This is a genomic window from Pseudomonas sp. CFBP 13710, assembly GCF_014842235.1.
In the GTDB taxonomy this organism is placed as follows: Bacteria; Pseudomonadota; Gammaproteobacteria; order Pseudomonadales; family Pseudomonadaceae; genus Aquipseudomonas; species Aquipseudomonas baltica.
In genome coordinates this window covers 168,534-212,336 of record NZ_JACYVJ010000006.1, presented here as the reverse complement: position 1 = coordinate 212,336, position 43,803 = coordinate 168,534, and the positions used below count along the sequence as shown (strand labels likewise).

General features: G+C 61.7%; 38 protein-coding genes, 1 tRNA gene and 5 pseudogenes (1 of these 44 cut by a window edge). 14 read left to right on the top strand and 30 right to left on the bottom strand.

Annotated elements, in window-relative coordinates:
• Positions 1–137: 137 nt before the first annotated feature.
• The 8 genes and pseudogenes from IFT44_RS15440 to IFT44_RS21405 all read right to left on the bottom strand — a co-directional run.
• Positions 138–1,073 (bottom strand): hydroxymethylglutaryl-CoA lyase, encoded by a 936-nt coding sequence (locus IFT44_RS15440; protein WP_185793651.1) that lies wholly within the window; start codon positions 1,071–1,073, stop codon positions 138–140.
• Positions 1,070–2,260 (bottom strand): CaiB/BaiF CoA transferase family protein, encoded by a 1,191-nt coding sequence (locus tag IFT44_RS15435; protein WP_185793652.1) that lies wholly within the window; start codon positions 2,258–2,260, stop codon positions 1,070–1,072. The genes IFT44_RS15440 and IFT44_RS15435 overlap by 4 nt, the downstream gene beginning before the upstream one ends.
• Positions 2,261–2,328: 68 nt before the next feature.
• Positions 2,329–4,188, bottom strand: coding sequence for an ABC transporter ATP-binding protein (locus IFT44_RS15430; protein ID WP_192176179.1), 1,860 nt, complete (start codon positions 4,186–4,188; stop codon positions 2,329–2,331).
• Between the two features lie 120 nt (positions 4,189–4,308).
• Positions 4,309–4,635 (bottom strand): AzlD domain-containing protein, encoded by a 327-nt coding sequence (locus IFT44_RS15425; RefSeq protein WP_185793653.1) that lies wholly within the window; start codon positions 4,633–4,635, stop codon positions 4,309–4,311.
• Positions 4,632–5,369, bottom strand: a complete 738-nt coding sequence (locus tag IFT44_RS15420; protein WP_192057361.1) for an AzlC family ABC transporter permease — start codon at positions 5,367–5,369, stop codon at positions 4,632–4,634. Before IFT44_RS15420 ends, IFT44_RS15425 begins: the two co-directional genes overlap by 4 nt.
• Before the next feature lie 32 nt (positions 5,370–5,401).
• Complete coding sequence (locus IFT44_RS15415; RefSeq protein WP_192176178.1) at positions 5,402–7,213, bottom strand: putative bifunctional diguanylate cyclase/phosphodiesterase; 1,812 nt, start codon at positions 7,211–7,213, stop codon at positions 5,402–5,404.
• Positions 7,214–7,342: 129 nt separating this feature from the next.
• Positions 7,343–7,864 (bottom strand): annotated as a pseudogene (locus IFT44_RS21410) (methyl-accepting chemotaxis protein); the annotation flags it as partial.
• 609 nt (positions 7,865–8,473) lie between these two features.
• Positions 8,474–8,983: pseudogene (locus tag IFT44_RS21405) on the bottom strand (MCP four helix bundle domain-containing protein); the annotation flags it as partial.
• Positions 8,984–9,555: 572 nt separating this feature from the next.
• On the opposite strand from IFT44_RS21405, the gene IFT44_RS15405 reads away from it, so the two are divergent.
• Entirely contained in the window at positions 9,556–10,806 is a 1,251-nt protein-coding gene (locus tag IFT44_RS15405) for an MFS transporter (protein WP_192057365.1), read from the top strand.
• Positions 10,788–12,029: an arsenic transporter gene (locus tag IFT44_RS15400; protein WP_192176177.1), complete on the top strand. Its 1,242-nt coding sequence runs from the start codon at positions 10,788–10,790 to the stop codon at positions 12,027–12,029. Before IFT44_RS15405 ends, IFT44_RS15400 begins: the two co-directional genes overlap by 19 nt.
• 21 nt (positions 12,030–12,050) lie before the next feature.
• Here the strand turns inward: IFT44_RS15400 and IFT44_RS15395 are convergent, their stop codons facing one another.
• The 3 genes and pseudogenes from IFT44_RS15395 to IFT44_RS21395 form a co-directional block, all read right to left on the bottom strand.
• Complete coding sequence (locus tag IFT44_RS15395; RefSeq protein WP_192176184.1) at positions 12,051–14,102, bottom strand: TonB-dependent siderophore receptor; 2,052 nt, start codon at positions 14,100–14,102, stop codon at positions 12,051–12,053.
• A gap of 180 nt (positions 14,103–14,282) precedes the next feature.
• On the bottom strand, positions 14,283–15,146 hold the full coding sequence (locus tag IFT44_RS21400) for a methyl-accepting chemotaxis protein (RefSeq protein ID WP_425311990.1): 864 nt from the start codon (positions 15,144–15,146) through the stop codon (positions 14,283–14,285).
• Positions 15,141–15,923, bottom strand: a pseudogene (locus IFT44_RS21395) (MCP four helix bundle domain-containing protein); the annotation flags it as partial. The pseudogene IFT44_RS21395 and the gene IFT44_RS21400, both read right to left, overlap by 6 nt.
• Positions 15,924–16,172: 249 nt before the next feature.
• Between IFT44_RS21395 and IFT44_RS15385 the strand changes: the two are divergent.
• Complete coding sequence (locus IFT44_RS15385; protein WP_192176176.1) at positions 16,173–17,765, top strand: putative bifunctional diguanylate cyclase/phosphodiesterase; 1,593 nt, start codon at positions 16,173–16,175, stop codon at positions 17,763–17,765.
• Here IFT44_RS15385 and IFT44_RS15380 read toward each other — a convergent pair.
• Positions 17,756–18,778 carry an aldo/keto reductase gene (locus IFT44_RS15380; protein ID WP_192103581.1) on the bottom strand — a complete coding sequence of 341 codons (1,023 nt, stop codon included), beginning with the start codon at positions 18,776–18,778 and terminating at the stop codon, positions 17,756–17,758. The genes IFT44_RS15385 and IFT44_RS15380 overlap by 10 nt on opposite strands.
• 221 nt (positions 18,779–18,999) lie before the next feature.
• Here IFT44_RS15380 and IFT44_RS15375 point away from each other — a divergent pair, with 221 nt between their 5' ends.
• The 3 genes from IFT44_RS15375 to IFT44_RS15365 all read left to right on the top strand — a co-directional run bounded on the left by IFT44_RS15375 (position 19,000) and on the right by IFT44_RS15365 (position 21,107).
• Positions 19,000–19,224 carry a hypothetical protein gene (locus IFT44_RS15375; RefSeq protein ID WP_122712920.1) on the top strand — a complete coding sequence of 75 codons (225 nt, stop codon included), beginning with the start codon at positions 19,000–19,002 and terminating at the stop codon, positions 19,222–19,224.
• A 144-nt stretch (positions 19,225–19,368) separates the two neighbouring features.
• Positions 19,369–20,319, top strand: a complete 951-nt coding sequence (locus IFT44_RS15370) for a fatty acid desaturase (RefSeq protein ID WP_192176175.1) — start codon at positions 19,369–19,371, stop codon at positions 20,317–20,319.
• Positions 20,316–21,107 (top strand): phosphate/phosphite/phosphonate ABC transporter substrate-binding protein, encoded by a 792-nt coding sequence (locus tag IFT44_RS15365; protein WP_192176174.1) that lies wholly within the window; start codon positions 20,316–20,318, stop codon positions 21,105–21,107. The genes IFT44_RS15370 and IFT44_RS15365 overlap by 4 nt, the downstream gene beginning before the upstream one ends.
• A 29-nt stretch (positions 21,108–21,136) precedes the next feature.
• Here the strand turns inward: IFT44_RS15365 and IFT44_RS15360 are convergent, their stop codons facing one another.
• Entirely contained in the window at positions 21,137–23,245 is a 2,109-nt protein-coding gene (locus tag IFT44_RS15360) for a TonB-dependent receptor (RefSeq protein ID WP_192176173.1), read from the bottom strand.
• Positions 23,246–23,404: 159 nt separating this feature from the next.
• Between IFT44_RS15360 and IFT44_RS15355 the strand changes: the two genes are divergently transcribed.
• Positions 23,405–24,127 carry a DUF4198 domain-containing protein gene (locus tag IFT44_RS15355; RefSeq protein WP_192176172.1) on the top strand — a complete coding sequence of 241 codons (723 nt, stop codon included), beginning with the start codon at positions 23,405–23,407 and terminating at the stop codon, positions 24,125–24,127.
• A gap of 16 nt (positions 24,128–24,143) precedes the next feature.
• Here IFT44_RS15355 and IFT44_RS15350 read toward each other — a convergent pair whose 3' ends face one another.
• Positions 24,144–24,773 carry a DUF1826 domain-containing protein gene (locus IFT44_RS15350; protein ID WP_122713585.1) on the bottom strand — a complete coding sequence of 210 codons (630 nt, stop codon included), beginning with the start codon at positions 24,771–24,773 and terminating at the stop codon, positions 24,144–24,146.
• A 120-nt stretch (positions 24,774–24,893) separates the two neighbouring features.
• Between IFT44_RS15350 and IFT44_RS15345 the strand changes: the two genes are divergently transcribed.
• Entirely contained in the window at positions 24,894–25,781 is an 888-nt protein-coding gene (locus tag IFT44_RS15345; RefSeq protein WP_192176171.1) for an alpha/beta fold hydrolase, read from the top strand.
• A gap of 41 nt (positions 25,782–25,822) precedes the next feature.
• Here IFT44_RS15345 and IFT44_RS15340 read toward each other — a convergent pair whose 3' ends face one another.
• On the bottom strand, positions 25,823–26,713 hold the full coding sequence (locus IFT44_RS15340; protein WP_122712926.1) for a LysR family transcriptional regulator: 891 nt from the start codon (positions 26,711–26,713) through the stop codon (positions 25,823–25,825).
• 259 nt (positions 26,714–26,972) lie between these two features.
• On the opposite strand from IFT44_RS15340, the gene IFT44_RS15335 reads away from it, so the two are divergent.
• Both IFT44_RS15335 and IFT44_RS15330 read left to right on the top strand, forming a co-directional pair.
• Positions 26,973–28,271 carry a CitMHS family transporter gene (locus IFT44_RS15335; RefSeq protein ID WP_192057374.1) on the top strand — a complete coding sequence of 433 codons (1,299 nt, stop codon included), beginning with the start codon at positions 26,973–26,975 and terminating at the stop codon, positions 28,269–28,271.
• Positions 28,272–28,372: 101 nt separating this feature from the next.
• A complete protein-coding gene (locus IFT44_RS15330) occupies positions 28,373–29,737 on the top strand; it encodes an MmgE/PrpD family protein (protein ID WP_192057375.1) in 1,365 nt (454 codons plus the stop codon).
• A 130-nt stretch (positions 29,738–29,867) separates the two neighbouring features.
• Here the strand turns inward: IFT44_RS15330 and IFT44_RS15325 are convergent, their stop codons facing one another.
• The 3 genes from IFT44_RS15325 to IFT44_RS15315 form a co-directional block, all read right to left on the bottom strand.
• A complete protein-coding gene (locus tag IFT44_RS15325; RefSeq protein ID WP_192176170.1) occupies positions 29,868–30,665 on the bottom strand; it encodes a sulfite exporter TauE/SafE family protein in 798 nt (265 codons plus the stop codon).
• Positions 30,666–30,669: 4 nt separating this feature from the next.
• Positions 30,670–32,235, bottom strand: coding sequence for a bifunctional protein tyrosine phosphatase family protein/NAD(P)/FAD-dependent oxidoreductase (locus IFT44_RS15320; RefSeq protein ID WP_192176169.1), 1,566 nt, complete (start codon positions 32,233–32,235; stop codon positions 30,670–30,672).
• Between the two features lie 105 nt (positions 32,236–32,340).
• A complete protein-coding gene (locus IFT44_RS15315; protein ID WP_122478691.1) occupies positions 32,341–32,670 on the bottom strand; it encodes an ArsR/SmtB family transcription factor in 330 nt (109 codons plus the stop codon).
• Between the two features lie 92 nt (positions 32,671–32,762).
• On the opposite strand from IFT44_RS15315, the gene IFT44_RS15310 reads away from it, so the two are divergent.
• The 3 genes from IFT44_RS15310 (at position 32,763) to IFT44_RS15300 (ending at position 34,411) form a co-directional block, all read left to right on the top strand.
• Positions 32,763–33,626 (top strand): MBL fold metallo-hydrolase, encoded by an 864-nt coding sequence (locus IFT44_RS15310; protein WP_192176168.1) that lies wholly within the window; start codon positions 32,763–32,765, stop codon positions 33,624–33,626.
• Positions 33,627–33,827: 201 nt separating this feature from the next.
• Entirely contained in the window at positions 33,828–34,106 is a 279-nt protein-coding gene (locus IFT44_RS15305; RefSeq protein WP_192176167.1) for a type II toxin-antitoxin system RelE/ParE family toxin, read from the top strand.
• Positions 34,107–34,114: 8 nt separating this feature from the next.
• On the top strand, positions 34,115–34,411 hold the full coding sequence (locus IFT44_RS15300) for a HigA family addiction module antitoxin (protein WP_122478697.1): 297 nt from the start codon (positions 34,115–34,117) through the stop codon (positions 34,409–34,411).
• Positions 34,412–34,573: 162 nt separating this feature from the next.
• Here the strand turns inward: IFT44_RS15300 and IFT44_RS15295 are convergent, their stop codons facing one another.
• From IFT44_RS15295 to IFT44_RS21160, 3 genes and pseudogenes are all read right to left on the bottom strand, one after another.
• On the bottom strand, positions 34,574–35,542 hold the full coding sequence (locus IFT44_RS15295) for an XdhC family protein (protein ID WP_192054213.1): 969 nt from the start codon (positions 35,540–35,542) through the stop codon (positions 34,574–34,576).
• A gap of 215 nt (positions 35,543–35,757) precedes the next feature.
• Positions 35,758–35,973, bottom strand: a complete 216-nt coding sequence (locus IFT44_RS15290) for a hypothetical protein (protein WP_192054211.1) — start codon at positions 35,971–35,973, stop codon at positions 35,758–35,760.
• Positions 35,961–36,170 (bottom strand): annotated as a pseudogene (locus tag IFT44_RS21160) (rhodanese-like domain-containing protein); the annotation flags it as partial. The gene IFT44_RS15290 and the pseudogene IFT44_RS21160, both read right to left, overlap by 13 nt.
• Here IFT44_RS21160 and IFT44_RS15285 point away from each other — a divergent pair.
• Positions 36,137–36,310: pseudogene (locus tag IFT44_RS15285) on the top strand (helix-turn-helix domain-containing protein); the annotation flags it as partial. The pseudogenes IFT44_RS21160 and IFT44_RS15285 overlap by 34 nt on opposite strands.
• A 127-nt stretch (positions 36,311–36,437) precedes the next feature.
• Here IFT44_RS15285 and IFT44_RS15280 read toward each other — a convergent pair.
• From IFT44_RS15280 to thrS, 9 genes are all read right to left on the bottom strand, one after another.
• Positions 36,438–36,514, bottom strand: a tRNA-Pro gene (locus IFT44_RS15280).
• A gap of 89 nt (positions 36,515–36,603) precedes the next feature.
• Positions 36,604–36,960, bottom strand: a complete 357-nt coding sequence (locus IFT44_RS15275; RefSeq protein WP_043188397.1) for a MerR family transcriptional regulator — start codon at positions 36,958–36,960, stop codon at positions 36,604–36,606.
• On the bottom strand, positions 36,941–37,243 hold the full coding sequence (gene ihfA / locus IFT44_RS15270; RefSeq protein WP_002553164.1) for an integration host factor subunit alpha: 303 nt from the start codon (positions 37,241–37,243) through the stop codon (positions 36,941–36,943). The genes IFT44_RS15275 and ihfA overlap by 20 nt, the downstream gene beginning before the upstream one ends.
• Before the next feature lie 3 nt (positions 37,244–37,246).
• Positions 37,247–39,625 (bottom strand): phenylalanine--tRNA ligase subunit beta, encoded by a 2,379-nt coding sequence (gene pheT / locus IFT44_RS15265; RefSeq protein WP_192176166.1) that lies wholly within the window; start codon positions 39,623–39,625, stop codon positions 37,247–37,249.
• Between the two features lie 27 nt (positions 39,626–39,652).
• Positions 39,653–40,669, bottom strand: a complete 1,017-nt coding sequence (gene pheS / locus IFT44_RS15260; protein WP_192176165.1) for a phenylalanine--tRNA ligase subunit alpha — start codon at positions 40,667–40,669, stop codon at positions 39,653–39,655.
• 109 nt (positions 40,670–40,778) lie between these two features.
• Positions 40,779–41,135 (bottom strand): 50S ribosomal protein L20, encoded by a 357-nt coding sequence (rplT, locus tag IFT44_RS15255; protein ID WP_043188388.1) that lies wholly within the window; start codon positions 41,133–41,135, stop codon positions 40,779–40,781.
• Positions 41,136–41,162: 27 nt separating this feature from the next.
• Positions 41,163–41,357, bottom strand: coding sequence for a 50S ribosomal protein L35 (rpmI, locus tag IFT44_RS15250; protein ID WP_002553160.1), 195 nt, complete (start codon positions 41,355–41,357; stop codon positions 41,163–41,165).
• Positions 41,358–41,417: 60 nt separating this feature from the next.
• The gene (infC, locus tag IFT44_RS15245) at positions 41,418–41,969 is read right to left on the bottom strand and encodes a translation initiation factor IF-3 (protein ID WP_172979313.1); all 552 of its coding nucleotides are present in this window, start codon (positions 41,967–41,969) and stop codon (positions 41,418–41,420) included.
• Positions 41,969–43,803, bottom strand: partial view of a threonine--tRNA ligase gene (gene thrS / locus IFT44_RS15240; RefSeq protein ID WP_122478723.1) — the 3' portion only. The gene runs 88 nt beyond the window's last position; only the last 1,835 of its 1,923 coding nucleotides appear in the window; its start codon lies off the right edge, out of view; the stop codon is at positions 41,969–41,971. The genes infC and thrS overlap by 1 nt, the downstream gene beginning before the upstream one ends.

The window sequence follows — 43,803 nt, the reverse complement described above, 5'->3', positions numbered from 1 at the left end:
GATGCAACGCGGTGCGCCTTTCGCGGCCACGGACCGCTCCTACGTTCGATCGCGGTCTGTTTTTCTCCAGGCGAACCCCTGAGCGGGATGCTTTTTCGTTGTTGTCTGGGTAACGAACGACGATGCTGCGGTGCTGCTCAGCCAAGTCCCGGCGGCAGCGGATGAAGGTCTGCGTTGCGCCCCGCCTTCGCCACCTGCCCCGGCATTTCATGCCCCAGCAGCGCTGGCAACGTGCGGGAAAGGTCGAGCAGACGGGGCAGATCGATGCCGGTGGGAATGCCCATCTCCTCACACAGGTTCACCAGATCTTCGGTGCAGATGTTGCCCGAGGCGCCCGGCGCGAACGGGCATCCGCCCAACCCCCCGAGCGACGCATCGAAGCGCCGCGCACCGGCTTCGTAGGCAGCCAGGACGTTGCTCAATCCCAGCCCGCGGGTATTGTGGAAATGCAGGGTCAGCGCTTCGGCGGGCAACTGTTCCAGCACCCGCCGGACCAATGCGTAGACCTGGCGCGGGTTGGCCATGCCCGTGGTGTCGGCCAGGGTCACGCCCTGCATGCCGAGCCGCTGATAGGCATCGACCAGGTCCATCACCACGCGTTCATCGATGGCGCCTTCGAACGGGCAGCCGAAGGTCGTGGCGATGGTGCCATTAAGGCTGACCGACGTACCGCGGGCCAGCTCGAGCACTTCGGTGAAGCCTGCCAGGGATTGTTCACGGGTCATGCGCATGTTGGCGCGGTTGTGGCTCTGGCTGGCCGACAACACCAGGTTGAGTTCATCCGCCTTGGCGACGAGCGCGCGCTGCGCCCCCTTGAGATTGGGGATCAGCGCCACGTAGGTCACACCCGGCTGGCGGGCGATGCCATGGAACACCTGTTCGCCATCGCGCAGGGCTGGAATGGCCTTGGGCGAAACGAAGGAACCGGCCTCGATGCGGCTGAAGCCCGCCAGCGAAAGCTGGTCGATCAAGGCAATCTTGTCTGCGGTGGCAACCCAGATCGGCTCGATCTGCAGACCATCACGGGGCGCCACTTCCTGAACGACGAGACGTTGCGAGTAGTCATTTATCACTGCACGATCCCCTCATCCTTCAGGCGCTGGATAGCGCTCTCGCTCAGGCCCAGCTCGGTCAGCACGGCCTGGGTGTGCTGCCCCAGGCTGGGCCCCTGCCAATTGACCACACCCGGCGTGGCAGAGAGCTTGGGCACGATGCCGGGCATTTTCGTTGCCACGCCACCGGGTAGCTGCGCATCGAGAATCATGCCGCGGGCCTGATAGTGCGGGTCGGCGACGATATCGGCGACCGAGTAGATGCGCCCGGCAGGCACCTCGGCGCTTTCCAGTGCCTGCAACACATCCTCGATGGGGCGCTGGGCGCTCCAGGCACTGATGGCGCCATCGAGCAGGTCGCTCTGCGCAGCTCGGCCATCGTTGTGCGCGAACGCCGGGTCATCGCCCAGATCGGCTCGACCGATGGCGTTCATCAGGCGCTTGAAAATGGGATCGCTGTTGCCCGCGATCACTACATAACCGCCATCGGCAGTGGGATAGGTATTGGACGGGGCGATACCGGGCAAAGCGCCGCCGCTGCGCTCGCGCACATGGCCGAGCATGGCATACTCGGGCACCAGGCTTTCCATCACGTTGAAGACGCTTTCGGCCAGGGAGACATCGACCACCTGACCGTCACCCTGACCGGTCTTGACCCGCAGCAACGACATCAGCGCGCCCATCACCGCATGCATGGACGCCAGCGAATCACCCAGGCTGACCCCCACCCGTGCCGGCGGTGAGTCCGGGTGGCCGGTGGTGTAGCGAATACCGCCCATGGCCTCGCCGATCGCGCCGAAACCTGGCCGGTCTCGATAAGGGCCGGACTGGCCATAGCCGGAGATGCGCACCAGCGTCAGCTTGGGGTTCAGCGCATGCAAGACGTCCCAGCCCAGGCCGAGTTTCTCCAGGGCGCCGGGACGCAGGTTCTCGATCAGTACGTCGGCGCTTTCGGCCAGTTGCTTGACGATCTCGATGCCTTCGGCAGACTTGAGGTTCAACGCCAGGGATTTCTTGTTGCGCGATTGCAGGTACCACCACAACGAAGTGCCTTCGTGGAGTTTTCGCCATTTGCGAAGGGGGTCGCCCTGCCCCAGGGTTTCGATCTTGATCACCTCGGCACCGAACTCGCCCATCATGCGCGCAGCGAACGGCGCAGCGATGAGGGTTCCGATCTCGATGACACGGATTCCGCTGAGAGCAGTCATGGGGCAGCCTCGATGTCTGTTGAAAAAAGGATGATCTGCGACGCGCCGCAGGGGACATGGCGCGCCACTCAGTCCTGATTGACGCCCTCGGTCAGTTGCTGGTCCTCGCCGAGGAAACCGCCGCTCTGGTGCTGCCAGAGGCGTGCATAGATACCGTTTTTCGCCAGCAGCTGGGCATGGGTGCCCTGTTCGAGAATGCGCCCCTGGTCCATGACGATGAGCCGGTCCATGGCGGCGATGGTCGACAGGCGGTGGGCAATGGCGATCACGGTCTTGCCCTGCATCATGTGATCGAGGCTTTCCTGGATGGCCACTTCGACTTCCGAGTCCAGCGCGCTGGTGGCCTCGTCGAGCAACAGGATCGGCGCGTTCTTGAGCATCACCCGCGCAATCGCCACGCGTTGGCGCTGGCCTCCGGACAGCTTGATGCCCCGCTCGCCCACCAGGGTGTCGTAGCCACTGTGGCCCTGGCGGTCGCTGAGTTGGCTGATGAACTCATCGGCCTGGGCGCTGGCAGCCGCACTGCGCACCTGCTCATCGGTGGCATCGGGGCGCCCATAGGCGATGTTGTCGCGAATGGAGCGGTGCAGCAGCGAGGTGTCCTGGGTCACCATGCCGATGGCGCTGCGCAGGCTGTCCTGGGTTACATGGGCGATGTTCTGCCCATCGATGCGGATCTCGCCACTGTCGACATCGTAAAAACGCAGCAGCAGGTTGATCAGCGTCGATTTGCCCGCACCCGAGCGCCCGACCAGGCCGATCTTCTCGCCCGGGCGGATGTCCAGGCTCAAACCGTCGAGCACCTGGCGTTCGCCGTTGTAGTTGAAGCTCACGTTGTCGAACGTCACTGCCCCGCCGGAAGTCGTCAGGGCACCTGCGTCGGGCGCGTCCTGCACCTTCGCCCCGCGGGTCAGCGTGCCCATGCCATCCTGCAGCGTGCCGATGTTTTCGAACAACGAGGTCATCTGCCACATGATCCAGTGCGACATGCCGTTGATACGCAGCGCCATGGCGGTGATCGCCGCGACGGCGCCGGTCCCGATCTCGCCCAGGTGCCACAGCCACAGCGCGTAGCCACCGGCCGCCATCAGCAGGCCGACCACCAGCGCCTGGTTGACGATCTCGAACTGGCTGACCAGACGCATCTGGCGGAAGCCGGTGTTCTTGAAGTCTTCCATGGCCGCACGGGCGAAGTGCGCCTCGCGGTTGGAGTGAGAGAACAGCTTGACCGTGGCGATGTTGGTGTAGGCATCCGAGATGCGTCCGGTCATCGACGAACGGGCGTGGGCCTGCTCTTGCCCGACCTTGCCCAGGCGTGGCACGAAATACAGCATGGTCAGGCCGAACAGCACCAGCCAGGCCACGAACGGCAGCATCAGCTTGGGTGCGAAACCACCGGCCAGAGCGATGATGGCGATGAAATACACGCCGATGCCCGGCAGGATCTCGATCAGGGTGAACAGCACGTCGCGCACGGCCAGGGCGGTCTGCATCACCTTGGTGGTGACCCGCCCGGAAAACTCGTCGGAGAAGAACGACAGGCTTTGCCGCAGCATCAGCCGGTGGAAGTCCCAACGCAGCCTGAGCGGCAGGTTGATCGCCAGAATCTGGTGCTGGACCATGGTGCGCAAGGCGACCAGGGCAATGCTGCCCACCATCACCAGGCCCATGCCCCACAACACGCGGCTTTCCTGGGCAGCGGCATCGCCGCCCTGCTGCCAGGTGGTGAGCAGGTCGACGACCTGGCCAAGAAAGGAAAACAGCCAGGCTTCATAGACCGACACCGCAGCGCTGAGCACCGCAAATGCCAGGATATAGCCGCGCGCGCCGCGCGTGCAGGCCCAGAGAAAACGGGCCAGGCCATCGGGTGGCGGCGGTACTTCATCGGGTGGGAAAGGGTCGAGCCTTCGTTCGAATGCACGAAGCATGGGGGTCTCCATCGGAATCAAGTGGCGCAGATTCTGCCACTTAATGGCGCACTCGTGGGTCGCGATGGGCGCCTTTGCGAAGAACGATGCATTCGGCAAGCGCGCGCGGCGTGCAATCCACTAGCTCGCCAGGGCCTTCAATCCCCAGAGCACGGCCATTCCGACGGCCAGGGTCAGCACCGTGCTCTTGAACTTCCAGGCGACCACCGCAGCGGCGATCGCCGCCGGAATCTGCGGATTGTCCAGCACCGGTGCACCCTGTCCGTTGGGGTAGATCACCGCCGGCAGCACCAGCGCGGCGAGGACGCTGGCCGGCACGTAGCGCAAGGCGCGACTGAGCAGCTCGGGCATGCGCCAGCGGCCGTGCAGCTCGACAAAGCACAGACGCATGGCGAAGGTTCCCACGCCTACGGCAACGAACAGCGCCCACAGGCCCAAGTCGCTCACGAGGCTCGCTCCTCGGGGTCGGCGCCAGCGCGCGAGGCCACCCGGTCGCGCCAGGTTTCGATGGCGAGGCCCGCAGCGATGCCACCCACCGCAGCGATGACCAGTCCAAGGTTGTAAGGCAGGTTCACCGCCAGCACGGCAAGCACCCCGCCTACCACGGCCGCGCCCAAGGTCGCCGGACTGCGGATGCCAGGCACCAGCAGCGCCAGGAAGGACAAGGGTATGGCAAAGCTCAATGACCAGCTCTGCGGGATGCTCGCGCCCAAGTACACACCTGCCAGTACCGAGACCTGCCACGCCAGCCACATGCCCACTGCGGTGCCAGCGTAGTAATGGTGAGCATGGCGGCCCAGTTCCCCGCTGTCGAACTTCAGTGTGCACAGCGCGTAGGCCTGGTCCGACAGCAGGTAGCACAGCGGCCAGGTCCAGCGCCGCGGCAGGCCGTGAAAATGCGGCGCCAGCGACGCGCTGTACATGATGAAGCGCAGGTTGATGATCAATGCCGTAGCGACGATCGCCACGGGCAGAACACCGACGTGCAGCAGCTGCAAGGCGACCATCTGCGCTGAACCCGAGTAGAAGAGCAACGTCATGCCGATACTGGTGCCCGGCGACAGACCCAGCTCGACCGCCATCACCCCTGTGACCAGGCCGAACGGAATCACCCCAGGTGTCAACGGCAGCAGTGCACGGATGCCCTGCATGAACGCTTGGCTTGCACTCGGGAAAGGCATTCAGGTTCCTCGGCTGGGTATGATCTCAGGCCTCAGCAAGTCACTTCGCGTGCGGCCTGTGCGACGGCAGCGGCACCGCCTTCGCGCTCGACCCACTCGATCAGTCGTTCGCTGGCCATCGGCGCAGCAATGAAGTAACCCTGCCCCTCGTCGCAACCCCAGCCTTTCACTGCGTCGAAACTGGCCTGGTTCTCGATGCCCTCGGCCACCACCTTGTAGCCCAGACGCTGCGCCAGATCAATGAGTGTGGTGACCAGGCGCCGGTCCTTCTCCTGGTTTTCGATGTCCTTGAGCAGCGAACGGTCGAGCTTTACCGAGGTGGCAGGCAGTTCGCGCAGGTAGGTCCAGTTGCTGTAGCCGGTGCCGAAGTCATCGATGGAGATCTCGATGCCCAGCGCACGCAGGCGGGTCAGCTGGTTCCGGCATTCGGCGGGGTTCTTGATCAACGCGCCTTCGGTGAACTCGATCTCCAGGGTCGCAGCCTCGACGTCATAGCGTTCCAGGGTCTGGATCAGCCGGTCGGTGAAGGCCGGCCCCTCGAGATCGCAGGGGCTGATATTGATCGCGACCTTGAAGTCGTAGCCCGCATCGCGCCAGTGCCTCGTCTGCTTGATGGCCGCCTCGACCACCCACACGCTCAACAGCCGGATCAGGTCGGTCTTCTCCGCCAGCGGGATGAATTCGTCCGGTCCTATCGGCCCCAGGGTCGGGTGGGTCCAACGCAACAGCGCCTCGACCGCGCAGCAGCGTCCGCTGGCGAAGTCGATGCGCGGCTGGAACACCAGGCCCAGTTGCTCGGACTCCTCCAGGGCGTACGACAATGAACTGAGCAGCACGAAGGCACGCTGCTGGGCGATGTCCAGTTCCGCCTGGTACCTGGCCCAGCCGATGCCGCGATCACGCGCGTAATCGGCGGCACTGACCACCAGACGGACCCAGTCACGGTCGTGGATCGTGTGGCAGTCCAGCTCCAGCGCACCCATGCCGATCTGCGTGCGAATCGGGATCCCGTCATGTTCGACCGGGGTGGCGAAGGCCGTGGAAAACCTCGCGTACAAGGTCGCCAGGCATTCGTCACGCGGCTTGATGAATGCGAAACGGGTGAGACCGATCCGGTACAGCACGCAGTCGTGGCCGATCAAGCCCGCCACCCGACGGCTGATTTCGCTGACCAGACGCTGGGAAAACGAATAGCCCAGCGCCTTGACGATATCGTTGACGAAACTGGGCGAGAGGAAATCGACCGCGACCAGCAACGGCTCTTCCCTAGCGCTCAGATGCCGATGGATGTCGTCTTCCAGGCGAATACGGTTCATCAGGCGGGTCGGCCGGTCGATGAACGAGTCGGCGCGCAGGTCGTGGAGCCGGTGCACCACCAACTGCGCCAGGTGCCGCAGGCTCGCCCGCTGGCCGGTGGACATCGGCGCGCGCGGCTGCTTGTCGATGACGCACAGGCTGCCCAAAGCATGGCCGTCATCGGTCAGCAGCGGCACGCCGGCGTAATAGCGTATGCCTGGTGCACCGGTGACCAGCACGTTGTGTCGAAAGCGGGGGTCGCGGTGGGTGTCCGGCACTTCGAAGAAGTCGTCGACCAGAATGGTGTGACCGCAGAAGGACACATCCCGCGGCGTGGATGAAACGGTGATGCCGACCTTCGCCCGAAACCACTGCTGCTGTTCTTCGAGAATGGAAATGAGCGCTATCGGCGTGCCGAAGACTTCAGCGGCCAGCGCCACGATCCGATCCAGCACCTCGTCGTCGACCGCGTCGCGGTAGCAGAGCTCGGCTACGCGGCGAACGCGCTCGCGCTCGTTGTCCGGGAAAGGTGGAGCGAAGTGGGTCATCACGGTATTCATTGCCCGATGGTCAGTCGCAAAGGGAGGCACTCAAGACAAGGCTGCATCCCTGTATCGGCAGCCTTTCCGGGAACTGTATACAGCTTTGCCCCAAGAGCACCACTGCCCTTCGTCTCCCTAGACAGCGCCGAAGAAGGCCACCTTCTGCGAAAGCCGGTCCGCCAGGCGAGCCAGCTCGGTGCTGGCGGTCGCGACCTGCTGCGAGCCGGTCGCCGACTGCACCGTCGAGCCATGGATGCGCGTGATGTTCTGCGAGACGTCGTCGGCAACTGCGTTCTGCTGCACCGAAGCGCTGGCAATCTGTGCGTTCATCAGGTTGATCGCGCCCACCTGCTCGCTGATCTTGGCCAGGGCTTGCTGCGCACTGCGCGTCTGGGTGACGGTGTGCCCCACCAGTTCGCAGCTGTTGCGCATGGTCTGCGCGGCCGCCTCGGTGCCCGATTGCAAGGTGCTGATCATCTCGCGGATTTCTTCGGTCGACTGCTGGGTGCGATTGGCCAGCGAGCGCACTTCGTCGGCGACCACGGCAAAGCCACGGCCGTGCTCGCCGGCGCGGGCGGCCTCGATGGCGGCATTGAGCGCCAGCAGGTTGGTCTGCGCGGCAATCGAGTTGATCACGTCGATGACCGATTCGATCTTTTCGCTGTGGCGCGACACCTGGTCGACGGTGTCGGTGGTCTGCTCCAAGGTGAGCGCCAACTGCTCGATAGCCCGCGTGGTGCTGGCCACCAGCCGATTGCCGCTTTCCACTTCGATATCCGCCAGGCGCGACGCATCCGCAGCCTGGGCAGCGTAACCGGAGACTTCGCCCACGGTCGCCGCCATTTGCGTGATGGCGGTGGCCACCTGTTCGGCCTCACGGGTCTGCAGGCGAATATGCGCGTCGTTGGCGGTGGAGGTCGCCGACAGCTGCGCCGAAGAGTGAGTGACTTCCCGCGCCGCCGTACGCACCTGCTCGATGGTCTCGCGCAAATGGCCCAAGGCGGTTTGCAATACCCCCATCACGCTACCGGGGTAATCGGTCACGATGGTCTGGTTCAGGTTGCCTGCGGCGAGTTGCTCGATCGCCAGGGCCACTTCGGCCGGCTCGGCGCCCAGCGTCGACTTGACGAAGCGGATGATCACGATCGACAGCACGATGCTCAGCAGCAGCGCGATACCGGTGGCCACCAGCATCAGCGTGCTGAACTGGCTGGCGGTAGCCTGCACATCACCCAGCTTGGCCTTGATCGCGGCTTCCTCGTAGTCGATCAGTGCGTTGATGCGCTTGAGCCATTCGCTGTAGTCATCCGAAGTCTGGCGCAGCAGCAAGGCCTGGGCACCTTGCACATCACCGCCCCGCCGCAGTTCGATGAGCGTGCGGGTCGATTCCAGGGTCTGCCGCTCGATGCCCTTGATGGCCGCCAGCAACTGACGCTCCTCGCCTGTTACGCCAGCGCTCTGGAACAGCTGCTCCATGGGCGCGGCGGAATCGACATAGTCTTTTTCCAGCGAGGCCACCTGCGCCAGGTGTTTTTCCAGGTCGCGATCGTTGTCCACCAACACCGCGTCACGGATGGCGATGGCACGGTTGTGCACGCTGCCGCGAAAATTGATGGCGTAACGCTGGATCTTTGCCGCGTTCTCGCTCACGTCACTCAACGTGGAATCGATGAACGCAACGCGCTGAATGCCGATGGCGGTGATCATCACCAACAAGGCGAGAATGGCCGCGAAGCTCAGGGCTATGCGCGTGGCCAGAGACAGAGGTTTTTTCATGGCAGGCTCGAAAGTTCGCCCGATGAGGACGGAAAAGGCGCGCGATCCGAAGGTGCAGTCGCGCCGAAGCGGCGGACGTTACGGCGCTGCTGGCAAGGAAGCCAATTGGCATTTCGCGGAGCAATGATAGCTAAACGCTATCAAACTAATCCCGCCGTGAGTTGTATCATTGAGTTGACACTCAACACCATCGCTTCACAGTCGCCTGATGGACAAGAACTCAGAAATTCCAGCGGTTGTTCGACGGTGCCATGGCAGCTGTATGCACTGTTCGCCCTGATCGGCGCAGCGATCACCGTCTGGCTGTGGCGGGCCCTGCCGCAGGGTAGTAACCGTGAAACTGCCTGGCACTCCGGCAGACGGCCGGCGCGCCGTTGTTCGGTGCAGCCATGGGCGCCATGGGTGTCAACGGTGCCCTTTTCGCCTTTGCCCTGCCTGCCTTTCTGGCGATATTTCTCAGGCCCAAAACCCGCTAGCAAAATCTTCATTCGATTGCGCGGCAGAGCCCGGAACTTACGCTCGATCCGCCGACTCAGTTCTGTACCTGCCTGCCCTCATTCGAGACCACTGCCTTGGCCACATCTGCCACTTCGCGGCGTAACGCGCTGTCTCTCGACGGCCTGAATTTCTTCCTCGCCGATGTCCGTGACGGGCTCGGACCCTATCTGGCGATCTACTTGCTGGCGGTGCACAAATGGGACCCCGGCAGTATCGGCCTGGTGATGACCCTGGCCGGGCTGGCAGCACTGCTCACCCAGACGCCCGCCGGCGCCTTGATCGACAAGACCCGGCACAAACGTGCGGTGGTGGTGGTCGCCGCCCTGCTGGTAACCGCCAGCTGCGTGGTACTGCCTTTCATTACTTCGTTCGGGCTGGTCGCCGCTACCCAGGCGCTCGGCGCCATCGCCGGCTCGGTGTTCGCTCCGGCCATCGCCGCCATCTCCCTGGGCATCACCGGGCCCAAGGCCTTCACCCGGCGTACCGGCCGCAACGAAACCTACAACCATGCCGGCAACGCCTTCGCCGCCCTGCTGGCGGGCGGGTTTGCCTACCTGTTCGGCCCGGTCGCGGTGTTCTATCTCATGGCCGCCATGGCCTTGGCCAGCGTACTGGCAGTGAGCTGCGTGAAGGCCGATGCCATCGACCACGACGTCGCCCGCGGGCTGGAGGCACACCACAAGGACGGTCACGAACAGCCCTCCGGCTTCAAGGTGCTGCTGGGCAACCGTGCGCTGCTGGTGTTCGCGGTGTGCTGCGCGCTGTTCCACCTGGCCAACGCGGCGATGCTGCCGCTGGTAAGCCAAAAGCTTTCGCAGATCGACCTGAGCATGGCTACCCCATTGACCTCGGCCTGCATCGTCGCCGCGCAACTGGTGATGGTGCCCGCCGCCCTGCTGGTGGGTGCGCGTGCCGATCAATGGGGGCGCAAGCCCCTGCTGCTGGCCGGCTTCCTGATCCTGCCGATTCGCGGTGTGCTCTATACGTTTTCCAATGATCCGTACTGGCTGGTGGGCGTGCAACTGCTCGATGGCATTGGCGCCGGCCTGTTCGGTGCACTGTTTCCGCTGGTGGTCAAAGACCTCACCCACGGTACCGGGCGTTTCAACGTCAGCCTGGGCGCCCTGACCACGGCATTCGGCCTGGGCGCTGCGCTGAGCAACGGCCTGGCCGGCCTGGTCGTGCAGGAGGCCGGCTACAGCGCAGCCTTCCTGACCCTGGCCGGGGTCGCCGCGGTGGCCTTCGTCCTGCTGCTCACTGCCATGCCGGAAACCCTGCGCCGCGCCACTGAACAGGATGCCACGCCTTGCCCCACGCCAGCTTGATCATCTGGGGCGTCAGCCTCCTCGCGACGTTGGGCATCATCACCACGCCATTGCGGATTCCCGAATACGTCTGGGCGCTGGCGGCAGCGATCGGTCTGGTCGCTGGCGGTTTGATCGCCTGGCCTTCGGCACTGGCAGCGGTACTCAAGGGTACCGATGTCTACCTGTTTCTGGTGGGCATGATGCTGCTGGCCGAACTGGCCCGCCGTGAAGGGTTGTTCGATTGGCTGGCGACCGTCGCTGCCCGCCAGGCCCGCGGCAGTGCGCAACGGCTGTTCGATCTGGTGTTCGTGGTTGGCACCGTTGTGACTGTTTTCCTGTCCAACGATGCCACGGCCGTTGTGCTGACCCCGGCCGTGTACGCGGCCACCCGGGCAGCACGCGTCAACCCGCTGCCGTATCTGTTCGTCTGCGCATTCATTGCCAACGCTGCCAGTTTCGTCCTGCCGATTTCCAACCCGGCCAATCTGGTGATATTCGGCAAGCACATGCCGCCGCTGCTCGATTGGCTGGCCATGTTCAGCCTGCCGTCCCTGGCGGCCATCGCCATGACCTATCTGGTTTTGCGCCTGACCCAGCGTCGCCATCTGCAGCAGCGCCTGGAACTTGTCGAACAACTACCCCACCTGAGCGCAGGTGCTCGACTCACCGCCTGCGGGCTGGCCGTCACGGCGGTGCTGCTGTTGACCGTATCGGCCCTGGACGAAGCGCTGGGCCTGCCGACGTTCCTCGCCGCCGTCACCACTCTCGCCGTCGTCCACCTGTACCAGAGAAGCAATCCCTGGCCGGTGTGCAAGGGCGTGGCCTGGGGCGTGCTGCCGCTGGTAGCGGGGCTGTTCGTGCTGGTGGAAGGCATTGGCCAGACCGGCGTGACCGGTCAGCTTGCCAACTGGCTGGAACAGGCCGCCAGGCACGCGCCGGCCCAGGCACACTGGTGGGCAGGAGGTTTGGTGGCGCTGGCCTGCAACATCGGCAACAACCTGCCGGTGGGCCTGCTCAGCGGATCCATCAACGAGCTGTCGCACCTGCCGCCCGCTGTCACCGGCGCGCTGGTGGTCGGCGTCGACCTGGGCCCCAACCTCTCGGTCACCGGCTCCCTGGCGACGTTGCTGTGGTTGATCGCGGTGCGCCGCGAAGGGGTCGAAATCAGCGCCTGGGCGTTCCTCAAGCTTGGCGCCGTGGTCATGCCGCCGGCCCTGATCGCCGCCCTGTGGCTGCTTTGAGGCCGCAGGCGCATTCGCGTCTCAGAACTTCACGGTCGCCGTCAGACGCGCCGTGCGCAACGCGCCCTCTTCCACCTGCAGCGTGCTGCTGCCGGTGGTGGCTGGGTAATACTGCTTGTTGAACAGGTTGTCGATGTTCAGCTGCAGGCGCGTTTCGTAACCTTGGGTGGGCAGGTCCCAGCGCACGAAAGCGTCGGCCAGGGTGTAGCTGTCCATCCAGAAACTGTTGGCGCTGTCGCCCGGCCGCTCGCCCACGTAGCGCGCGCCTGCGCCCACATGCCACTGGCCGGTCTGCGCGGGCAAGGCCAGATGATGGGTCAGGTACAGGCTGGCCGTGTGCATCGGCGCGTTGGGCAGACGATTGCCTTCCTGCTCGGGCGCTTCGGCGTTCTTCAGCACTTCGGTGTGGCTGTAGGCATAGGTGCCGATCACACTCCAGTTCTCGGCTATCCGACCGGTGACATCCAGCTCGACACCGCGCGAGCGCGCCTTGCCGACCGCCTCGTCGAGGCTGTCGCCATTGCTCTGCAGCACGCTGTTGACCAGGTTCTTCTTCTCGATGTCATACACCGCCAGGTTCACGTTCAGCGCAGCGGTTGGCGTGTATTTGACCCCGGCTTCGTAGCTGCGACCTTCGGTGGGCTTGAAGCTGTTGCCTGCATCGTCGGCGTCGTTGGGCACGAACGAGCGGCTGTAGTTGGCATACAGTGCCACCGTTTCGCTGGGCTGGTAGACGATCCCGCCAAAGGGAATGAATTCGTCGCCGTTGGAATCGGCACCGGGCGCGTACGAGCGGCCCAGGCCCTGATCGCTGTATTGGTCCCAATGCGCCTGACGCCCACCGAACACCAGGATCCAGCGATCGTTGAGGTGCCAGTTATCCTTGAAGTACAGGGATGTGGTGACCAGGTTGTTCTCGGCATTGCTCTGCGCCGCGCTGACCGTGACCGGCTCGGCCAGACGGCCATAGACCGGGTTGCGGATGTCGATATTGCCGGCGGCGGTATTGGCGTTGCGGTAGGTCTTGCCGCGGTATTTGTCCAGCGACTCGTTGTCCAGGCCCACCACGATTTCATGCCGCTGGCCGAACAGCTGCTGGTCGCCGATCAGGTCCAGCGCGGTGTAGCGGCTTTCGTAATCGTAGTGACCGCCATTGGCGATGCGCCGCAGCGTGTTGCCGGTGAGCGTGTTGGGTTGAGCGATGGCCAGGCTGTAGCGATCCTGGGTCCAACCGTAGGTCAGGCGACTGCGCCAGGCGTCCCCCAGCTGGTATTCGAACTTCGCTGTGGTGCTCTGGCTGATGCCCACGGTCTTGGCCCAGCGCTCGTCGAGGCGGTCGCGGTAGCTGATGTCGGCGGGTTGCCCAGCGACGAACACGGTGCCACGGTCGAACGGGCTGGCGTAGTCGTTGTAGGTATAGGCCAGCGAAGCACTGGCCCGCTCACCGACCCAGGCAATCGACGGAGCGATCAGGGTGTGCTCGTCGGTCCCATAGTTGCGCCAGTAATCCTCGTGGCTGCGCTCGGCCACCAGCCGGTAGGCCAGATCGGTATCGCCCAGCGGGCCGGTGGTGTCCAGCGACAGCGAACCGCCGCCCTCGCTGAAGCCGGATGCGCCGAGGGTGGTGCTGCGGGTGAACTGCGGCTGCTTGCTGACAACGTTGATGACCCCGCCCGGTTCGAGCGCGCCATACATCAGCGAGGCCGGCCCTTTGAGCACTTCCACATGATCGGTGGTCGCCCCCAGGTTGCGACCGATGGCCGAGCGGATGCCGTCGCGCAGGATCGAGTTGTCGTCGTTGCTGCCAAAGCCGCGCTTGATCAGCGCATCCTTGGTGCCGCCCAGGGTGTTGGTCTGGGTGACACCGCTGACGAAGCGCATCGCGTCGTTCAAATCCTTGACCTGGTAGTCGTCCAGCGTGCGTGCCGTTACCGAATTGATGGTCTGCGCTTCATCACGGTTCTGCGTGGCGCTCTTGCTGGCGGTATCGCCGAGCACGCGGGCATAGCCGTCATCGCCCTCACCTTCGCCGGTGGCCTGGATGACACTGGATGGCAGCTCGGTGGCCGCCATGGCCAGGCAAGGCAGGACTGAGCACAACAGCACCCAGGAATGGGCCCGATTCAACGACTTGACCACGCGTGTAACTCCGTACTGGATAGAAGACGCGAATGCGTCCCATCTCAATTGTACGGACTATTGCGGTCATTTGCTGAATCGGTTGTACGATTTTTGATTACCTGAAAGACGAATTCAGAGACGGAAGCGACCCACCAGATCGTTGAACGAGATGGCCAGGCGCGACAGATCCTGGGTCGATGCGCTGGTCTGGTGAGCGCCTGCGGCCGTCTGCGTCGACAGATCCTGGATGTTGATCAGATTCCGGTCGACCTCACGAGCCACGTGGGCCTGCTCTTCGCAGGCGCTGGCGATGACCAGGTTGCGGTCGTTGATCTGCGCGATCCCGGTGGCGATGGATTGCAGCGCATCGCCGGTGGCTTTGGCCAATACCTGAGTGTCCCCTACCAGCCCCTGGCTCTTGCCCATGGCAGCGACTGCCTGGTCTGCCCGCGAACGCACCGCACCGATCATGCTTTCGATCTCGCCCGTGGACGACTGGGTACGCGCCGCCAGTGCCCTGACCTCATCGGCAACCACCGCGAAACCACGCCCCTGTTCGCCGGCGCGGGCCGCTTCGATGGCCGCGTTGAGGGCCAGAAGATTGGTCTGTTCGGCGATACCGCGAATCACGTCGAGCACCTTGCCGATATCGCGCACCTGAACCGCCAGGTCTTCCACGATGGTGGTCGAGGACTGGATTTCGATGGTGGCATTGTTCACCGCTTCCACGGCATTGCGCGCCTGCGTCAGGCCATCGGTGGCCTGGCTGCTGGCGGTCTTCGAGGCTTCCGAGGTGGAGATGGCGTTGCGCGCGACCTCTTCCACGGCCGACGTCATCTCGGTGACGGCCGTGGCCGCCTGCTGAATCTCGTCGTTCTGACGCAACAGCCCACGGCTGCCGTCTTCAGTGACCGCGTTCAACTCTTCGGCTGCCGAAGCGAGTTGGTTCGAGGCGTCGGCAATCTGGTGGATGGTGGCCTTGAGGCCTTCCTGCATTTCGCCGAGTGCGGCGAGAAGCTGCCCGGTCTCGTCACGGGCCGAGCTGCCAATGCTGTGGGTCAGATCACCCTTGGCGATCAATTTCGCGCTGGCCACCGCGGTGGCGATGGGCCTGCTGATCAGGCGGCTCATGAACAGCCCCAGTGCCAGTGCTGCCAGAAAGGCCAGTGCGATGCCGATGTAGAGCACGGTGATCGCCGCCTGTTCCTGCTCGTCGGCGTCACGCGCGCCTTCCTGGATCTGCCGGTTGTTCGACTCGACCATCACGGTCAACTCGTCCATGACGGTGCGATAGGCCGGCTGGATCTCCCCCGACATGAGCGAGCGCGCCGCTGAAACATCGCCGGTGTCCAGCACCGACAGGACCTTCTGCAGCTGCGCCTGATACAGCGGCCAGTCACGTTCCATCTTGTCGCCGGCGGCACGCTCGTCGTCGGCCTGTGGCGTCTTGCGGTACGTCGAAAAAGCCTTCTCGCTGTCCGCCAGGTTGGTGTTCATACTCTGGCGAATCGAGTCCTTGGCGCTTTGCGAATCGTTCTCCGCATGGGCGGCGATCAGGGCGTAGAGGTCTTTGAGCTGGGCAATGGCCTTGCTCTTGGCTTCGGCCGTCTTGGCAACCGACACCAGGTTGTTAGAGAACACCCCTTTGAGGCTGTCCGACAGCTGACTGACGCCGCGGCCCCCCAGCAGGCCGACGCCGAGGGTAATGAACGCACACAACCCGAAGGCCGCAATCAGCTTGGAAGATAACTTTGCATCGCGAAGCCACGTCATACAGGTATCCTGTCAGGTCCACCAAAAAAAGCCCCGGGTTCGGCACTTTCCTTAGCGTCGTGGGCGGTATGAACCTGCTATCGGCATTGCCGCAGGAAGCTTGAATAGTGTTCGCAGGCCGTGTGGCCACTTGGGCCTACCTTCTGTCGTGGCGACCAAATGCACCCGCCATACGATCAGCGGTATGAACGCTTGTGAGATGATGGCTGTCTGACATCACTCTATCCGCATGACCTTGCGATGCCGCCCATGAACGATCTCAACCGCCGTAATCCATGCCGCTTGCCGATGCTGCTGACGCTGACGCTGCTCACGATCGTGGGGCTCTCCATCCTGTGGGAGTTCCACCTCGAAGCCTATGTGATGCACTGGCTGAACCTGCCCTACGACGGTGATTTCGAAGATGCCGAACGCTGGCGTTTCGTGCTGACATCTTCGGGGTTCTCGATGATTTCGCTGATCGTGCCGACCATCGTGCTCAAGCGCATGGTCACCAGTACTCAGCTCAGCTACCGGCGTCTGCAGCGGATCCAGTTTCAAACCGAAACCCTGGCCAAGTACGACTCCCTCAGCGCCTTGATCAACCGTCGCGGCTTCATGGACCTGCTGTGCGAACGGCTTGCACAGCACCGTTGCGTATCGATCATGCTGATCGACCTGGACCACTTCAAAGCCATAAACGACCAGCATGGCCACTCTGGCGGAGACAGCGTGCTGGTCGAGGTGGCCGACCGGCTCAAGCACATCGCACGCTTGCACGGTGGCACCGCCGCCCGACTGGGTGGGGATGAATTCTGCCTGCTGTTTCTGGACTACAGGGATGAGCGCGAGTTGAGCGACATTGCCGCAACGACCATCCAGTGGGTCAGCGAGGCCTTTGTCGAACCCTCCACCCCCGTGCGGCTGGGCGCGACCATTGGCATATCGCGTTCCTGGATCGATGCCACCGAGGCGTCCGCACTGCTGCACTGCGCCGATACGGCGATGTACCGGGGAAAGAACGCTGGCCGCTCCATGTTCAATTTCTACGACAACGAATACGAGCGGCAGCTGCGGGCCCAAGCCGACCTCGACCAAGCCCTCAGGCACGCGGTGGAGCGCGAAGAAATCGTGCCGTTCTTCCAACCCATCGTCACCCTTCCGTCGCAGACGATCGTAGGCTTCGAGGTGCTCGCACGCTGGGCCCGGCCCGACGGCAGCACCGGCATGCCTACCGACTTCATCCCGATACTGGAGCGCCTTGGCCTGATTCCGGCCATGACCCGCTCACTGGTCAAGCAGGCCTGCAGGGCGGCCAGCTTCTGGGACGACACACTGCACCTGTCGCTCAATGTCAGCGCCACCATGATCACCGACGAGCTGTTCCCCGATCGCCTGGCCGAGCAACTCAGGCATGAACGCTTCCCCTACGAGCGCTTCGAAGTGGAGATCACGGAAGAAGCGCTGGTGGGCAACCTCGACGCCGCCCAGCGGAACCTGAGCAAGCTGCACGCCTACGGCATCAGCGTGGCGCTGGACGACTTCGGCATCGGCTATTCGGGCCTGTACCATCTGACGCGGCTGTCCATCGACAAGATCAAGATAGACCGCTCTTTCTTCGAGGCCGGCAGCATTGACCACCTGCCCATGGTGGAAGCCATCCTGGGGATGGCACGCAGTCTGAAAATGAAGGTTACGGCCGAAGGCATCGAGGACTTCCACTTGCCCTACCTGCCGAAATGGCTGGCTGAAAATGGTTGCCATTATGCCCAGGGGTATCTATATGGCCGCCCACAGGCAGGGAGCACCATCGCCGCCGCCGTCCAGGCGCCGTTGACGGTCTGCGCCGCAGCTCAGAACTGAACCCGACGCCCGGTCACCGGGTAGCTCGGGTCGGTGTAGCCAGGCGTCGAGCTGTGGCCCGCCACCACCAGGGCGTCGATGAACGCCTCGTCCTCTGCGGTGAACCGGTACTGCAACGCCGGCACATAGTCGCGCCATTGCTGTTCGGTGCGAGGCCCGGCGATGGCCGAGCTGATCAATGGGTTGTTGAGCACCCAGGCCAGCGCGAACTGCCCCGAGGTGATACCGCGGGCCTGGGCGTGATCCTTGATGCGTTGCGCCAGGTTCAGCGACTCTGGGCGCCACTCGGTCTGCTGCAGGCGCGGATCGCTGCGCCCCGCCCGCGTGTCGACACCCGGTTCGGCACCGGGGTCGTACTTGGCGGTGAGCACGCCTCGCGCCAGAGGGCTGTAGGACACCACGCCGATGCCATAATGCTCGGCTGCCGGCAGATGCTCGGCTTCGATCTGCCGATTGGCCAGGTTGTACAGTGGCTGGCTCACGGTCGGCCGCTCGACCCCCAGCAGGTCTGCCACCCGGCAGAATTCGGCAAGCTTCCAACTGCTGTGGTTCGACAGCCCGTAGCCGCGGATCTTGCCGGCGCGAATCAGATCGGCCAAGGCGCGCACGGTCTCTTCCACCGGCGTGAAAGGGTCTTCACGGTGCACGTAGTAGAGGTCGAGGTAATCGGTCTGCAAGCGGCGCAGACTGCCTTCCACCGACTCGATCACGCTATGGCGCGAAGCCCCGCGCCCATTCGGCCCTTGCACGCCGGGGTTGGGGTTGACGAACTTGCTCGACAGCACCCAACGCGAGCGCTGGCCGGCGATCAGCTTGCCCACCGCGATTTCCGAAGCGCCGTCGTTGTAATTGTTCGCCGTGTCGATGGCATTGATGCCCTGCTCCAAAGCATCGTCGACGATACGCTTGGCAGTGGCGTCGTCGGTCTGGCCACCGAACATCATCGTGCCCAGGGTGATTTCGGAAACCTGCAGACCGTGGCGGCCCAGGCGGCGGTATCTGACGTCGCTCATCGGAAAGTCCTCTCTTGGCAAAACCGGCGGCCATGCAAGGCCCTGTTCCTCGATGCTGGCGTATCCGATCCAATCCAGCAACATACTGGCCTATAGCCTCTATCAGAAAAGACTATTTAAGCTGCGCGGGCTGTGGCCGATAGACTGATCACACTCAAATGAAACAACGCTCATCCCGTGGCCAGGACGCCTACACCAAGATAGAGCCCTCGGAGCACCGCATGCCCACCACCCACATCACGGAAATGCAGGAAGACGTCCATGACGCGGCACGTCAGTTGGAAATGATCTACCAAATGCTCCGCGGCCACGCCCTGTTTCTGCGCAGCAGAAACATCGACCATCTCATAGATGATGTCTTGCTCGTTGAAAACCAGGCGGGCGCTCTGGCCCTGTCCATTCAAGATCTAAAAGGGGCCGCGTCCAGGATGGCCAAGGCGGCGTAGCTCGAGAAGCCTCGTATCCCACGAAGTCCAGTATACGAGTCTCTTATTCCATTCAGGAATTTACTGAAACCGTTTAGTGATTATCCAGGCATAAGCACCAATGCTAGTGTCGACGACATACCGATCAGCATTCGTGTCGTCCTTATGCCCAATTATCTCGATTCCCGTCACCGCCAATCGATCCTGAAACTGCAGAATACCTGGACCGCGCGCAGCGACTGGCCAACCTGGCTGCTGCTGCTCGGCACCTATGGCGCCTGGTGGGCGCTGATCGAATTCGGTTCGTTCATCGGGCGACCGCTCACAGTACTGCTGCTGGTGCCGCTGCTTACCCTGTGGATGTCACTGCAGCATGAACTTCTGCACGGCCACCCTACCCGCTGGCGCAGCGTCAACAAGGTCCTGGGCTATGCCCCGCTGGCCATCTGGTACCCCTACACGCTGTACCGCGACAGCCATCTGGCCCATCACCGCGACGAGACGATCACGCTGCCGCGCGACGACCCGGAAAGCCGATACCTCGATGCCCGGGCCTGGTCAGGCAGCGCGGGGCCCGGCCGGACGCTGCACTGGCTGAACAAGACCCTGCTGGGCCGTCTCTGCGTAGGCCCGGCCCTGGCGCTTGCCGGTTTGATTCACGAGCAGTGCGCCCGCCTGTTGCGCGGCGAGGCGCAAGCGTGGCTGATGTGGGGCACTCATCTGCTCTGCGTGCTGGCGCTGTTCGGGTTCATCAGCGCCCAAGGCGTGGCTGTCTTCGATTACCTGCTGGCGAGCATTCTGGCGCTGGCGCTGTCCATGATTCGTTCCTACTACGAACATCGCCCTGCCGAGGCACCCGAGCAGCGCTCGGTGCTCAACGAGGCGGGCTGGCCCTGGCGCTGGCTGTTTCTCAACCTCAACCTGCACCTGGTGCACCACGACCTGCCGGGGTTGCCTTGGTACTACCTGCCCCGCGTGTACCGCGAGCGCCGCGCGGACTGGCTGCAACGCAGCGGACATTTTTTGGTCAATGGCTACAGCGAGCTGTTTCGGCGTTATGCCGTGTCCCCCGTCGACAGCCCTTTGCACCCTCGCGGCGGAGGCACCCAGCCATGAGCACCGACGTGATCGCTGCACTGCCCATGTATCCCGCGCCCGCCGTAGTCGGCGAGGCGTACCGCCGCTGGCTGGAGGAAACCCTGCAGTTGCTGGGCACCGACCGCCCCACGCCCTGGCCGGGTTCACTCGCGAACCTGTGGCTGCATCCACGACTGTTGTTGGCGCAGACCTGCGGCTTGCCTTTGATCACTGAACTCAAGCATCGGGTCCGTATCGTCGGCCGACCTCATTTCGCGCTACCCGAGGCACAGGCCGGACAACATTGCAGCCTGCTGATCGCTCGCCTCGATGACCCACGGCAGACCCTCGCCGAATTCTTCGATTGCCGGGGCGCCTACAACAGCCTCGACTCCAACAGTGGCATGAACCTGCTACGCCATGCGCTGATCCCCCATGTGCGGGAAGGTCGGTTCTTCAAAAGCGTTCAAGCGACCGGCAGTCATCGCCAGAGCATTGCCCACGTCGCCACAGGCATCGCCGACCTGGCGGCCATCGACAGCGTTACCTTTGCCTACTTGGCTCGCCATGCCCCGAATGAAGTCGCCGGCGTGCGGGTCGTGGAACGCACGGCCAATGCGCCGACATTGCCCTATATCACCAGCCTCCACGGGCCAGAGCCAGGCTTGCTGCGCGAGGCCATGAATGCGGCACTGGCAAATCTGCCAGAGGTTGCGGCAGTGTTGGCTATAACGACCGTGCAGGAAACGGCCTTCGCCGATTACGAAGTATTGCTGGAGTATCGGGACAAGGCGCGGCGGCATATCGGACAAGCCGAGCTGTGGTAGCCTCGCATCGCTTGGGCCGACCCTGGCCGTCAGAAAAAGTACCTTACCGATGCGCCCAGGGTGGTTGATGGCTGAGGCACGATCACCAGGCCGCTGTTGGTGCCATAGGCCACTTCGCTGCCATACCGGTGGGGCTGAAAAGTGCCGTAGACACTGAACTGGTAATCGCTGTAGTCGTAGCTGGCGCGCAGGTCATAGCGCGTGTAGGCAGGCATGGTCTTCCTGCCAGTGCCGACGTAATAGGGAATGCCGCCCAGATGATGAGCATCGGCATTCAATGTAACTTGCCCACCCATGAACCCGTCTCGATACTGAACGCCCGCCTTGTAGGTGTGCTCCGGCACGACCAGTCGCGCACCGATACCCGGCGCCGGGTTGGTGATGACCGCATCGATGATCCGGCCATAACTGATGTAGGTACTGACGGTCGACGTGGCTTGATAGTTGACACTGGTCTCCAGCCCTTTGCGCGTGGTGTCACCTACTTGCTCGTACACACCCGGCGAGGTTTGCACGGTCTCGCTGTCGTTCTGGATGTAATAGAACTCGGTGGTACTGGACAGGCTATCGGTAGGCCGCAGGGTAAAACCCACGTCGTAGGACTTGACCTTGCTGGGGCGCACGCTGCCGTTTATCTGTCCACCCGTGTCCCTGAGCGGAAGCGCACTGCTGCTGCCTGAACTGATGTACTCCGCCGCTGGGGAGCGGAAACCCTGAGCCACATTGGTGAACAGTTCGAGTTGATCGATCGGTGTCCATGCCACGCCGAACCTGGGCGTTGTCACCGAGCTGTTGTAGCCGGTACTGGCGTCTCGAAACTTCAGGTTGTCGATATCGTAGTCGAACCGATCGTGACGGATACCGGCGAGCAACTTGAGCGAATCGATGGGCTTGTACTGGCCCTGCGCGAAGACCCCATAGGTGATGAGGTCCATGTCGAAGTCGTAGTAGAAGTTTTGCGTGGGCTGGAAGTTGCGGTACTGCTGGCGAAAGGCATCGCCTTTGTCGCGACGCACGTCCGTACCGACCATGAGCGATGCCGTGTCTTCATACACGAAGTTATAGGCCAGGCGACCACCGTAGATGTCACGATCATCCTTGCCATAGTTATGTGTGTTCGTACCGTTGGAGATGGCGCGTACGCGCCTGAAGTCTTCGTAATAGGCCGTGTAGTACAGGCCCGCTTCGCCCTCGGCCGGCGACCGATTGAACACGTAGGTATTGCGATTGGCGTTGCCGAAGCCATACAGGTTGTCGGTATCGCGGCGGCCGACGGTGCCCGCCTTCAATGCGGGCAGGCTCAGATAGCCGTCATTCCTGAAGTCCGATTCGTAATGGCTGAACCGCGCCGAGTATTTCGCATCGCCAATGACTTTGGAAAGCTTCCAGAAATAGTTGTCGCGCTGGTTTTCGGCGGCCTTGCGGTATCCGTTGGTCCTGTAGAGGTCAGTCACCAACAGTGACTCGAGGCCTTCATGTTCACCGCCTAGTACCACGTTAGTCCGCTGGCCATCGAAGCTGGCGACATCCACCCCGATGCTGGACGCGACGTCACTGCCGTCCAAGGTTTCGATGTTCACGGCGCCTGCCCGATTCTGATCGCCGTACAGTGCCGACACCGGGCCTTTGATGACGTCCACACGCTTGATCATCTGCGGCGTGAGCCATTCCAGAAATACGGGACCATGCCCTGCCCCGCCCTGACTTGAGGGAATGTTCTGCGGCACCCCGTCCACCGACACCGCCACGTCGGCCCCGTGGGTGCCATTGGTGGCGAACCCGCGCATGCGAAAACCGTTACCGGTGTCCCCCTGATCGATGTTGTTGGCTACCACGCCCGGCACCCGTCGGTAGATGTTGGAGATATCGCGATCCACGTTGAGGGTGCGGATCTCTTCTTCGGTTATCGTCGAGACGGCAGTCGGCAGGCTTTGCGAGGCCGTGCTGATCCGATTGCGCACCAGCGGTTGCGCTATACCCGTGCCGTATCGATCGCCTGAAATCTCGACAAGGCCCAACTCGGTAGGCCCTGGTGGTTCCGACTCCTGTGCCGCCAGCGGCGTGTAGAAACCAACGCTGCCAGTCAGCGCCGCGCCAGCGAATGCCAGGCGCCTGAAGTGATTCGCATATCCGTACATGAACAATCCTGTTTACGTTATGATATAACGTGACAATATTACAACCGAAATTGTCCGTTGACCAGAAACGCCCTACACGATTGCCATGCTGCACCCGCGATGCCTATCGGCATCGTTCGAGCGCACGGCTCAACCCCTGCAGAACACTCGGGAAAACCCATGAAAATTGCTTTGTCATTGCTTGCCGCTGCAACCCTTCTCAGCGCCCAAGGTGCGTATGCCCATGGTATCTGGACCGAACAACGCTACGGCCAGTTGGACGTCGTCTACGGGCACGGCGCAGAAGACCAGGCCTATGCCGCGGATAAGGTCAAAGGCGCATGGGCCTACGATGAACGCGGACAAATGATCTCGGTGACGGTCGAGAAGCTCGGCGACCACGCGCGCCTGCATCCAGCCGCGCAGCCCGCCGTGCTCGCCGTTGCCCTGGACAACGGTGTCTGGAGCAAGAACGCTCAGGGAGAATCGGTGAACAAGCCCATGGCTGACGTACCTGGCGCCGTCAGCGCCAGTCACAGCTACAAGTACAGCCTGGCGATCCTGAAAGCACACGCGCAGGTGCCCGACGCGCTGAAATTGGCCATGGTCATTCGGCCGTTGAAAGATCCGAGCGAAGTAGGCGTCGGTAATCCATTACCCGTTGAACTGACGATCGACGGCAAGCCGGCCGGTGGCATCGCCCTGCTCGATGACTACCGAGGCATGTCGGACGCCAGTAGCGTCGTCACCGATGCACGAGGTCGCGCCACCGTCACCGTGCGCAACGCCGGGTTGAACGTCATCGCGGCTCAAGCCAAGGTAGCCGCGGTCGATCGCAAGGACGTTTCAGAGCGCAGCCTCTTCACCTCGCTGACCTTTGTCGGCAAGGCACACCAACACTGAGTCCGCGAGCCGCCCTTCATTTCAACCAATCCAGCGTCATGATCAGGCGGCGCTCGCCAGCCCGTGCCTGCGGCGAGCGATGAATGATTCCGCGCCCTTCGTTGCTCATCCATCGCTCACCCTTGAACAAGGCCACGTCAGCCGCCAGCAGCTTGTGCGGTGCATCCACCGGTTCGGACCCGGCCTGCCCCAGCCCCGCCCTGGGCATCGCACCCTCTTCGAGCCATTCGCTGCCCCGGCCAGCGTACGTCGTGATCAAGCGCACGGAGACCCGATCGACGTGATAACGCGGACACATCGCCTTGTCCAGAATGCGCAGACGCAGGCCGATACGCTCGGCGCCCAACAGGCAACCGTAGGCCTGGATCAACCAGGCAACGTCCTCGACGAACTCGGCGTAACCCTCACACTGAGCGAAAGCGGCAGCCAGCCCGACCAGATCCGGGGGCTCTTCCCCCTGTAACTCAATCACTCGCGACTCCGATAGTGGATCGTCACGGCACAACAACGCATCAGTGAAACTCGCGATCGCGGGCGAAAATTGCCGCGTCCAGATGGCCAGGTTTATGTCGTCGCGCAGGATCTCCGCCAGCACGGCGGGCTCGGGCGACTGAATGTAATGGGGGGTGGCGGGCATGGCATACATCGCATCAGTGGAGGATATGAATAGATATAACATAACATATCAATAACCACGCCCATGATCCAACGAGATGTGTTAGTCGCGCCGTTGTCACAGCTTTATCACCCAAAGGAGGATGAGCCAGTGAAACAGATTCAAGCAGGCGTGCTCAACGTCGCGTACCGGGACCTTGGCCCAGCCGATGGGCCTGCGGTCGTGCTGTTGCATGGCTTCCCCTACGACATCCGCGCCTACGACGCGGTGGCCGAACGGATCACCGCTGCCGGTTGCCGATGCATCGTTCCCTACCTGCGCGGATACGGGGGCACGCATTTCGTCGACGCAAACACGCCTCGCTCGGGTGAGCAAGCAGCCTTGGGGTCGGACCTGCTGGCATTATTGGATGCTTTGAAAATTCCCCAGGCCGTACTTGCCGGCTACGACTGGGGTGGCCGCGCAGCGTGCGTGGTGTCCGCCCTGTGGCCCGAGCGCGTCGTGGGACTGGTCAGTTGCGAGCCGGGCTACAACATCCAGGACATTGCCCATGCGACCCGCCCCGCCGCCCCGCAAGCCGAACAGCGCTTGTGGTATCAATACTACCTGCACGGCGCCCGTGGCTACGCAGGCCTTGAAGCCGACCGGGATGCCTTCTGCAAGCTGCTGTGGCAACTATGGTCGCCGACCTGGGCATTCACCGATGAGGTGTTTTTAGCCTCGGCGCAGTCGTTCCACACTCTCGACTTCGTCGACGTGGTCACGCACTCCTATCGCCATCGCTTCGGACTGGTCGACGGCGATGCGCAGTACGCGGCCATCGAACAGAGGCTGGCGAAGCAACCCGTCATTGCCGTGCCAACGGTCATCCTGGCCGGTGCTTGCGACGGTGTCACCCCGGTTCAGGATGAGCAGCAGGCGCTACGCCGATTCAGCGCCCCTGTTCGTCGATCGATCCTCGAAGGCGTGGGCCACAACGTCCCGCAGGAGGCACCGGAGGCATTCGCCCAGGCGGTGCTGAGCCTGTTAGGGCCGTGAGGCCCCTACCATGGTGTGGCCCATCGATTGGTGTCGGGTGTCTATTCACTCAAGAGCGTGCGCAGCAGCTCGATCATAGGCTCGACCGCCGGGCTGCTTCGATTGGGTGCCTGCACCAGATGCAATTGCCTTGACGCCACGGAATCATCCAGATCGCGAACGACTATATCCGCCCTGCAGGTGGTGGTGGACAGTTTCGGTGCAAGCGCCACGCCCAACCCTGCAGCGACCATTGCCTGGGTTTCCTGATAGTCGTTGGCCAACAGGGCGATGCGTGGCGTGAACTTGCACTGGGCAGCGGTGCGGTGCAGCAGCTCGGTGATTTCATGACCATCGGACCGGCACACCCAAGCCTCCTTGGCGAGCTGAGCCAGGTTCAGAGGTCCTGCCTCCTGCGCCATTGCGTGCCCTGCTGGCAGCAATACCACCGTAGGGTCCGTGCGCAGCTGCAAGGTCGACCCAGGTTCGTTCAGCCACGGATATGTCCAGGTAATGGCCAGATCGAGCTCACCCGAGCCGATGAGTTGACGCAACGCCACCAGACGCGTGCTGCGCACATCCAGGGTGATGGTCGGATGCCGCGCCCTGAACTGCATGACAATTCGCGGCAACAATGAAGACCCCAGCGTCGGAAACACCCCCAGCGACAGGTGGCCGGCGCGGCCTTCGGCAACACTGCGCAGTTCCGTCTCGAGCTGCGCCATCTGTGCCTCGATCAGGTTGACCCGGCGCATGACCCGCTCCCCGGCATCGGTAAGCGCCATGCCATGGGGTCGACGCTCGAACAGTGGCAGCCCGATGACGCTTTCCACACGCTGTACCGTTTGAGAAACCGCGGAGGGGGTCAGGTGCAAGCTGCGTGCGGCAGCGGTCATCGAGCCGACTCTGCCGACTTGTGCCACCACTCTGAGTTTTTCGATATCGAGCTTCATGGAAACAGCCTATTAGCTATTAAGCCAGACTTCAATCTGTGTTTAGCATTTGTCGTTAGGCTTAACGACCTGGCGTTGATATCTTTTTATCAAGCGCTGCAATTCTCGTCAGCAGCACTACCCAGACACAATAAAAACAAAAGGCACCGCTCATGAACCCACGACACAACCTGGTCTCGCAGACAGATCACTGCCTGCCCCATCCGCCCGTCCCCTTTATTGTTCTTGTCCCATTCGACGCCTGCTGAGGAGCACCGACATGTTGGCTCTCCTCGGTTTTGCCACCTTGGGTGTGTTCATGCTGTGCGTCATCCGCAAATGGATGACGGCCTTCGTCGCGATCATAGTCGTGCCAGCATTTTTCCTGCTGTTCACCGGCCAGGGCGCACAGCTGGGCGAAATGATCGCCGCCGGCATCAAGACGGTAGCACCCACTGCCGTGTTGCTGTTGTTCGCCGTGCTGTATTTCGGCTTGATGATGGATGCGCGCTTGTTCGATCCGCTATCGCGACTGATCATCCGCATATCCAAAGGCGACCCAGTCAATATCTGCGTGGGCACCGCCGTCCTCGCCTGTCTGGTCGCCCTGGATGGCGACGGAACCACCAGCTACATGATCATCTGCTCGGCTTTCCTGCCGCTCTACAAAAGGCTTCACATCAACCCGTTGATCATCGCGACCATCGCCACCATGGCGCTGGGTACCGTGTCCGGGACGACCCCTTGGGGCGGTGCTGCAACACGGGCCGTCAGTATCCTGCACCTGGACGCCAGCGAGTATTTCGCGGCAATGCTCGGCCCGATGATCCTGTCCTGCGCCTTTGTCTGCCTCATTGCCTACGTGCTGGGGCGCAAAGCGCGCAAGGCAATCGATCCGCAGCACAGTGCGCAGGTTTCAGCGCAGATCATCGCCGAGAGCTGCCAAGTCGAGCACGCCGCGAACTGGCGGACGGCATTGAACGCTGCACTGACCGTCCTGCTGCTGGTGTGCCTGGTCTTGGGTGTAGCCAACCTCATGGTGTTGTTCATCGCCGGTTTCGTCATCGCACTGTTCGTCAATGTGCCACAAGCTGCCGACCAAGGCGCTGTCATTCAGCGGCATGCAGCAAGTGCCGTGCCTGTGGTGATGCTGGTGTTAGGCGCAGGGGTCTTCACGGGGATTTTGACTCAAACCGGCATGACTACGGCGATGGCCGAAGCCTTCGTGGGCAGTCTGCCCAGCCACCTCGGCTCATTGATCCCACTGGCCACCGCGCTGATCGGCATCCCCCTGAGCTTCTTCATGGCCAACGACGCGTACTTCTTTGGCATCGTGCCGGTACTGGCGGAAATGGCCGCGCGCTACGACATCCCTGCCATGGAGATCGCTCGTGCCGCCGTCATCGGCCAGATGGCCCATTCGATAGGCCCGGCCTCGGCGCCCTTGTGGGCCTTGCTCGGCATCATCAAGGCAGACCTGGGCGACTTCCAGAAATTTGCCTGGAAATGGGTGCTGCTGGCATCGCTGGCCTACATGACTTTTGCCGTCCTGACCGGGGCAATCTCCGTCTCCAGGTAGATCCCGCTCTGCGTGGCGAATTTGACTCCATCCCGGCAATGCGGCCTTGAACGAGGTACCGACACGCCTGGTCGATACCTCCCTTCACGATTGGACTCACAATGAAACTGACCTCTGCCATCGCAGCACGCACCTGCAGTCTGACCTTCGAGCACTTATCCCCACAGGCCTTATGGAATGCCAAGCTCGCCATCCTCGACACCGTGGGCTGTGCCCTGGCAGGCGCACGTGAACCCGTAGTGCACACGCTGCTGCAGACCGGGGGACTGAACACCTTCGGCGCAGTACCGGTACTGGGCAGACACGAACGACTGGACCCGCTGTGCGCGGCCCTGGTCAACGGTGCTGCGGCCCATGCGCTGGATTTCGACGACGTGAACATCGCCATGGGCGGGCACCCTACCGCGCCGATCCTGCCGGCCTTGTTGGCCTTGGCTGCAGAAGGGGGACACACCGGCCGCCAGCTGTTGCTGGCTTACGTGGCCGGCTTCGAAACGCAGGCACGCCTGGCACAGAGCGTCAATTTTCATCACTACGACAAGGGCTGGCACCCAACTGCCACCTTAGGCGTGTTCGGCGCAGCTGCGGCCAGTGCTCGGTTGCTTGGCCTCGATGAACAGCAGACCTCGATGGCCTTGGCGCTGTGTGTGTCGTTGGCCTCGGGTGTCAAGGCCAACTTCGGCACCATGGCCAAGCCCTACCACGTCGGCCATGCCGCCAGGAACGGCTTGATGGCAGCGCTTTTGACCCGCAACGGTTTCACCGCAAGCCTGGATGCCTTCGAACATCGGCAAGGTTTCTTCGAAGTGTTCAACGGCCCCGGAAACTATACGCCGGCACTGGCATTGCAGAATTGGGCTGCTCCCCTGGACATCGTGGAGCCAGGTATCGGCATCAAGCTCTACCCCTGCTGCGACAGCACACACACCAGCCTCGATGCCTTGTTCACGCTGCGCCGTGACCACCCTTTCGAGGTTCGCGACGTTGCAGGCATCGAGGTCTACCTGCATCCACTGCGTCTGACCCATGTCGACCGCCCTCTGCTACGGACCAGCCTGGATGCCAAATTCAGCGTGCAATATTGCCTGGCCCGCGCCCTGATCGACGGCCGCATCGTACTTGACAGCTTCAGCGAAAACGCCTTCAACGACGCCGAAGCGCTGGCGCTCATGCAACGCATACATGCCCTGCCTCACCCCACCCCGTCTCTGGCCAGACGGGGCAACTACCTGACCGACTTGCACATTCGATTGCACGATGGGACGCGGCTGACCGTGCGAGCGCACAGTCCGGCCGGCAGGACCGCCGACCAGCCAGCCCCTCTGGAGAGCATCATGACCAAGTTCAACCACAACGCGGCCAAGGCCTTGGATACGCAAGCCGTTGCAACCTTGAGCGATACCCTCATGCGCATGGAGCAATTGCCCCGCGCCGAGGTGATCGGCGATCTTTGCGCGACGCGTTGAACGTCGGTAAAACGCCAAGTGCGTCCTGGGGCAGGTAGTGCAGAACACGGGGCCTAATATATGCACTCGCCCATGTGCACTCGAGGGGCATCCACTTGGACACCGCTGCTGCATTCCCTGTATTGACCGCTCAACCAATGCGAAAGAAAATCTTGCCCAGCATCAGCAGGCTTACGCAAACACAGAGCACAGAGAACATCTGCTGCAAAAGCCGTGCAGGTAGGGTCGGCGCCACAAGGCGGCCGCCAATCATGCCGACCAGTGCCGATACGGTGAACACGGCGCCTGCCGAGGAAAACTTCATACCCTGGCTGAACAGATGGCCCAAGGTACCCAGTGACACCAGTGCAACCACCATCAGTGAAGTGGCCACGACGCCATGCATGCGCACGTCGCTGAACGTTCGAAAGGCGGGAACGATGAAAAACCCTCCCCCGACTCCCAGCAAGCCGGTCAGGAACCCCGAAGTCGCGCCAATCGATGCCAGCGTCGCCAGGCAGCGGGCATTCCAATCGAGTTTGCCCGTTGCAGGGTCGAGCATACAGTTGCGCTGCAGCGCGCCCTGGGCCTCGTCGTCGCGTCGGGACTGCAGGTACATTCGACACGCTACAACCAACATGACCAGCGCAAACACTGTCGTCAATGCTGTACCGGGTACGCGCGCGGCCACGTGAATCCCCAGAGGAGCTGCCACCCATCCGGCGGCAGCCATGGTGGCTGCTGCCTTGTAGCGTACCAGGCCCTGGCGCAACCCCTGCAGCGCGCCGATCGAGGCGGCGCTGCCAACCGCCAGCAACCCGATGGGCGTCGCTTGGGTAATCGACCAACCCAATCCAAGGGTCAGGGCCGGAATCGCCAGAATGCCACCACCTGCCCCGGTGAGCCCCAGCACCAGACCGACACAGGCCCCCAATATGAATGTCAGCATCAGGTCACTTCGAAGAGCAGGCGGTGAGCCACTCACGGCCCTTGAGCATGCCATTCCAATAGAACCACGGTAGCAATCGGGCCTTGAGGAACCAGGCCGACCTGCGCGCGATGGTCGGGTCCATCGGGAACGTAGGTAGCAATTTTCCGCCATAGCCAAACTCGGCCAATATGACCTTGCCGTTCTCGACGGTGAGCGGACACGAACCGTAGCCGTCATAACGTCGAGGCAGCTCACGGCCTTTGCGCAGTGCGATGAGGTTGTCTGCGACCACGACTGCCTGCTTGCGCGCAGCCGCTGCGGTTTTGGCGTTACTGGTGCCGCAGACATCCCCCAGGGCAAATATTTCAGGGTAGCGCGGGTGCTGCAACGTGGCTGGATCGACCTCCAGCCATCCGGCCTTGTCGGCAAGCTCGCTGCGGCGAATCACATCCGGCGCTTGCTGCGGTGGCACGACGTGCAGTACATCGAAGTGTTTTTCCACGCGCGTCACGTTTCCGGCCGTGTCTGTCACATCGAACCATGCGGTCTTGCTCGGGCCATCGACCCTGACCAGATTGGACTGGAAGGCGAGTTTCGCGCCGTAGGCTTCGACATACTTCATCAGCGGGGCGACGAACGTGGCAACCCCGAACAGCACGGGAGCTGCCAGGTTGAACTCGACCGAAATCGACTGCAGCACGCCCTCATTGCGCCAGTGATCACAGGACAGGTACATCGCCTTCTGCGGCGCGCCCGCGCATTTGATCGGCATGGGAGGCTGGCTGAACAGGACCTTCCCGCTGCGCAGCGAGCGAACCAGTTCCCAGGTATAGGGGGCCAGGTCGTGGCGGTAATTCGACGTCACGCCATTCTTTCCAAGGGTGTCTTCAAGCCCTTGGATTTCTTCCCAGGCCAGTTGCAGACCCGGGCAGACGATGAGTTGCTGGTAGGCCAGCTCGCTGCCGTCGCTGAGCAACACCAGCTTGCGGGCTGGGGCGAAGGCCGACACCGACGCCCTGATCCAGCATGCGCCTTGGGGAATGACGCTTTGCATGGGGCGGACGGTGGCATCGATGGGGTAAGCGCCCCCGCCTACGAGCGTCCAGGCGGGCTGATAGTAATGTTCGGTGCCAGGTTCGACGATCGCAACGCGTAAAGACGAATCTCGCTTGAGCAGACCGGCCGCAACGGTGATACCGGCAGAGCCTGCGCCCATGACCACTACATCGTACTGCTGGGTCGGGGGGCTGCCTTTGGTTGCCGCCTCGTACAACTTGGCGGACCGATTGCCGGTACGGCAGTAGGCAAGCACCGGCTTGGGCAACTGCTCCAGAAGCGCGTTCAGCGCTTGAGCCTGGGCTGCCGTAGCACCGGAGCTCGCCACCGGTAGATATCGGAACTCCAGCCCCGACGAGACAGCCGCTCGGTGCATGGCCAGGTGGCTGGGTTGCTCAGCCCCACCTTCATCGTCAGGGCGATTGCAGATCAGGCTGGCGAACCCTTGAGCTCGCACCTCAGGCACATCCTGCGGATCGAGTTGGCCCGCCACCGAGAACGATGCGTCTATTCGCTTTATCACTTGCTCCATTACAAACCCCGGGCATAGCCACCGTGTGAGAGTTCCAACACCGCGCCCCGGCCGAGCCACGCGAGGTGCGATGGCCCAGCGACGAGCAACGGATCATGCAGAGGCTTACTTCTTCAGCGCCTGGCCACAGTAAAGTCCCGACAAGGTCTGCATCAGCGAGACCACCTCGAAGCTGGCCAACGAGTAGTAGATGTACTTGCCCATTCTGCGGGTGTTGACCATTCCTTCGTCGCGCAGCACACCCAACTGCTGCGACAACGTCGGCTGCCTGATCCCGGACAATGCCTCCAATTCCCCTACGTTTCGCTCGCCCTGGGTCAGTTGGCACAGCAGCAACAGACGGTCTTCATTCGCCAAGGCTTTGAGCAAGGCACACGCCTTGGACGCGGAATCGCGCAACAGACCGATTTCTTCGGTGGACAATTGAGCAGTCATGGAAAGCCCCGATGGGTGATCGGTCGACAGTCTACGATTGAATAGTATATGTTTCAATATAGTGTAACGACGTGAATCGAAGAGGTTGCCCAATGACTGCCCAGATTGAAGGTTTCTACGACACCGCCACCTCCACGGTGAGCTATGTCATTTTCGAAGCGCCAGGGGGGGCATGTGCAATCGTGGATCCGGTGCTGGATTACGATGCCAAAGCCGGGCGAATCCGCACCGATAACGCGGACCGCATCATCGCCTTCGTGGACAGCCATGGGTTGCAGGTGCAGTGGCTGCTTGAAACACATGCCCATGCCGATCACCTCTCGGCCAGCGCTTACCTCAAAGCCAAGCTAGGCGGCAAGATCGGCATCGGTGCGCAGATCACCGTCGTGCAGGGCGCGTTTCGGGATATCTACAACCTCGAACCCGACTTCCTGCTGGATGGCTCTCAGTTCGACACGCTGTTCGAAGCGGATGAGATCTTCCACATCGGCAGCATACCGGTGCAGGTTCTGCACGTGCCTGGCCATACGCCTGCGGACGTCGCCTATCGAGTTGGAGATACACAGGTCTTCGTCGGCGATACGCTGTTCATGCCGGATGTCGGCACTGCCCGATGCGATTTCCCCGGCGGGGACGCCGTACAGATGTATGGCTCGATCAAACGGCTGCTGAGCCTACCCCCCCAGACCACACTGTTCATGTGCCACGACTATCCTCCTGCCGACAGGGAAGCGTCCTGGATCACCACCGTTGCCGAGCAGCGCGCGAACAACATTCATGTCGGTGATGCGTCCGATCTTGAATCGTTCGTACGCATGCGCACAGCCCGCGATGTCAGCCTGTCGGTCCCGGCGCTGTTGCTGCCGGCGATCCAGGTGAATATCCGCGCCGGCAATCTGCCCCCTGCCGATGAAAGCGGGTTGTGCAGCCTGAAGATTCCTTTGAACAGGTTTTGAGAGGGTTTGTCGTGGTTAGGTAATGGCCTCAGTGAGCATGAGCGGAGCTGTTTCATCGCCACCTCGCTAGAAAGTATCGCCGAAACCCACCTCGAAATAGTTGCTCGAATGATTGCCGGACACCCTGTTCAACAATGAGTTGAATACGGCGTTGGAAAGGCACATGCTTGATCTTAACGAATAACGTTAAGCGTTCAATCCATGATTCGAAGCTTTGCATGCGTCGATACGGAAGTACTTTTCACCACCGGCAGGACAAGGCGCTGGGCAGACATCAAGTCAGTCGCGGAACGTAAACTGGCCGCACTGCATGCTGCGAAGGAGCTTCGAGACTTGCGCTCACCGCCCGGAAACCGGCTTCACACCTTGGAAGGTGACAGAGCCGGCCAGCATAGCATCAGCATCAACATGCAGTGGCAGGTATGCTTCATATGGACCCAGAACGGCCCTGAACACGTTGAGATTGTCGACTATCACTGAGGTGCATCATGTTCAAGAATGGCATGCGTCCCATACATCCCGGCGAGATTCTTCGCGAGGATTTCCAGCACGAAATGGGCTTCAGTGCCGCTGCTCTGGCCCGTGCTTTAGGCGTATCTACGCCGACCGTGAATAACATTCTGCTTGAGCGTGGTGGCGTATCGGCTGACATGGCCTTGCGCTTGGCCGTCTGCCTGGATACCACTGCAGAGTTCTGGCTCAACCTGCAAACAGCGTACGAGTTACGCAAGGCAGAGCTGGAGCATGGAGATGCGATTGCAGCGGTACAGCGCCTGGTTGCTTGAAATGAATCCAGATGCCCGCCAAGGGCGGGCTTCAGACACGCGCAGGCTCAAGCGCTCCATTATGACCTTCCCTGGCGCTCCTGTTGCGCCGCTGAAAACTCCTGACCCACTCGCCTGCAAACGCTCGGGGATCATCAGTCGCTGCACGGCAGGGATAATGGCTCAGAGCGAGTCCCGGGAGATCCCATTACTCACACGAACGATGTCAGCCATTACAGCCAGGGCAATCTCCGCCGGTGTCTTGCTTCCCAGGCTCAAGCCTACCGGTGCGCTGATACGGCTAATTGCCCGATCGTCCAGAGCGCCGATGCGGCGAACGCGTTCAAGGCGCTTTTCACTGGTACGTCGTGAGCCCATGGCGCCGATATAGAACGCGGGCGTTCGCACCGCTTCAAGTAACGTCAGATCATCCAGGCGTGGGTCGTGGGTGAGCGCGACAACGGCGGTGCCCGCGTGGCAGCCACCCTTGGCGATGAAGACCGCGGGTAGTTGCTCGATGACTTTCACCCCTTCCACGTGAAACCTGTGGAGCAGCTCGGTGCGCGGATCACAGACAATGACTTCATAGCCCAATGACACGGCGAAACTTGCGCAAAATTCTGCCACAGGCGACAGCCCCGCTATCAATAACCGCCGTGCTGCGCCAATGCGAATGGCGACCTGCTGGTCGAATACTTCGACGGTTTGACCCTGCGCAGAAGAGGTGTCGAGTGCACGGTCGTCGCTGACCAGAGAAACGTTACGGATGATCCGTTGCTGGCCTTGCAGCGCGTGCAACATCAAGGAAAAGTGCTCGAGTGACTGACAGCCGGGGCCGAACTGCTCAACGAGTACGTCAAGGACGCCTCCACACGGCAGCTCCATTGAAGGCGCCAGACCTCCTTCGCCATATCGAACGATTTGGTTGTCGGGCCCGAACTCGTCACGCGCAAGACGCTCGAGGAAGTCGTCCTCGACACAACCGCCTGAAAGGGACCCGCAAAAACTTCCACTGGCCAGCGCAACCAGCATTGCCCCTGGCCCCCGTGGCGCAGAGCCAAACGTAGAAAGAACAGTGCAAAGCCACACGCACTGCCCCTGTTCAAGCCACTGCTGCCCTTGCTGGACTACTTGGAGGTCAAGGTTGTTCATGGGGCTTACGGTCCACTGTGTTTGCAGAAACCCGAGCAATGAGGTGGGCTGGGACTACCCGATTCAGTATGTGTTGGAGCGACTTTCAAAAGTTGCCCGATCCGCGCGGGTTATTGCCTATTTCTTGCGACCTTGAGGCTAAACCAAGCGCGATGCTGCGAGCTCGTCGAACCGGGCAATCATTGCCGCGAACCCGGAAGGTACTGACCTGGCGATCAGATGAGGATGGATGACACACTCATCCGGTGATAGTGGCGAAGTTCGCCGACCACCTCGCGCCCAAAGGCGCGCGCCAGCAGGCTTTGCTCATCCACTCTGAAATCATCCAGGTAGTCTTCGAATGCTGCCAAAGCGCGCATCAGTTCGATCAGTACAGGGACATCGGTCGCAGCGGCTGCGCGAACTGCCGAGCCTGAGGTCAGCACGCGCAAGAGATCGAAGTGGAGGTGCTCTGCACAATGTCGGTATTCGAGAGGCTAAGGCCTTCATCGAGCCAGCCGGTGACACCACCGATCATTTCCTTCACCGCATAACCGAGCTGAGCTATTCGTGCAGCTGCCCGGTGCACACCGTTACAGTGAGGGCCGGCACAGGCTGCAACATGCACGCATGACTCAGGCTCGCTCGCTGCTTGAGAGCACAGTTCTCAATACCGAGCAAATCGCCGAGCGATGCGGATTCGCCTCGATGGAAAGCTTCAGGGTGGCCTTTCGCAAGGCAGTCGGGCTTGCGCCATCGCTCTATCGAGACGGTTTTGGCCAGCGTTGAATCAGGAGCACAACCAGCAGCCCTGCCGCTCACCCTGCTTTCGGTGTAACGGCTCGTGTAAAAATGAAGACAAAAAAAAACCACTTTCGAGAAGTGGCTTTCTTGTCTGATTTTACTCAGGAATAAATGGTCGGGACGGAGTGATTCGAACACTCGACCCCTTGCACCCCATGCAAGTGCGCTACCGGGCTGCGCTACGCCCCGACCGAGCGTAAAGCTGTTCCAGAACCTCTGAGAACGTCGAGGAATATACCTTAAGCATTTGAATTATGGAAGTATTCTTTTCCAGAAATTCACTTCTTGAGGACACTCAGCACATCTTCGAGCTCGGAGATCGTCTGGCGGATCAGTTGCTTGTACTGGGTGGTGTCATCCTTGGCCTCGTCGCCGGACAGGCGCAGACGTGCGCCACCGATGGTGAAGCCCTGGTCATACAGCAGCGCGCGGATCTGGCGGATCATCAGCACATCCTGGCGCTGGTAATACCGACGGTTTCCGCGACGCTTCACGGGGTTGAGTTGAGGAAACTCCTGCTCCCAGTACCGCAGCACATGTGGCTTGACGGCGCACAAGTCGCTCACTTCACCGATGGTGAAGTAGCGCTTGCCGGGAATGGGCGGGAGCTCGTCGTTATGACTTGGTTCCAGCATAGGCCTCAACTCGGGCTTTCAACTTCTGCCCTGGACGAAAGGTGACCACGCGGCGAGCCGTGATCGGGATTTCTTCACCGGTTTTCGGATTGCGGCCAGGCCGCTGGCGTTTGTCCCGAAGGTCGAAATTGCCGAAACCGGACAATTTGACCTGCTCGTTGTCTTCAAGAGCGTGCCTGATTTCTTCGAAGAAAAGCTCGACCAATTCCTTGGCCTCTCGTTTGTTCAGGCCCAACTCTTCATAAAGACGTTCCGCCATTTCAGCTTTCGTCAAAGCCCCCATGCGCTACTTCCTTAACGTGGCGTTCAACCTTTGTTCGAGCGAGGTGAGGATTGTTTGAGTCGTGGCATTCACCTCATCGTCATTAAGAGTGCGCGATGGATGCTGCCAGGTCAAGCCAACAGCCAGGCTTTTTCTATGAGGATCAATGCCTTTACCCTGGTAGACGTCAAACAGCCTGAGGTCCGTGAGCCATTCCCCTGCATTCTCGCGAATGACCGCGAGCACTGCGCTGGCAGCCACATCACGATCGGCCAGCAGTGCCAGGTCGCGGCGCACTTCGGGGAAGCGCGACAACTCCTGGAACTTCGGCAGACGGCCTTCGGACACCTGCGCAAGCACCAGCTCGAAAACGAAGACAGCGCGATCCAGACCCAGCGACTTCACCAGTTCCGGGTGCAATGCGCCCAGATAACCGACCAGCTGACCCTCGCGCTCGATACGCGCGGTCTGGCCCGGATGCAGAGCAGGATGCTGCCCCGGAACGAAGGTGAAGGCATCCAGCGCACCGGCGAAGCCAAGCACGGCTTCCACGTCGGCCTTGACGTCGAAGAAGTCCACCGTCTCGCGACCCTGCGCCCAGCCTTCGGGCAGACGACTGCCGCAGACCACGCCAGCCAGCATGGGCTCTTGCTTCAAGCCATCGAGCTGACCGACGAAACGCAGGCCGCTCTCGAACAGGCGTACGCGATCCTGCTGGCGGTTGAGGTTGTGCTGCAGAGCCTTGACCAGGCCTGGCCACAGCGACGAGCGCATGGCCGCCATGTCGGCCGAGATCGGGTTGGCCAGCAGCAGCGGCTCGACGCCGGGGCTGAACAGTTCGAACAGCTTGGGATCGATGAAGCTGTAGGTGATAGCCTCCTGGTAACCACGTGCAACCAACAGGCGGCGCAGGGCCGGCAAGTCGGAACGTGCCTCCGGGGCGGCCTGTGGCGCCAGCCGCGCTTGCGGGTAGCGCACGGGCAGGCGGTTGTAGCCATAGAGCCGTGCCAGCTCTTCGATCAGATCGACTTCCAGGCTGATATCGAAGCGATGGCTCGGCACCTCCACGGACCACTGCCCTTCCCCGCCGGCCGTGACACCCAGGCCCAAGCCGGTCAGCAACCCTTCAATTTCGCTGGCGCCCATTTCCAGGCCCAGCATCTGGCTGACCCGATCGGCTCGCAAGGTGATCGGCGCAATCTGCGGAAGATGCTCCTGGCTGACGTGTTCGACGATCGGACCCGGTTCGCCGCCGGCGATTTCCAGCAACAGTGCGGTCGCACGCTCCATGGCTTCACGGGCCAGATTCGAATCGACACCGCGCTCGAAACGGTGCGACGCATCGGTGTGCAGCCCGTACGAGCGGGCCTTGCCGGCCACCGAGATCGGTTCGAAAAACGCTGCCTCGAGGAACACGTCGCGGGTCTTGGCGGTCACGCCGCTGTTCTCGCCACCCATCACGCCAGCGATGCCCAGCAGGCGCGCGTGGTCGGCAATGACCAGCGTGTCGCCGCGCAGTGCTACTTCCTGACCGTCGAGCAGGGTGATCTTCTCGCCCTCCTCGGCCATGCGCACGCGGATGCCGCCGTCGATTTCGGCAAGGTCGTAGGCATGCATCGGCTGGCCCAGCTCGATCATCACGTAGTTGGTGATGTCTACCGCGGCATCGATGCTGCGCACTTCGCTGCGACGCAGACGCTCGACCATCCATAACGGAGTGGCCCTGGACAGGTCGACGTTGCGCACCACTCGGCCGAGGAAGCGCGGACAGGCGGCGGGGGCCAACACGTCCACTGCCAGCACCTCGTCGCTGACCGGGGCTACCGCAGCGATGACCGGACGGGTCACTGGGGCTGCATACAGCGCGCCCACTTCCCGCGCCAGGCCCGCCAGCGACAGGCAGTCGCCGCGGTTGGGCGTCAGGTCGACCTCGATGCTGGCATCGTCCAAGCCCAGGTAAACCCGGAAATCCTCACCCGCAGGGGCATCGGCCGGCAGCTCCATCAGGCCGTCGTTGCCCTCGCCGACCTGCAGCTCGGACTGCGAGCAGAGCATGCCGTTGGACTCGACGCCGCGCAGCTTGGCTTTCTTGATCTTGAAATCGCCCGGCAACTGGGCGCCGATCTTGGCGAACGGAATCTTCAGGCCGGGGCGCACGTTCGGCGCACCGCAAACCACCTGAAAGGTTTCGCTGCCATCGCTGACCTGACACACACGCAGTTTGTCGGCGTCCGGGTGTTGCTCCGTGGCAAGCACTTCACCCACCACCACGCCGCTGAACTCACCTGCGGCCAGGGTCACACTGTCCACTTCCAGACCTGCCATCGACAGACGTGCAACCAGCTCGTCTCGCGAGGCCTGCGGGCTTACCCAGCCGCGCAGCCATTGTTCACTGAATTTCATCCTGCTCTCCTGAAAGATTCGTTACGGCTAGCGAAATTGCGCGAGGAACCGCAAGTCGTTGTCGAAGAACAGGCGCAAGTCGTTGACGCCGTAACGCAGCATGGCCAGACGTTCTGCGCCCATGCCGAAAGCAAAACCCTGGAACTCTTCGGGGTCGATACCCGACATGCGCAGCACGTTCGGGTGCACCATGCCGCAGCCCAGCACTTCCAGCCAGCCGGTCTGCTTGCAGACCCGGCAGCCCTTGCCGCTGCACATCACGCATTGGATATCGACTTCAGCCGAAGGCTCGGTGAAGGGGAAGAACGAGGGCCGGAAGCGTACTGCCAGCTCTTTTTCGAAGAACACCCGCAGGAATTCCTCGATGGTGCCTTTCAGGTCCGCGAAGTTGATGTTCCGGTCGATCAGCAACCCCTCGACCTGATGAAACATCGGCGAGTGGGTGATATCCGAGTCGCAGCGATAGACCCGTCCCGGGCAGACGACCCGGATCGGCGGCTGTTGCGACTCCATGGTCCGCGCCTGCACCGGTGAGGTGTGGGTACGCAGCAACATGTTGGCATTGAAATAGAAGGTGTCATGCATCGCACGGGCCGGGTGATGGCCTGGGATGTTGAGCGCTTCGAAGTTGTGGTAGTCGTCTTCCACCTCGGGGCCTTCGGCGATGCCGTAGCCTATGTGGGTGAAAAACTGCTCGATACGCTCCAGCGTCCGGGTAACCGGATGCAGGCCGCCAGTGGTCTGGCCACGGCCAGGCAAGGTGACGTCGATCTGCTCGGCGGCGAGCTTGGCGCTCAGTTCGGCTTCTTCGAATGCCGTCTTGCGCGCATTGAGGACATCTGTGACACGTTCCTTGGCTTCGTTGATCAGCGCGCCCACCTTGGGCCGCTCATCGGCAGGCATGTTGCCCAAGGTCTTCATCACCTGGGTCAGTTCGCCTTTCTTGCCAAGGAATTGAACCCGGATCTGCTCCAGGGCATTGATGTCTTCAGCGTGTTGCACGGCCTCCAAAGCTTGAGAGACCAGCGCATCCAGGTTTTCCATGTACAGACTCCAGATACGAAATAGGGGAAGAGCTTGAAGGCTCTTCCCCTATTCATGACGTTTAACACCCAAGCCCGCCGACGGCAGGCTGGAGTGATTGTCGGGGTACTTAGGCCAGCGAGGCTTTAGCTTTCTCGACAATCGCAGCAAACGCCGCTTTTTCGTTCACTGCCAGATCAGCCAGAACCTTACGGTCGATCTCGATGGACGCTTTCTTCAGGCCAGCAATGAAACGGCTGTAGGACAGACCGTTTACACGAGCACCGGCGTTGATACGAGCGATCCACAGGGCGCGGAACTGACGTTTTTTCTGACGACGGTCACGGTAGGCGTATTGGCCTGCCTTGATTACCGCTTGCTTGGCAACACGGAATACGCGCGAACGAGCGCCGTAGTAGCCTTTAGCCAGTTTCAGAATTTTCTTGTGACGCTTACGGGCAATGACGCCACGCTTAACACGAGCCATGAGTTAGTCCTCTATCTTTGACCGAAATTAACGAAGGCGCAGCATGCGCTCGACTTTTGCCACGTCAGACGGATGCAGCAAGCTGCTACCGCGCAGTTGACGCTTACGCTTGGTCGACATTTTGGTCAGGATGTGGCTCTTGAAAGCGTGCTTGTGCTTGATGCCGTTAGCGGTTTTCAAGAACCGCTTAGCTGCACCACTTTTGGTTTTCATCTTTGGCATGTTCGGGTACTCCACATTCAATTGATAAACATAACCGCAAGGCCTGCCGTGCCCTGGTGGTTACTTCTTTTTCTTGGGGGCGATGACCATGATCAGCTGGCGTCCTTCCATCTTCGGATGCTGTTCGACGGAACCGTATTCGAGCAGGTCACCTTCGACCCGCTTCAACAGCTCCATACCCAGCTCCTGATGCGCCATCTCACGGCCGCGGAATCGCAAGGATACCTTGGCCCTGTCCCCATCACTCAGGAAACGTACCAGGTTGCGGAGTTTTACCTGGTAATCCCCTTCTTCCGTCCCTGGACGAAACTTGATTTCTTTAACCTGAATCTGTTTCTGGTTCTTCTTCGCTGCGGCAACCTGCTTCTTCTTCTCGAAGATCGATTTGCCGTAGTCCATCACCCGGCATACGGGCGGGATGGCGTCAGCGGAGATTTCCACCAGATCCAGCTTCGATTCTTCAGCGATACGAAGCGCTTCATCGATAGAGACGATGCCAATCTGCTCGCCGTCAGCGCCAATTAACCGAACCTCGCGTGCCGAGATATTCTCGTTGATCGGGGCTTTCGGTGCAGCTCGTTTATCTTGTCTCATTTCACGCTTAATAATAATTACTCCGAATCTGGGCGACCACGCCGGGAAACCGCTTGTGCAAGGTACTCGGTGAATTGCGCGATGGGCATGGAGCCCAGGTCAGCGCCTTCACGGGTACGCACAGCGACAGTTTGCGTTTCAACTTCCTTGTCCCCGATGACCAGGAGATAAGGAACCTTGAGCAAAGTATGCTCACGGATTTTAAAGCCGATCTTTTCATTTCTCAAGTCGGACTTGGCACGAAACCCGCTTTCCGTCAGATTTTTTTCGACAAGCTGTACAAAATCGGCTTGTTTATCAGTGATATTCATCACCACTGCCTGTGTCGGCGCCAGCCAGGCCGGGAATGCGCCCTCGTAGTGCTCGATCAGGATCCCGACGAATCGCTCGAACGAACCCAGGATCGCCCGGTGCAGCATCACGGGATGCTTGCGACCGTTGTCTTCGGTGACGTATTCGGCGCCCAGGCGGATCGGCAGGTTGAAATCGAGCTGCAGTGTACCGCATTGCCAGACGCGACCCAGACAATCCTTCAACGAGAATTCGATCTTGGGGCCGTAGAAGGCGCCCTCGCCCGGCTGCAGATCGTAGGGAAGCCCGGCCGCGTCGAGTGCGGCAGCCAGGGCTGACTCGGCGCGATCCCACAGCTCGTCGGAACCGACACGCTTTTCAGGACGCGTCGACAGCTTGAGCTGGATGTCCTTGAAGCCGAAGTCGGCGTAGACGTCCATGGTCAGCTTGATGAAGGCCGCCGACTCGGACTGCATCTGCTCTTCGGTGCAGAAGATGTGCGCATCGTCCTGCACGAAGCCACGCACGCGCATGATGCCGTGCAGCGCGCCCGAAGGCTCGTTGCGATGGCAGGCACCGAACTCGGCCAGGCGCAGCGGCAACTCGCGGTAGCTTTTCAAGCCCTGATTGAACACCTGCACATGGCACGGGCAGTTCATCGGCTTGATGGCGTAGTCGCGGTTTTCCGACTCGGTGGTGAACATGTTCTCGGCGTAGTTGGCCCAGTGCCCTGATTTCTCCCAGAGGCTGCGGTCGACTACCTGGGGCGTCTTGATTTCCAGGTAGCCGTTCTGCTGCTGGATCTTGCGCATGTACTGCTCGAGCACCTGGTACACGGTCCAGCCGTTGGGGTGCCAGAAGACCATGCCCGGAGCTTCTTCCTGGAGATGGAACAGGCCCAGGCGCTTGCCGATCTTGCGGTGATCGCGCTTCTCGGCTTCCTCGATGCGCTTGACGTAGGCCGCCAGCTGCTTCTTGTCGGCCCACGCGGTGCCATAGACGCGCTGCAGCTGCTCGTTCTTGGCATCGCCGCGCCAGTAGGCGCCCGACAGCTTGGTGAGCTTGAAGGATTTCAGGAAACGCGTGTTCGGCACGTGCGGACCACGGCACATGTCGACGTATTCTTCGTGATAGTACAGGCCCATGGCCTGTTCATCCGGCATGTCTTCGACCAGACGCAGCTTGTAGTCTTCACCGCGAGCGGTGAACACGTCGATGACTTCGGCACGCGGCGTGACCTTCTTGACCACGTCGTATTCGGTGTCGATCAGCTGCTGCATGCGCTGCTCGATCGCCGCCATGTCGTCTGGCGTGAAAGGCCGCTCGTAGGCGATGTCGTAGTAGAAGCCTTCTTCGATGACCGGACCGATCACCATGCGCGCAGTGGGGTACAGCTGCTTGACCGCATGGCCGACCAGGTGGGCGCAGGAGTGACGGATGATCTCCAGCCCCTCTTCGTCCTTTGGCGTGATGATCTGCAAGGTGGCGTCGGCGGTGATCAGGTCACAGGCATCGACCAGCTGGCCGTTGACCTTGCCGGCAACGGTGGCCTTGGCCAGAC

What these genes read in the sequence shown, in the direction of transcription:
- IFT44_RS15435 (WP_185793652.1), bottom strand. Translation starts at nt 2,260, where the DNA reads ATGACTGCTCTCAGCGGAATCCGTGTCATCGAGATCGGAACCCTCATC.
- IFT44_RS15430 (WP_192176179.1), bottom strand. Translation starts at nt 4,188, where the DNA reads ATGCTTCGTGCATTCGAACGAAGGCTCGACCCTTTCCCACCCGATGAA.
- IFT44_RS15420 (WP_192057361.1), bottom strand. Translation starts at nt 5,369, where the DNA reads ATGCCTTTCCCGAGTGCAAGCCAAGCGTTCATGCAGGGCATCCGTGCA.
- IFT44_RS15415 (WP_192176178.1), bottom strand. Translation starts at nt 7,213, where the DNA reads ATGACCCACTTCGCTCCACCTTTCCCGGACAACGAGCGCGAGCGCGTT.
- IFT44_RS15395 (WP_192176184.1), bottom strand. Translation starts at nt 14,102, where the DNA reads ATGGCGGCCACCGAGCTGCCATCCAGTGTCATCCAGGCCACCGGCGAA.
- IFT44_RS21400 (WP_425311990.1), bottom strand. Translation starts at nt 15,146, where the DNA reads ATGCAGGAAGGCCTCAAGGCCACCATCCACCAGATTGCCGACGCCTCG.
- IFT44_RS15385 (WP_192176176.1), top strand. Translation starts at nt 16,173, where the DNA reads ATGAACGATCTCAACCGCCGTAATCCATGCCGCTTGCCGATGCTGCTG.
- IFT44_RS15380 (WP_192103581.1), bottom strand. Translation starts at nt 18,778, where the DNA reads ATGAGCGACGTCAGATACCGCCGCCTGGGCCGCCACGGTCTGCAGGTT.
- IFT44_RS15375 (WP_122712920.1), top strand. Translation starts at nt 19,000, where the DNA reads ATGCCCACCACCCACATCACGGAAATGCAGGAAGACGTCCATGACGCG.
- IFT44_RS15370 (WP_192176175.1), top strand. Translation starts at nt 19,369, where the DNA reads ATGCCCAATTATCTCGATTCCCGTCACCGCCAATCGATCCTGAAACTG.
- IFT44_RS15365 (WP_192176174.1), top strand. Translation starts at nt 20,316, where the DNA reads ATGAGCACCGACGTGATCGCTGCACTGCCCATGTATCCCGCGCCCGCC.
- IFT44_RS15360 (WP_192176173.1), bottom strand. Translation starts at nt 23,245, where the DNA reads ATGTACGGATATGCGAATCACTTCAGGCGCCTGGCATTCGCTGGCGCG.
- IFT44_RS15355 (WP_192176172.1), top strand. Translation starts at nt 23,405, where the DNA reads ATGAAAATTGCTTTGTCATTGCTTGCCGCTGCAACCCTTCTCAGCGCC.
- IFT44_RS15350 (WP_122713585.1), bottom strand. Translation starts at nt 24,773, where the DNA reads ATGTATGCCATGCCCGCCACCCCCCATTACATTCAGTCGCCCGAGCCC.
- IFT44_RS15340 (WP_122712926.1), bottom strand. Translation starts at nt 26,713, where the DNA reads ATGAAGCTCGATATCGAAAAACTCAGAGTGGTGGCACAAGTCGGCAGA.
- IFT44_RS15335 (WP_192057374.1), top strand. Translation starts at nt 26,973, where the DNA reads ATGTTGGCTCTCCTCGGTTTTGCCACCTTGGGTGTGTTCATGCTGTGC.
- IFT44_RS15330 (WP_192057375.1), top strand. Translation starts at nt 28,373, where the DNA reads ATGAAACTGACCTCTGCCATCGCAGCACGCACCTGCAGTCTGACCTTC.
- IFT44_RS15325 (WP_192176170.1), bottom strand. Translation starts at nt 30,665, where the DNA reads ATGCTGACATTCATATTGGGGGCCTGTGTCGGTCTGGTGCTGGGGCTC.
- IFT44_RS15320 (WP_192176169.1), bottom strand. Translation starts at nt 32,235, where the DNA reads ATGGAGCAAGTGATAAAGCGAATAGACGCATCGTTCTCGGTGGCGGGC.
- IFT44_RS15315 (WP_122478691.1), bottom strand. Translation starts at nt 32,670, where the DNA reads ATGACTGCTCAATTGTCCACCGAAGAAATCGGTCTGTTGCGCGATTCC.
- IFT44_RS15310 (WP_192176168.1), top strand. Translation starts at nt 32,763, where the DNA reads ATGACTGCCCAGATTGAAGGTTTCTACGACACCGCCACCTCCACGGTG.
- IFT44_RS15305 (WP_192176167.1), top strand. Translation starts at nt 33,828, where the DNA reads ATGATTCGAAGCTTTGCATGCGTCGATACGGAAGTACTTTTCACCACC.
- IFT44_RS15300 (WP_122478697.1), top strand. Translation starts at nt 34,115, where the DNA reads ATGTTCAAGAATGGCATGCGTCCCATACATCCCGGCGAGATTCTTCGC.
- IFT44_RS15295 (WP_192054213.1), bottom strand. Translation starts at nt 35,542, where the DNA reads ATGAACAACCTTGACCTCCAAGTAGTCCAGCAAGGGCAGCAGTGGCTT.
- IFT44_RS15275 (WP_043188397.1), bottom strand. Translation starts at nt 36,960, where the DNA reads ATGCTGGAACCAAGTCATAACGACGAGCTCCCGCCCATTCCCGGCAAG.
- ihfA (WP_002553164.1), bottom strand. Translation starts at nt 37,243, where the DNA reads ATGGGGGCTTTGACGAAAGCTGAAATGGCGGAACGTCTTTATGAAGAG.
- pheT (WP_192176166.1), bottom strand. Translation starts at nt 39,625, where the DNA reads ATGAAATTCAGTGAACAATGGCTGCGCGGCTGGGTAAGCCCGCAGGCC.
- pheS (WP_192176165.1), bottom strand. Translation starts at nt 40,669, where the DNA reads ATGGAAAACCTGGATGCGCTGGTCTCTCAAGCTTTGGAGGCCGTGCAA.
- rplT (WP_043188388.1), bottom strand. Translation starts at nt 41,135, where the DNA reads ATGGCTCGTGTTAAGCGTGGCGTCATTGCCCGTAAGCGTCACAAGAAA.
- rpmI (WP_002553160.1), bottom strand. Translation starts at nt 41,357, where the DNA reads ATGCCAAAGATGAAAACCAAAAGTGGTGCAGCTAAGCGGTTCTTGAAA.